We start from the raw sequence: 57,671 nt of genomic DNA on the forward strand, positions 1-57,671 counted from the left end.
TCAATGTCGGCGTCAACCAGAACCTGACGCAGCTGCAGAATGTCGAGGTCAACACCCTCAACAATGTCGGCTCCATCGGTCCGAGCTTCGCCGTGCCGAAGATCAATGTCAGCCCCAATCAATGGGCTATGCTGAATACCACTGTGTGATGGCGGCAGGGCGAAACACTCCGGGCAAAACGCGCCGGCTTGCCCTCCATGCCGCCTGCGACCATGAGCGGGCACGCGGCTTGCAACAGTAAGCGCATGCAGATGAACGTGTGCGACAAGACGCAACACCCTGACCAACGATGCGGAGAACAAACATGGCCACCCTGACGATCAATGACCTGCCGATGAACCGTGCGCTCGACCGCAAGGCAATGACCGCCATCCATGGCGGCGGTGCGCCCTGGGTGTTCGGCTGGATGAGGCCCCACTCGGAATCAGGCGGAGGCTTTGGCGGCGTGGTGAATCTGTACCAGGTCAACAACTATCATGCCGACCAGATGATCAACCAGATCCAGGTGGTCGATATCAACAACACGGCGGCCAACTCCAGCATTAATGTGGCAGTGTCGGGTAACAGCAATAACAGCAAGGCGATCGCCAGGGTTTGAATCGGGCAGATCGGCAATACCGCGGCCGCTCCAGCACGCCGGCACGCCATGCTGCGGCAAGTTCGCTTCGATCCGCAGCCGATCATGGAGGATGCGATGAACACGATGAACACCATCAACACCATCGGCCAGCTTCACTGGACCTCCGCATCGCGCACGCATGTGGGCCTGGTACGCGATCTCAATGAAGATTCCTGCCTGGAGCTGCCCGAACACGGCATATGGGCAGTGGCCGACGGCATGGGCGGGCATTCCTTCGGCGACTATGCCAGCCAGACTGTGGTCAACAGCCTCGCGGAACTGAAGTCCGCCGACAACCTCGCCGCCTCCCTGCGCGACGCCAGGCTCCAGATCCAGATCGCGAACCGGAGCCTGCGCAGCGAGGCGGCCGCGCGCGACACCCATATCATCGGCAGCACGGTGGTGGTGCTGATAGCGTCCGAGCGGCAATGCGGCTACCTGTGGGCAGGAGACAGCCGCATCTATCTGTACCGGAATGGCAAGCTGCAGCAGCTCACGCGCGACCACAGCCAGCTGGAAGAAATGAAGGCGCGCGGCGTGCTCAGCGAGGAAGAAGCGGCCATGCATCCGCTGCGCAACATGATCACGCGCGCGGTCGGCGCCTCCGACGCGCTGGACGTCGACCAGGAAAGCGTCGAGGTCAATGACGGCGACATGTTCCTGCTGTGCAGCGACGGCCTGAGCAATGCGGTGAGCGAATCCGACATCTGCGGCGCGATGGCGCCGGGAGATTGCGCGCAGGCGTCCGACACCCTGATTTCACTCGCGCTCGACGGCGGCGGACGCGACAACATCACCGTGGTGGTGGTACGCGCCGGCGGCGAAGGCGAAACCGTGGAGATGACCAGCCTGAATCCGGCGCTGTCGTGAATCAACTGAAGGCACCGGGGCGAAACCGCTTTGAACTGCTTTAATGCCGGCGCTGGAAGCAGCGGCATGCAGCCGCGCTTCCAGCATGCCGCGTTTGACGCTCATGTTGCAGGATCAGGCTTGAATGACATGGCAATCATGCGCCGACATTGCCTGGCGCAAGCAGTGGCTATGTGCGGCCCCTGACATATGCGTCGGCTTCTCGGCTGATTTGGTCAAGTAGGGCTTCAACCTGCCCTTCAGCAAATAATGGCGTATTGATGGGCTCTTGCCGAGGCTCCAATCGTGTCGGTGAAGAAGCCTCCTGCATATGAACGTCCCTGGGGGTCTGCGCATCGTCGGAGTGTTCCGGGCTTTCCCCGATTGGAAACAACGCCCTTGCAGCAGATTGAAATGCTTCGAAACCGCGTTCAACCATTGAATGTGGCCTTGATGTTGATGTATTTGACCTCGTTGCACGCCTCGCGTCGGCACTTGCGCCGGATTCTTCCTGCACCGGCGGAAGTCCATGCCCGACCTGCGACGCTTCCACGGTTGATTGACCGGGAATAATAATTCCGAGCGCCGGACCTTGGCTGTCTTCTCCTGCGCTGACTGGCGCCGCGCCGGCGGTGGACGACAGGAAATCCAAATCCACTTTCACCAGCCCCATCTCGTAGCCCGCAAACTGCACAACCTCTTTAATTTTTTGCCTCACGGTGTTGACTACCTCGTCGGCATCGGCGGCATTTTTTTCCAGCTGCGCAATAACCCGTTGTCTCATGGCCATTGCTTCATTGTCAACCTGCGGCTCGGCCTGTCCTTGTGCCGTGGTGTCCGCTTGAAGAGTTCGTGCGATTTCGGCACGCAGTTCCTTGACGGTGCGATTCCGATTGGATGCCGTGTGCAGTGCAACCGGCGTGGCAATTATTTCTCCCGAGTTCTTAGCAATGTTGGTCAAGGTTGCGAACAATCTATGGTTAACACGGTACGCAAAGGAATTCACATGCTTCGCCCACGCATCCGTTTTCGTTAAGTCCACCAGCAACGGCTTGTCGCGTCCGGGAATTTTCAGGGGGACGAATGGCTTGAAAGGGCCTGACGTGGCATACCAGCGGCCATATAAACTGTTTCTCGGAATCAGGTCTTCCTCTTCCGGGGGCGCCTGATCGAAAAACGGTTTGCGTGCCATTGTCGCCTTGAAATGCTTCGCGGTGGGAGTGGTGACAGCGGAGCTAAACAGAATGCCGCTTTGGGAAATCGGCTGACCGGGTGCCTGCACATCGCCCGCTCTTGCGGCGTCCTCGATGCCAAGGCCGACCAGGCGCAATGCCGCGGTTCCATAAATACGGTCGCCCAGCTCCACCAAGAATTCGCCGGGTCTCTGGAGTCGCACTTTGGTCAGCTGCTTGACATGTTCGCGCGGGTCCATCAGCATTTTTGCGATGACTCCGTTCATGTCCAACTTGCTCCACTGCGCACCGCGCCGGTTCGCGCGAATGGCATCGAGCCCTTCGGTGAAGTGGATGATATCTTGTTGAAGACTATCTATCTTGCTCTGGCGCCTGTCGATTCTCTCCTGGTATTTCTGGCGGTTTGCCGCGTTGCTCCCCGCTTTTTTCAATGCCTTGCAGTCCTTGTTCAGCTGTCGATAATACCGCGCCAGGCGTTCGGTATACACCAGCGCAAACTCGTTCTGTATCTTGTCTACCGGATGAGACCACATTGCGCGTATTACGTCCGTATCGACGACAGGCCTGTTATTCTCGTCCAGTTGCGGAGTACCGTCTTCATTCCTCTTGATATAGTTGCCGCGCACGGCGTTCGAAAGTAGCACGTGATTGAATTTCGAGACCTCATCCCATCTGGCCAGGCCAATGATGACCGCCTGATGTAATGCGGCCAGCCCGACGGCGACCGGCAACATGAACGGTGCTTCGGGAGCAAGGGCGAGCGTGGCAATGGTGGTCGGCATTGAGACTACGATACGATATGGCAAGGTGCGACGATACTTTTCCATGTATGTTCTTGCGCTCGCAATCTTGAGCTTGTAGTCCGTATGATGTTTTTCCAATCTCTTATCCAGCGTTCTCAGTCTCTCGCGCAATTCTTCAAGATTGTCGGGATCTCCTTGCAATTGCTGCATGGTGTCGCGCACTTCCTGGATAGTGGTCATGATGGTGGGAGATAAATCCATCAGTCTCGGACTGGCGGCAATATTGGCGGCCATGACGGGTACGCCATGATTTCCGCTTGCAACATCCTGGATTGCATTCAGACCTATCTGGCTGAACGCGTTCAGAACCGTATTGGAAACGAGGGTCAGCGGGTACTTTGCGAATTTCTTCACCCCTTCCGGAAACAAATCGGCGCCGATAAGGCCGGCAAAACCGGCTGTTACCAGGAGATGGAGAAGTCCGTCGGATGCATCCCAGGCCCCCATCTTTCTAATATCGGCTTTTGCCAGTTCCCAGGTATCGTCGTCGATGCCGATTCCCCGGCGCAGCAAAGCAGCCGCCCTTTCATAAGCAGCTTGTTTTTGCGCCATAGTGATTGTTCTATTCTCCTTGCTTTGATAGGCAGCTTCTTTTTTCGCCGTAGTTATTGCTCCATTCTTCTTGAGCTGATTCACTTCTTCGACTATTTCAAAAGCCTGCCTGATCAATTCGAAATTAGGTTGATGCGCGCCTTCCCATCGGCGCAATTTTGCCTGGCGATCCGCCAGGTAAAGCGGCACGATGCCTTCTCCCGTCGTGAACGACGGATTGACCCGGATTCTCACGTTCCGGGCAACGAAATCTGCAAGCGGCTGGGCCGGCGCGGCCTGCTGCGCCGCGTCCGGAGCGGCGGCGTCTGGAGCTGCGACTTGAGGCGATTGCCGTTCAAACGAAAGCTCGGGGAATTCCTGCAGCAGCTCCCTGAATAATTGCTCCGTTCTTTCGCGCACCTTCGGTGTCTGCTCCGGATAGATGCCATCGAATTGTTTCAGCCTTTGATTGATTTCATCCTCGCTCAATGGCCCGGGCGGAGTCGGCGAGCGTCCCGGCTCTTCACGGACGTCGGGAAGCGGTACCGCACTTTGCATTTCCGGAGACAGCGGCTTCTCCGCCATGGGAGTCGTGGGTCCCGTTCGCACGCTGCTCATGCCTAATTTGCTGGGTTTGAACCTAAGGTCGAGCGACGTGCGCGCCGAGGCTTTCGGATTTAGTGCCTCCCCTCCCCCTTGCGAGGTGTAGGCATAGGGCTGTTGGCCAAGACCGGCATCCGCGCCCTCCCCGGCGCCGAAATGGCCAGGAACAAAGCTTCGCGCGTTGGAACTGCCTTCGCTCCCGCCAGAGGGCTCTTCGGCGCCGGTTTGCGTGGGCCAATGACCCGGCGAGCCTCCGGGGCCAAACACTGAATGCAATGACGGCAGTTTTCCCAACTCCGGCCGGGATGTCGTGGTTAGCGCGTGCCGCCGGCGCCGGCTTGCTGTTGTTTGCGGGGAGTGTGGAACCCTCGGTTCCGCTAGATCCTCAGGATTTGAGTCACTGCGCCTGTCCGCGCCCGTAGGCCCGTCTGTAAAGTACCCTGCCCGTGTGCTTTCGCCCGGGCTGTAAGGATGCAGCCCTTCGGCAAGCGTCGAGGGAATCAGATTTCCGTAGTCAGTGTAGGCAGTCCTGACCGACCCTGTTTCAGCTGTCACCGGGTAGGCGCTCTCCGGAGAAAGGGCCGTGCCGGCTGCCCCGATATTCGGGGGGAGCACGATCCGCGGTCTATCGACCGGCTGCCCCAGGCCGTGGCCCCTTGCACCGGGAACCGACGCCGGGTCCGTGTCGGACTCATCCGAAGCCAACCCTCCCGATTCGGACCGTTGTCCGGAAGGGTCTCCGCGGGATGCATGGGAAGAATCCGCGGGGTCCGGGTCGAATACCGCCGGCTCACCCTGGCGCTGCGAACGGATGGCCGCCAGTTGTGCCGGGCCGAAAGGCGGATATACGCTCCGGACCGACTCTGGACGGCTGCTTGACCCGTCTTCGTCGGCTCCTGCAATAACGACTTGCGGGATGTCCGCGTCGGTATGGTAATCGCCCGGGAAACCGCTGGGGGTGAATGGCGTGGTGGGGCGCTGCGGTTCTACAGGGGTGACCATGATCATGGGCATCTCGGGCCCGCCCCCCACCGCACCGCTCAGCACGCGCCTATCCGGTTCGACTAGCGAAGGAGAATGACCGCGTACAGGCTGATTGTCGCCCGAGACATGACTTCCAGCACGCGTATCGCGGCGGCCAAGCGGCGGCATCCGCAACAGCGCTGGACGCCCGCTCGATGGCTGGCGGTCCGCCGGCGGCCCGGAGTCGGTCGCCGGTCGCTGGCGGGATCTTGAGAGCCGCGCGGTCATTGAATGCAGAAATCCGCGCACGCCGTGATGCCTCCTGTTGACCGCTTCGGGCCGGGGCAGGGGCGGCGTTTCTGAACCGGTGGCCCGGGGCGGCTGCGGCGCAGGTTGCGGCGCAGTTTCTGGCGCATGCATGGTCGTCCGGGGATTGCGATGAAAAAATGAAGTTAATTTGCCCATGTCGATAGATAACTGCAGTTGGGTTGTCAGGAGGAGTGGGAAGCGCCCCAATAACGATAAGTACCGGCATGAGTGTTAAAGCCTCCCATTCGGTTCCATCCCTGGGGCGATCTCCGGGCTGAGAGCCCTTGACCATTCGAGCGCGAAGGGCAATGCCAATAAAGCGGCCGCAAATTGGGAATCGGGAATCGGGAATCGGGAATCGGATCTCGCGGCGTCAGGAGCAAGGACCGTGGAATGATTCAACGAAGGTCCTGATGGCTGGAGGAAACTAGCGTTTCTAATTGCTTGGCAGCAAAAATAAAATGAGTAAGTCGGCGACCGCCACGCGTGTACCGCCGGAGCGCTTACCGCCCGTATTCAACCTCGTCCGCCGCGGCTTTGCGCGGCGCGCGAAAATCCTTCGAATGGATGCCGTGCTTCTTCAGCAGCATCTGCAGGTGCGAACGGTTCATTTCGCAGCGACGCGCCAGTTCCGATACCGTGCCGCCAACTTCGCGCAAGCCTTTTTCCAGAAAGGCCTTTTCCGCCTCGTCGCTGGCGATGCGCCTCGCGTCGCTGAGGGCCCCCGGAAGCAGGGGCATGCCGGATACATCGATGTGGCGCGCACCGGATGCCGCCGGCGGCGTCAATCCGTGCAAGGACGCGGGCGCTGCGGGCACCACGGACGCGGGTGACGTTGCGGTCGTTGCGGTAGCTGCAGTCACTGCACTGGCAGCGCGCGCCGCATCGACGGACGCGCCCGGACGGATGTCGACCGGCAGATGCACCACGTCCGCCGTTTCCCCGGCCAGGCAGCTGAGCCGATAGATCAGGTTGCGCAGTTCCCGGATGTTGCCCGGGTAACGGTAATTGAGCAGGAATTCGCGCAACTGCGGCGTCATCCTGATCGGCCTGCGCTTCATCATTTCCGCCGCCTCGTCGCAGAAATAGGAAAACAGCAGCGGAATCTCATCCTTGCGCTGGCGCAGCGGCGGCAGGTTTACATGGATCACGCTGAGGCGATAGAACAGGTCTTCCCGGAAGATGCCCTCCTCGCTGAGCTTGCGCAGGTTGCGGTTGGTGGCGGCCACGATGCGGGTGTCAACCGGGATGGGTTCGTCCGAACCGACGCGCTGGATCTCATGCGCTTCCAGCACGCGCAGAAGCTTGACCTGCCCGGTCAGCGGCAGCTCGCCGATTTCGTCGAGGAAGATCGTGCCCTTGTGCGCGCTTTCGAACTTTCCCTTGCGGTCGGTGGCCGCGCCGGTGAAGGAGCCGCGCTTGTGGCCGAACAGTTCCGACTCGATCAGGTTTTCCGGGATGGCGCCGCAGTTGACCGAGATGAACGGCTTGTCGGATCGGGAGCCGTTCGCATGAATCACCTTGGCCATCAATTCCTTGCCGGTTCCGCTCTCGCCGTCGATCAGCACGGGCAGGTCGGTCGGCGCCGCCTTTTCCGCGACTTCCAGCGCATCGAGCAGTTCCGGGTTGTCGCCGAAGGTGCCTTCGAATACAAAGCTGCGGGCCAGCAATGCCTGGCGCCGTTCTCCCGGCAGGCGCTCGCGCGCTGGCCCTTCGTCGCTCTCATTCGATTCGGACGCCGCCTTGATGAAGCGTTCCTTGTGCGACAGCTGCATCACTTCATCGCGCAGGACATTGGATTGCCGCAGCAGCTTTTCAATGTCGGCGCGCTCCAGCCGGTTGGCCCAGCGCAGCGTGGTGCGGAGGATTTCTATCTTTTCGATCAGCCCCGCATAGGACATGGCGGAGTTGCCTGGCAGGCCCGGGTTATATAGCTTCATGCGGCACTCAGCTGTTTTTGCACAAGTTGATAGTACATGCCCCGGCGGTCGACAAGTTCGTCGTGCCGGCCCTGTTCCACGATCGCGCCCTCGTACAGCACCAGGATCTTGTCGGCGCGCATGATGGTGCTGAGGCGGTGGGCGATGATGACGGCGGTGCGGCCCTTGAGGATTTCATTCATGTTGCCCATGATGTTGCTCTCGGACTGGGTATCCAGCGCCGATGTCGCTTCGTCGAACACCAGCAGGCGCGGATCGTGGTAAAGCGCGCGGGCAATGCACAGGCGCTGTATCTGCCCGCCCGACAGGCCGACGCCGCGCTCGCCGACGATCTGCTCGTAGCCGAGGGGCATCTTGGCGATGAAGGGATGGGCATCGGCCATCTTCGCCACTTCCTCGATGCGGCGCCGGTCCGGGCTTTCCTCGCCGCTGGCGATGTTCTCGGCGATGGTGCCGGAAAAGACCAGGTTGCTCTGCATGACATAGCCGACCTGGGCGCGGAAGTAATCCTTGTCGATCTTGCCGACGTCGTAGCCGTCCACCGTGATCTTGCCCTCGGTCGGCGCATAGAAGCCGACCAGCAGCTTGGCAAGCGTGGTCTTGCCCGAGCCGCTGCGGCCAACCACGGCGACCAGCTCGCCCGGCTTGATGTCGAAGCTGATGTTTTCCAGCACATAATCGGTCTCGTTGCCGCCATAGCGGAAGTACACGTTCTCGAAGCGGATGTCGCCCTGCAGGTCGGGCAGTACCACGCGCGAGGGCAGGTCTTCGGGCTTCTGTTCGGGTTCCATGTCGAGCACGTCGCCGAGCCGCTCCATGGCGACCGCCGCGTCATTGAGCTGGCTCCACAAGCCGACCAGGCCCATCAGCGGACCCATCACGCTGCCCATCAGGGCATTGAAGGCCATTAGCTGGCCGATGGTCAGTTCGCGCGACAGCACCAGGTTGGCGCCAAACCAGAGAATGGTGATGGTGGTGGCGGCGTTGAGCACCTGGCTGGCCAGCGACACCACGATGTTGAAGCTTTGCGCCCGGTACTGCACATCCAGCGACTTCGCGTATTTCTTTTCCCATTTCATGCGCACCGCGCGTTCGATGCCCATGCCCTTGACGGTTTCCACGCCGCCCAGGGTTTCCATCAGGTAGGCTTGCGCATCGGTGCCGGAAGCGAAGGCTTCGCGCGCATAGTTCTTGATCTTCGGCGTGACAAGCACCGTCAGCAGCATGATGGGAATGACGAAGGCGATCAGCACCAGGGTCAGCTTCATGTTGTACATGAACATGATGGTGAAATAGATGAACACCATCAGCAGGTTGAGCACCGTGGTCACCGTGGACTCGGTAAGGAAGTTGCGTATCGTCTGGTTTTCCTGGAAGCGTGCGAGCACGTCGCCGGTCTTGCGCTTGGCGAAGAAGGAGAACGGCAGCGACATGGTATGCCGGAAGAAGTGCGACATCATCGCGAAATCCATGTTGCGCACCATGAAGTTGGCGAGATAGGCGCGGATGGTGCTCATGAGCTGGGTGAACACATTGGCGATGATGAGCCCGGCGATCAGCAGGTGCAGCAGGCCGTAGTTCTGATGCACGATCACGCCGTCGAGAATGTTCTGGATGATCAGCGGCGGCACCAGTCCCAGCATCTGGATCACGAAGGTCGCCAGGAAAAGATGCAGCAGGATCTTCTTGTAGGGCTTGAGATAGGCAACGAAGCGTATCCAGGGCGAGCGGGTCGCCGCCATCTGCACCATGTCCTCGCGCGCGGTGAACAGCAGGCAGGTGCCGCTCCAGCCGCGCTCGAATTCCTCCACCGTCATCTTGCGAAAACCCACCGCCGGATCGGCGACGCGCACATGCCGCTTCGACACGCCGTAGACGATGATGTAGTGGTATCCCTCCCAGTGCACGATGAACGGCAGTTCGAAGCCGAGCAGCGATTCATAGGTGCATTGCACGCCGCGCGTGGTGAAGCCCAGCGAATCGCCGACGCGCGCCAGGCTGTCGAGGGTGGCGCCCTGGGTCGTCACGTTGGCGAGTTCACGCAGCTTGCCGAGGGTCATCGGTATGCCGTAATGCTTGCAGATCATCGCTAGGCAGGCGGCGCCGCAATCCATCTCTTCCGCCTGCTCCACCCAGGGGAAGCGCTTGATCATCTTCTCGCCGCGCTCCGGCTCGGAAAGCAGATCGAGCCGCACCGGATGCTTGCGCCGCTCGGCCAGCTTCTTCTGGCGGTGCAGCTCGCGTTCGATGAACTGGATGCGCGCTTCCAGCGCCTCGCGCAGCTTGGGATTGCGCTCCACCAGCTGGTGCACGGTCTTTTCCGGAATCACCAGCAGCGTGGTATCGACATTGGCGGTGACGGTGGCCATCTGCTCCTGCCGCATCACGCACGCCTTCTCGCCGAAGATCTCGCCCTCGCGCAGCGTCGCCAGCGGATACTCCGCGCCTTCCTCGCTGCGCACGATGCGCACCTCGCCGTGGCGCACCACGTACAGCCTGCGGTCCTCCCGCGCATCCTGCTTCAGGATTTCCTTGCCGGCGGCAATGCGCTTGACGCCGACGCTGCGGATGAACTCCTCCAGTTCCTTCTTGTTGACCTTGCCCTTGAGATCGAACAGCCGCGCGACGAAGCCGCCGGCGGAACTGATCGCGACATAGCTGGTGACGAAGGCATAGGCCGCCGGATTCTGCATGACGATGGGACCGATCACCTGGCGCGGTAGGAACAGCAGCTCCGTCTTGGTGGACGAGCGCACCGAGGATTCATGCCGGTATTCGCGCAGCATGGCGATATCGGCGAACACCTCGCCCGCCTTGCGCACGCCCATGCTGATCTCCTTGCCCTGCTCCTCGGTGAAGATGCGCACCGATCCGCTCTTGATCACATATAGCCCGTCGGCCGCGTCGCCGGCGTTGCAGACGGTGTCGCCGAAGCCGAAGAAGCGCGATTCCGCGCTGGCCGCGAGGCGCTCCAGTTCCTCGCGGGTAAACGGCGACAGGATCTCGACAGTGGCAAGGAAGTCGGTCAGCGGATGCAGTTGGGGGGAGGTGTCCATGTGTTCGCCATCCACTTCGCTTGTTTGCGCCAGGTTGTCCTTGGTCTTGCCGGGTGATGCGCTTGCACGCGCAAGCGCTATCGCGCTTCGATGATATGTTCCTGCGCCCGCGCCAGCAGCCACTCTTCCTTGAGAAGACGGCGGATTTCGGCGGAGGATTCTTCATCCAGCCTGGCCGGATGCTTCGCATTGACCCTGAAGATTTCGAAGAAGCTGCGGTCCGGCGACGGGAACGGGCCCAGCAGCTCGCCCACCTGCGCATTGAACACCTTGGCCTCGATATCGCTCTTGAGCGAACCGCGCAGCACCTTGCCGATCAGGCCGCCCTTGTCGCGCGTATCGGCGATCGAATGTTCGCGCGCCATTTCCTCGAAGCTGTCGGGATCGTCCTCCAGCACCGAAATCATTTCCTTGGCCTTGCCCTCGGTATCGAGCACCACGTGGCTGATCTCTATGCTGTCGAACTTCGGGAAGTTGAGCTTGAAATAATCCTCGACCGCGCTGTCGCTGCATACCCGGGCCAGCATTTTTTCCTGGTAGAGCGTGTCGGTGATGTAGGTCTCGAATTCATCGAGATTGATGCGCAGTGCATCCAGGTAATTGTTCATGTCGGCTGCGCGGTGCAGACCCTGCACGCGCCGGAACTGGTCCGCGCGCTCCTGGATGTCTTCGGGACTGACGACGATGCCCTGGCGCTTCGCCGCCTTGACCGTCAGCTTGTCGCGCACGATCTGCTCGACCAGGCTTTCGAATTGTCCGCTCAGCTTGAGGGTCCTGACGAAATCCTCGAAGCCGATGATTTCATCGTCGATGCGTACTATCTCGGTCATGTCGCATGCTCCTTGAGATGCGGGGCGGAAGCGCCCGTCGCTTTATCCGCCTCGAGATTGATAATAATAAGACTGCGCAAGCCGATAACGCTGTGTTTGCTCAATGTCTGCTAGGACAATTGGTGGTTCCTGCTTAACGCATTGCAATGTGGACCGGTGGCATCTCGCCCGATCGCCGAAATCCACGAAACCATCTCGTGCCTGCTACAGTTTTTGGCGGCCCGGGCATGCATGGTTGCCCTGCGGAGAAACGATTGCCGCATTTGCGGGTCACATTGGCATTGATGGTCTGCACGTTCCATCGCACAACGACGGAAGAAAACCATGCATCAGCACACTCTCTCCCTGTTCGACACCGATGTGCCGAACGATCCGCCCGAAGCAAAAGCGCTTGAAGTGCATCGGCGGCTATGCAAGGAATACGATTGCCCGATCCGCTACTTTCATGTGCTGGATCCGCTTGCCGAGCTGGTCTCGGCGCTGCTTTCGCACCGTACGCGCAACCGCGATTCCGGGCTGGCGTTCCGCACGCTGCGCGAACGTTTTCCCGAGTGGGAACAGGTGCGCGACGCGCCGGTGGAGCAGGTGCAGGAAGCCATTGCCGCCTGCACCTGGCCGGAGCAGAAGGCGCCGCGCATCCAGGCCGTGCTGCGAGAAGTCGGCGAGCGCAGCAACGGCGACCTGTCTCTCGAGTTCCTGCGTGACTGGCCGGTGGCAAAAGCCCGCGCCTGGCTGGAGAACCTGTCCGGCGTCGGTCCCAAGACCAGCGCCGCGGTGATCTCCTTCAGCAACCTGCGCGGCAAGGCTCTACCGGTGGACAGCCATCATCATCGCGTCGCGGCGCGGCTTGGCCTCATTCCCGACAGCCTGCCGGTAGGTCCATCGCACCGAATGCTGGAATCGCAGCTGCCGGGCGACTGGGATGCGCAGATGGTTTACGACAACCATCAGATCGTCATGCGCCATGGCAAGGAAATCTGCACCTGGCGCGATCCGAAATGCCGCCAGTGCGTGCTGCTCGATCTATGTCCGCATGGTCAGGCACGATTGGCCGGCAAGCGGCCGGCTGCGCATGAAGGAGAGCAGCCGGCGAGATGATCGGCGGAAGCACACGCCGATGCAACCCCAATGCAACATTGCCGGTCTATGTGCAACAAGCCATTTAAAAGTCATCATGGAATCGATGTCGCGCCCCTCCCCTGCCGCTCTACCGGATTTTCATGCGTTATTCGATGCGACACCATCGCCGTATCTTGTGCTAGCCGCAGACTTTTCCATCGTTTCGGTTAATCAAGCTTACCTGCAGGCGACCGGCACGTCGCGCGAAGACATCCTCGGCCGCAACATGTTCCAGGTCTTTCCCGACAATCCCGAGGACCCGGCCGCAAGCGGCGTGGGCAACCTGCGGGCTTCGCTATTGCGCGTCTTGCGAAACAAGAAGGCCGATACGATGGCCATTCAGAAGTATGACATCCCGGTTAGCGGACCGGACGGGATCAGGTTTGAAGAGCACTACTGGAGCCCGACCAACACTCCGGTCCTCGATTCGGCCGGCGAAGTGGTCAATATCATCCACCGCGTGGAAGACGTGACCGACTTTGTCAGGGCCAGGGACCGTAGCGCCAGTCTGGAATCGAGAATAGACGACCAGGCACTTGAAATCGAAATGGCCAATCGGCGGCTGCGCGAAGCGAACGACGATCTCGAAAAGCGGGTGGCGGCACGAACGGAGGCGCAACGCCGTACGGAGGAAGACCTACGCGAAAGCGGGAAGCGATTTCGCCTGATGGCCGATTCGATTCCGCAGATTGTCTGGATTGTCGATGACAGCGGCCGTGCCGTGTACTTCAACAAGCAGTGGTCCGCGTACACCGGTGTGAATCTCGACACCATCCTGCCGGAGGAAGTATCCGGAAACTTTGTGCATCCCGGGGACCATGCGATCACCATGCAGGCATGGGAGCTTGCGCAGCGGGGAGGGCAGGTCTTCAGCATCGAACACCGGATTCGCTCCGCCTCGGGCGAATACCGCTGGTTCCTGGTGCGTGCGGAACCTTACCGGGACCCGAACTCGGGAAAGATTTCCTTGTGGTTCGGTACTTCCACCGACGTCCATGACCGCAAACTGGCCGAAGCCGCACTCAAACGCAGTGAAGAACGATATCGATCGCTGTTTGAATCAATCGACGAGGGCTTTTGCATCATCAAGATGCTGTTTGATGAAGACGGCCATCCTTTCGACTACCGGTTCTGCGAAACCAATCCGAGCTTCGAACAGCAGACCGGCCTGCTCGACGCGGTTGGAAAAACCATGCGTGAACTGGCGCCGGAGAATGAAGCGCATTGGTATGAAATCTATGGCCGGGTTGCCATGACCGGCGAATCGATCCGGTTCGAGAGCGAGGCCAAGGCGCTGCGCCGCTGGTATGACGTGTTTGCATCGAGGATCGACGAAGAAAGCGGTCCGAAGGTCGCGCTCCTGTTCAAGGATATTACCAACCAAAAGCGCTTGACGGAAACGCTGCGCCGCAGCGAACACGCGGCGATTGAAGCCGCTCGCCAGGCCGACGCCGAGCGTCACCGGCTGGATGCGGTGCTGCAGGCAGCCCCCGTGGGAATCGTGGTGAGCGACGCTGATGGCGCAATCCTGCTTGTCAATGCCGCGCACAAGCATATCTGGGGTGCGCAGCATCCGTATGCGAAAAACACCGATCAGTTCAGGGAGTGGAAAGGTTGGTGGGCCGATCATTCGGAAAGACACGACCGGCCTCTGAAGGCGAGGGAATGGGCCACCGCCCGCATCCTGGCCGGTGAAGAGAATCCGCGCGACACCGTGACTATCGAGTCGTTTGAAACGCCCCCCGTACGCCGCACCGTCCTGATCACCGGCGCCCCGGTCAAGGACGGCCAGGGCAAAATCGCCGGCGCGGTGGTGGCACAGATGGATATCAGCGACCGGATCAGGGCGGAGGACGCATTGCGGCAAGCCGATCGTCGCAAGGATGAATTCCTCGCGATGCTGGCTCACGAATTGCGCAATCCGCTGGCGCCGATCGCGGCGGCTGCCGACTTGCTCGGCCTGTGCCGGCTCGATGAGGCGAGGCTCAGGCAGACCAGCGACATCATTGCGCGCCAGGTCAGGCACATGACCGAGCTGATCGACGATCTGCTGGATGTCTCTCGCGTTACGAGAGGATTGGTCAAGCTCAGCAAGGCAAAGCTCGATGCAAAACGGATCCTGTCCGATGCGGTCGAGCAGGTGCGGCCATTGATCGAGGCGCGCCGCCATCGACTGGCAGTTCATACGCCCCCGGATACCGCTTTCGTACTGGGCGATGTGAAGCGCCTGGTACAGGCCATCGCCAACCTGCTCAACAATGCCGCGAAATATACGCCTGAGGGAGGCGACATCGTCCTGAGCATGGAAGTGGACGGTAGCCATATCAAGATTGTTGTGTCGGACAATGGCGTGGGCATGACGCAGGAGCTGCAGTCGCGGGCTTTCGAACTGTTTGCCCAGGCGACCCGCACGTCCGACCGTTCGCAAGGCGGCCTGGGAATCGGGCTGGCATTGGTGAGGAGCCTGGTCGAGCTGCACGGAGGAAGCATCACCGTTCACAGCGACGGGATCGGCAAGGGAAGCCGGTTCGTGGTGTGCCTGCCCCATCTGGATGAAAGCGCGGCTTCGCTTGACGACAATCCTGGTACGGTGGCGCTGCAATCCCCGGGCAAGTCATTGAAGGTGATGGTGGTCGATGACAATGTCGATGCGGCGCGGATGCTTGCCATGTTCATCGAAGCCTTGGGTCATCAGGTGCTGGTGGAACACCATCCCCGCAGGGCGATCGAACGCTCCCGGATCGAAACGCCGGATATCTGCCTGCTCGATATCGGCTTGCCCGACATGGACGGCAACGAACTGGCGCGACGGCTTCGGTCGCAGCCTGAAACGGCACAGGCAATCCTGATTGCGGTTACCGGATACGGCCAGGAACAGGATCGCGACGCCGCGCTGAACGCGGGCTTCGATCATCATTTTGCAAAGCCGGTGGACAATGCAAAACTGACTGTCCTGTTGGCCGGTGTAAATAAAAAATGACCGCGACCCTCTTTCCGGCGAACCGGTAAACGGGATGACGATTCAAACCAGCGCGATCTTGGATTCTCAGATAGGCCGTACGAACAGGCCTATGGTCAGCGCGACGCCGATGCAGACAACGGCAATGCGCAGCGCTTTCTCGTTGACCCTATGCAGCGCCCACGAACCGCACAGGCCGCCGATGATGGCGCCGCTGCCGAGCACGATGGCTTCCCGCCAGTGCAGTTGCGGCGAGGTGAAGAACAAGGCCACCGCCGATGCATTCATCACGCCGGCCAGCACGTTCTTGGTGGCGCCGGCATTGCGCGTCGGCAGGCCGGCCATGGTCAGCGCCGCGAGCATCAGGAAACCGATGCCGCCGCCGAAATAACCGCCGTAGATGGCGATCACGAATTGAGCAAACGCCGTACCGAGCGGGCCGAGATGGACGCTGGTGCCGCCGGCGCCCGGCTTGCGGAAGAAACTGCCCCAGGTGAATACGACCGTCGCGAACAGCACCAGCCATGGCACCAGGCGGGCGAAGACCGAGGACGGCGTTTTCAGCAGCAGCAGGCCGCCTACCGCCCCGCCCAGGATGCTGACCACGAACAGCGCGCGAAACGGCAGCGCGCCGGCGCCGGTCACCAGCTTGCGCCCCGCCAGCCCGGCAGTGACCTGCCCGGGAAAGAGGGCGACCGTTGAGGTGATGTTGGCCGCCAGCGGCGACATACCGGTCAGCATCAGCGCCGGCAGGGTCACGAAGGAGCCGCCGCCGGCAAGGGCGTTCTGGAGACCGGCCCAGAGGCCGGCGACGAAGATGATGACGAGGAGCATGAGGGTGGGGAAGTTGCGTTATAGCAGCGAATGATAACGAAAACTGCGCAACTTGCCCGAGCGCATGGGTTGCATGCGTAGAGATTTCGATGTGCCGATCAGAATTCTTCCCACTCGTCGCCGTTGGAACGCGCGGGAACGCGGCTTGCCGGCCGCTGCGCAACGGCTGCATGTCTTGGTGCAACCGCGATATGTCTTGCGGCGGCGGCCGGCAACGCCTTGGGCCGGCCGCCGGTCACTGCCGGCGGCTTCGTGCCGATCGCCTGCTGCTGGCCCTGCATTGCGCCCAGCTTGAAGACGCTGACCACCTGCGCCAGCTTCGCTGCCTGGTCCTGCAGGGATTCCGACGCCGCGGCAGCTTCCTCGACCAGCGCGGCGTTCTGCTGGGTGACCTGGTCCATCTGGGTGACGGCCTGGTTGATCTGATCGATGCCCGCTGTCTGTTCCTGACTCGCGGCACTGATTTCGCCCATGATGTCCGTTACCTTGCGCACGCTCTCGACGATGTTCTGCATGCTGCTGCCTGCGCTGCCGACCAGCCTGTTGCCGGTCTCGACGCGTTCCACCGAGGTGTTGATGAGCGCCTTGATTTCCTTGGCGGCGGCGGCCGAGCGCTGCGCCAGCGTGCGCACTTCGCCGGCCACCACCGCGAAGCCGCGGCCCTGCTCGCCGGCGCGCGCCGCTTCGACGGCGGCATTGAGCGCGAGGATGTTGGTCTGGAAGGCGATGCCGTCGATGACCGAAATGATGTCGACGATCTGCTTTGCCGACGCCGAGATGTCGCTCATGGTGCCGACCACCTGTTCGATCACGCTGCCGCCCTCGGCGGCCGCGCCGGAGGCATCGATGGCCAGCGTGTTGGCCCGACGCGCATGCTCCGCATTCTGCCTGACGGTAGCGGCGAGTTCTTCCATCGACGATGCCGTCTCCTGCAGCGAACTGGCCTGCTGTTCGGTGCGCGACGACAGATCGAGATTGCCGGCGGCGATCTGGTGCGACGCGGTCGCGATCATGTCGGTGCCGTTGCGCACATCGAGTACCGTCTTGAGCAGGCTGGCATTCATCTGTTTCAACGCAGCCAGCAGGCGACCGACTTCATCCTGCGAGCGGGCGTCGATGTCTCGCGTGAGATCGCCCGCGGCCACGGTCTGCGCGATATCGACCGCATCCCGCAAGGGGTGGGTGATGCTGCGGGCCAGCAGCCAGGCCAGCAGCGCGCCGAGGGCGAGTGCAAGCGCGCCAAGTCCGGCCAGCCCCAGTTTTGCGTCGGCATACACTTCGTCGATGCGCGCATTGGCAATGTCGAAAACCTTGCCCTGGAAGGCCAGCACAAGCTTCACGGAGTCGAGATAGGCATTCATCGCCGGCACCATCTTCGTGTCGATCGCTGCCTTCAATTCTTCCGCCGCCTCCGGATTCTCCTTCTTCAGCTGGAATGCATTGTCGCGCGCCGCCAGATAGACCTTGCGCGTGTCTCCGACATTGCTTATCAGGCGCTTGCCCTCTTCCGAAAGAACCAGGCGCTCCAGCTCCTTCTGGATTTCGGTAAGGCGCTTGCTGGTTGCCGTCATCTCCCTTTCAAAGTAGAGCTGGTCGTCGGCGTTATCGCTTTTGGCCTTGGCGAAGGTGCGCACCGCGTTGGTGGAAATGCCGCGCAGCCATTCTTCGGCAAGCTGTCTTTTCTGTGAAGCTTCCGCCATCTCGTTCTTCGCGGCCGCCACGCGCGACAGTTCGAAAATGCCGAGGCCGGTCATCATTGCAGTCAGGGCGAGCACCAGTGCGAACGCCGCGCCGAGGCGCGTACCGATTTTCAAGTCTTTGAGTTTCATATTGTCGATATCAGTCAATCAACAGGAATCGCTGCCAAGCCGATGCCGCCGCGGTTCGCCCGGATAAAGGGGGCGCGGCGGGAAACAGGCTGGTAGTGGATCCGGAATGCTCGACGCAACTGCGAGGCGACGAACGGCTTCATGAGGGAACAACGCGATGACCGACGGCGGGGATGAGGCTGACGGGAGTGGAATTGCGATTGTGTCTGCGTGGATTATAACGCCAGATGTTGCTTTGACGAAAGTAAACCAGCGTGCAGATACCGTCACGTGTGATGAATATCCCCAAACCGTGATTGATTCGTTAACGATTCATCGGTCCTGTTGCCAGGACGACATACGCTTCAATGCCTGACACCACTTGGACCGGTCATTGGCGCACGTTGCCGATATTCGCTTGCCAGCAAAGTGTTGACCTCGCTCGCGCCTGCTTTCGCGTGCTTGTGCGAAAATCGCGACAGCGCGGAATTGATGAAGTGTCATGACAGTTCCCCTTGGATAGAGCGCTTTCGGTTTGACCTGCCTGACGATCCCGGCTGCTTTGCCAGCGACACTGCGTTGTGTGGGGACGCCGAGTCCTCCTTGCCATGGCCCGGGGGCGCCGAGCCCGCCATGTCGCGTCGCCGCGCCATGTTTCGCCAGCAAGCCACCTCGGTCTCGCTAGGCCGGTCAAACCGAAAGCGCTCTAGAACGGTGCGGAATGAAATGACGGCATGCCGGCCATGCATTCATTCCTTCGTCGCCAAGGCACTGCATTTCCGCAATGCATGACCAGACGGATTCGCGAACCATCTGTTTTCAATGCGAATCTGACATAATCCAGCCCTTTCGGATTCGACAGCACGCCGCTGCGCCGCCTGAGCGTCATCGCCATGGTCGGCCGCCGCGCGGCCGGATCATGGACAGCGGTCCGTCCATGCGAATCCATCATTAGAACAGGAGCAATAGATGAACGACTCAACGTCCAGCCAAACGAACACTGCGAAACCGTCCTTCCTGCGCAGGATTCCGCTGGCGTTCGGCGCCTTTTTCCGGACCTTTTCGGATATCGATTTCGCATCCCGCATCAATACGCTGGGCAAGGAGCCTGTGTCCGATGCGGCCCCGACGCCTCCCGAGCCCGAGAAAGCGCCGGAAGTCGCCCCGCCCCCGCCGCTGAAGGAAGCATCGTCCGACGCCGCGCTGCTGCTGCTGAGCCTGCTGCAGCGGGATGCCCGCCTCATCGACTTCACCCAGGAAAACCTCGCCAATTATTCGGATGCGGAAATCGGCGCGGCGGCGCGTGTCGTACACGAAGGTTGCAGAAAGGTATTGAACGAGCATTTCAGCATCGCGCCGGTGCGCGAAGACAATGAAGGCAGCACGGTCACGCTGCAGGAAGGTTTCGACGCCGCCGCGATACGGCTCACCGGCAATGTGGTCGGCAGCGCGCCCTTCCGCGGCACCCTGACCCATCGCGGCTGGCGCGCAACCGACGTGCGCCTGCCCAAGCTGGCGGAAAGCCACGACGCTTCGGTGCTGGCGCCGGCGGAGGTGGAATTATGAGCACGGCCCGTTACTCGATCGGCATCGATCTCGGCACCACGCATTCGGCGCTGGCCTATACCGACATGGGCGCCAGCGACGGCGACAAGACCATCCACGGCGTGCTGGAAGTGCCGCAGCTCACCGCGCCCGGCGCGGTGGAAGCGCAGCCGCTCCTGCCTTCCTTCCTCTACCTGCCGCACGGCGATGAACTGGCGCCCGGGGAACGCACCCTGCCCTGGAGCGGCGACCTGCCGTACGTGGTCGGCGAACTGGCCCGCGGCCGCGGCGCCACCACGCCGATCCGCCTGGTGTCCAGCGCCAAGAGCTGGCTCTGCCATCCCGGCGTCGACCGCCGCGCCGCCATCCTGCCCGGCGATGCGCCGCCGGAAGTGGCGCGCGTATCGCCGCTGGAAGCCTCGGTGCGTTATCTCGAACATCTCAAGGCCGCATGGAACCATGCGCATCCGGACGCGCCCTTCGAACTGCAGGACGTCACCGTCACCATTCCCGCCTCCTTCGATCCGGCCGCCCGCGAGCTGACCGCCGAAGCCGCGCGCAGCGCCGGCTACCAGTCGCTGACGCTGCTGGAAGAGCCGCAGTCGGCGCTCTACAGCTGGATCCAGAACAGCCAGGGCCAGTGGCGCAAGCAGGTTCGGCCGGGCGACATCATTCTCGTGGTCGATGTCGGCGGCGGCACCAGCGACTTCTCGCTGATCGCGGTGCTGGAACGCGAAGGCAACCTGGAACTGCACCGGGTCGCGGTCGGTGATCACATCCTGCTCGGCGGCGACAACATGGACCTGACGCTGGCCCACGTGGTCGCGCGCAAGCTGGCCGCCGGCGGTACCCAGCTCGATCCATGGCAGATGCGCGCGCTGACCTATGCCTGCCGCTCGGCCAAGGAAAGCCTGCTGTCGGATGCCGGCGCGCAGAACGTGCCCATCGTCGTGCCCAGCCGCGGCTCCAGGCTGATTGGCGGTTCCATCCGCACCGAACTCACGCGCGAGGAAGTCACCTCGGTCATCCTGGAAGGCTTCTTCCCGCAGGTCGACGCGTCGGCCCGCCCGGCCACCCGCACGCGCGCCGCCTTGACCCAGCTCGGCCTGCCGTTCGCGCAGGATGCGGCCGTCACGCGCCACCTCGCCGCCTTCCTGGCGCGCCAGACCTCGGCGCTGTCGGAGCTGGAAGATTTCGCCGGACGCGTGCGCGCCGACGCTTCGTTCCTGCATCCGACCGCGGTGCTGTTCAACGGCGGCGTGTTCAAGTCCGGCATCCTGGCCGAACGCACCCTGGCCACCATCAACGGCTGGCTCGCCGGTGAAAACGCCGAACCCGCGCGCCTGCTGACCGGGGCCGACCTCGACCTGGCGGTGGCGCGCGGCGCCGCGTACTACGGCTATGTGCGGCGCGGGCGCGGCGTGCGTATCCGCGGCGGCACGGCGCGCGCGTTTTACGTGGGCGTCGAATCTTCCATGCCCGCCATTCCCGGCATGGAACCGCCGATCCAGGCGCTGTGCATCGCTCCCTTCGGCATGGAGGAAGGCACCGAGGCCGAACTGCAGACCGAGGAATTCGGCCTCGTGGTCGGCGAGCCGGTGCATTTCCGCTTCTTCGGTTCCTCCACGCGCCGCCAGGACCAGATCGGCACCCTGCTCGATTTCTGGCAGCCCGATGAACTGCAGGAGCTGGAAGAGATCCAGTCGATGCTGCCTACCGAAGGCCGGCAGCCGGGCGAGGTGGTTCAGGTGAGGCTGCAGGCCAAGGTCACCGAAGCCGGCACGCTGGAATTGTCGGCGGTGCCGCGCAACGGCAGCGAGCGCTGGAAGGTGGAGTTCGACGTGCGCGGACAGGCGCAGTCCTGAGCGCACGGGCACAAGATGCGATGAAGCGCTACAGGGTAGGCATCGATCTCGGCACCACCAATACCGTCGTCGCCTATGCGGAACACGGCAGCCATGACATTCGCCTGTTCGACATCGAGCAGCTGACCGCGCCGGGGGAAGTCAAGGCGGCGCCCCTGCTGCCTTCGCTGCGCTTTCATGCGGCTCCGGGCGAACTGGCCCCGGGCGACCTGCAGCTGCCCTGGACCGGCGCGCGGGAACAGGAGGCGCAGGCCGGGCCGGTCATCGTCGGCGCGCTCGCGCGCAAGCTGGGCGCGCAGGTGCCGGGCCGGCTGGTGGCCAGCGCCAAGAGCTGGCTGTCTCATGCGGCGGTCGACCGCCTCGCCCCCATCCTGCCGTGGGGCGCGGGCGACGATGTGCTCAAGGTGTCGCCGGTGGAAGCCAGCGCCAGCTACCTGGCCCATGTGCGCGCGGCCTGGAACCTGCGGTTTCCGGATGCGCCGCTGGAGCAGCAGGATATCGTGCTGACCGTGCCCGCTTCCTTCGACGAAAGCGCGCGCGCCCTCACCGTCCGCGCCGCGGCCCAGGCCGGCCTGGCGACATTGCGCCTGCTGGAGGAACCGCAGGCTGCCTTCTACGACTGGGTATTCCGCCATCGCGCCAATCTTGCGGCCGAACTGGCGCAGACCCGCCTGGTGCTGGTGTGCGATGTCGGCGGCGGCACCACCGACCTCAGCCTGATCAAGGTGGAGCTGCAGGATGGCCTACCGCAGCTGACGCGCATCGGTGTCGGCAAGCACCTGATGCTGGGCGGCGACAACATGGACCTGGTGCTCGCGCACGTGGCCGAAAGCCGCATGCAGGGCAACAGCCGGGAGGGCGGCCAGGGCGGCCAGCGCCGCCTGTCGGCGACCGAGCTGTCGCAATTGCTGGAACGCTGCCGCAGCGCCAAGGAGCAGCTGCTCGCATCCGACGCACCGGAGAAGGTCGCGGTCACGCTGCTCGGCGCCGGCTCGCGCCTGATCGGCGGGTCCCGCAGCATCGAACTGACGCGCGACGAAGCGCTGCGCATCGTGGTCGACGGCTTTTTCCCGCTGGTGGAGGCCGACGAACCGGTGCAGCAGCGCCGCAGCGGCATCGTCGAGTTCGGTCTGCCGTATGCGAGCGATCCCGCGGTCACCCGCCATCTCGCGGCCTTTCTTGCCCAGTTTGCCGGCCCATCCCGCGAAGCGCTGGGCATGACAGACGATGGCCATGCGGATGTTGACGCCGGTGCCCCGGCCATTCCCGATACCCTGCTGCTCAATGGTGGGGTATTCCGGGCGCCGGCCCTCGCATCGCGGCTGCGGGATGCGCTCGGCCGCTGGCGCGGACAAGCCCTGCATCTGCTGCACAACGACAACCCGGATGTCGCGGTCGCGCGCGGCGCGGTCGCCTTCGCATTGGCGCGGGAAGGTCTCGCGCCCCGCATCGGCGGCGGCTCGCCGCGCTCCTATTTCCTGATGCTGGACGAGCGCAGCAGGGAAGCGTCCGTGCAGGCAAAAAACGATACCCTGCGCGCGGTCTGCGTCCTGCCCAAGGGCAGCGAGCAGGGACGCGAGCTGCTGCTGGAAGACCGCGTCTTCGCGCTGCGCCTCGGCCGGCCGGTACGCTTTCACCTGATGTCCTCGACGGTGGACCGCGGCAACCGCGCGCCGCTGCCCGGCGAGCTGGTCGAACTTGCGCCGGGCGATCTCGTGCCCCTGCCCCCGATCGCCACCGTGCTGCCGGCGGAGTCGGGGGCGGGGGCTGGTGCGAAGGCGGAGGTGCCGGTAAGGCTCGCCACCGCGCTGACCGAAGTGGGCACGCTGGAGATGCACTGCGTGAGCACGGAAGATGCGGAGCGGCGCTGGCTGCTGGAATTTCAGCTGCGGGAAGTAGAAGACCGGCAGGATCGCGCTGCAGGAGATGCGCAGCACGCCGGGTCCGGCCCGGAGGCCGGTGCCGATGCGCTGCCGGCCCGCATCGGCGAGGCGCTGGAAAGAATCGACCGCATCTTCGGCAGCCGCTCGCAGAAACTGCCGCCGAAGGAAGTCAGGCAATTGCGCGCCCAGCTGGAAAAGCTGATCGGCGGCCGCGAGCAGTGGAGCACCCCGGTGCTGCGCAAGCTGTTCGATGCGCTGCTGCAGCGCGCCCGCGCACGCCGCCGCTCCGCCGACCATGAACGCGTCTGGCTCAATCTGGCCGGCTACTGCCTGCGGCCCGGCTTCGGCTATCCGCTCGACGACTGGCGCATCGATCAGCTGTGGGCCATGTTCGACACCGGCATCCAGTATGTGAAGGAGAGCCAGGTCGCCACCGAATGGTGGACGCTGTGGCGTCGCGTCGCGGGTGGTCTCGACACCACAAGGCAGCTTCGCCTGCTCGACGATTTCGCCTTCAATGTGCAGGACGATGAAGCCGCATTGCGCGACCGGCCTCCCCATCTCGTTGCCGGCGGCTACGACGACATGCTCCGCCTGGCCGGCTCGCTGGAACGAATCCCCGCGAGCTACAAGACCGAGATCGGCGACTGGCTGCTCGGCCTGCTGGATAAATCGATGCCCTTGCAGCGCAATGCCACGCCGCCCTCGGACAGCCTTATCCTGTGGACGCTTGCCCGCATCGGAGCGCGCCGCCCCTTCCAAGGCGCTGCGCATGAGGTGGTGGCGCCGGACATTGCCGCGCCGTGGCTGGAACGGCTGCTGGCGCTGGACTGGAAACGCGTCGATGGCGCGGCGCTGGCTGCCGCCCATATCGCGCGCTCCACCGGGGACCGCGTGCGCGACGTGCCGGCCGACCTGCGCGGGCGCGTCGTGCAGCGCCTGAAGTCGTCCGGCGCATCGCCGTCCTGGGCCGACATGGTGGAACAGACGGTGGACCTCGATGAAGTCAGCCAGCGCGGCTTCCTCGGCGATTCGCTGCCGCCGGGATTGAAGCTGATCGCCTGAACGTGATTGCCTGACTGCCTGAGCGGCGCGCGTCCGGCGGACCGGGCAAGCCAAGCAAGCCCGCGCTGCCGGCGCCCATGCCGCGATCCGGAAAAATTTGATTGAGGTCAAGGAATTGAAGGGACCGGCCAAATAGCATCCGCCTACCGTGCCGTTTCCGCAGCCTTGACTTGAACCCTGCCGGGCGGCGCATCCGTTTCCCTTATTCAGAACAGGCAGATCAATCATGCGTTTGCGCTCATCCCATGCGGCAGTCAATATCATCCAGCACGACCACGATGTACTGAGTGCCGTCCTGCAGGGCATGCTTCAGATTATCCGCGCCATCAGCGACGGCGGAAAGAAGCCCGACCTGAAGGTGCTGCGGGCGATGCTTCTCTATATCCACGACTATCCCGAGCGCGTGCACCATCCGAAGGAAGACCGCTTCCTGTTCCCGATGATTCGCAAGCGCACCGGCGAAGCGGACGAAGCCATCATCGAGCTCGAGGCGCAGCATGCGCTCGGCGACCGACTGGTGCTTGACCTGGAACATGCGCTGAACCGCTACGAACTGGAGGGGGCCGCCGCGTTCGAGCCGTTTGCGCTGATGGCCGGACAATACGCCGATTTCTACAAGGCGCACATGCGTCTGGAAGAACAGAAGATTCTCGCCATCGCCCTGGAGGTATTGAGCGAGGACGACTGGCGCGAGCTCGATGCCGCTTTCAGCGAAGAAAAAAATCCGCTTGAGGGAAGCCGGGCTGACACGACCATGCAGCAGCTTTTCTCGATGATCGTGAATCTTGCGCCGCCGCCGGTCGGCGTCGGTCCGGAAATGTGAGTTCAATGCCGGCCGCGCCTCGAACGGTTTCGCCTTGACCGGCTTAGTCGAGGCCGAGGCGGATTGTTTCTGGGACAAGGCGCGGCGGCGCGACATGGCGGGCCATGGCAAGGAGGCGCAACGCCGTACCAGAAGCAATCCGCCCGGGATCGGCAAGCAGGTCATGGCGAAACCGCTCTCGCGGCATAGATAGAGCGTTTTCGCCCTGATTCGCTCTCTTGATTCGGCCCGGAAAATGGTTCATTTTCCGGGCCGAATCCATAAACCGCCGACCTTCCTTTGCTTGCTCTCAATGTTTCACGTATAGCCGGGAGTAAAGTTTGACTCAGGGACACCTATGGAGGGCCTGTCATGAGCGATCTGGAAGAAAATCTATCTGTCGTTGTGCTGTGGATTCGTTGTACCTTCATTGTGCTCTGCATCTATGGCGGGGCCATGCTGCTTGCGGGCTGCCAGATGCTCAAGCAATGGCTGTCGCGGGAATCGCCTGCCGACGGTGTGCGCGAGGCGCCGCCGGCGACCGCGGCGACACCGGGGAAACTTCCCGGCAGCGCCTGACCGCTGCGCAGGCAAGTTACCCTGGCGGAACCGCTCTATGCGTACTGGATATAGTCGACGCCGTTCTGCAGCGAGCCGACAAGCTGGGCAACGTGCTCGGGGCTCTCGCTGAACGCGGCGAGCATCGCATGGCGGCTGATGGTGCCGCGCTCCAACTGGTCGGTCCAGTATGCGAAGCCGGCGGCATCCGGCGCACGATTCAGGGCGTTTGAATACAGCGCTCCGACGAAGTCGGCATTATCCAGATTCGTGCCGTATTTCTGCTGAAACTCCGCCGATGCAATGAAGCTCCGGGCAGCCTCCTCCAGGCTCAGGCCCGCATCGCGCTGGGCGATCCAGTAACCCAGTCCCGCATCGTCGGGCTTTCTGCCGAAGGCTGCTTCGTACAGCCGATAGACTGACTCACCGATATCATCGAAGGCCACGCTCCTGTCGGCGAACGAGAGACGCTCGATATTGGTCAGGCTGTCGGTGCCTTCGTTGCTTTCGCTCCCGGCGTTTGCTGCGACGTTCAAGGCCGGACCGGTGGCTGCGCGTGCAATCGTGTAGTTGTCCCTGGCCGATGCATACAACGCGGTATCGGTTCCGCCCGCACCGTCGATCGCATCGTTCCCGCCGCCGCCGCGCAGCACATTGTTTCCCTGCGAGCCGACCAGCGTGTCGGTGAAACCGGAGCCGGCGAGATTCTCGATGTCGCCCATCAGCCAGTACAGCGTGGTGGGCGTGGATGCGTTCTTTTCGCTTTCGAGGTAGGCCATGCCGGTCTTGGTATCGACCAGCGTGGACAGCTGCATGTCGGGGAGGCTGACGGACCAGCCTCCGCTGGCGCCGCTCAGATCGACCGTGTCGGTGCCGCCCGCGTCCCAGATGGTGGAATAGAAATTATTGACCGGAAGGGTGTAACTGCTGTCGCCCGCATTCGTGCTCATGTTCTTGCCGTATAAATGCTGCAGGGCAAGAACATCCAGCGGCATCGGCGTGGCGGGGTCATAGCTGCCCAGGTCGAAACCGAATTCATCTTCGTAGGACATGACGGAAAACCAGTCGTTGTCCAATTCGCTCAGGCCCAATTGGGAAAAGGTCGGCCGCCCGGTGCCCCCGCTGTCGTGGGGATGCTTGAGCCCGAGAGCATGGCCGATCTCATGAAGGAACAGGAAGTATCCGGCCGATCCCGGCGCGTAGCTGGCAAGGGAGTTGGCCTCGCTGCGGGCATTGAGAAAGACATCTCCCGGGCCGCCTTCATAGGCAGCGTTGTAGGCGGCATCCGGAAAGAACGCGAGTGCCCACATGGAGTTGCTGGGGAATAATCCGGTCGATGCGCTCAGACTGATGGTGATATCGGAGTGCGGTGCCGCCTCCACCGGGTTCGCATACGCACCGGCATAGTCAAACCGCACATTGGCATACGATCCCAGGCTGCCGAAGATCAGGCTCATCTGGTCGGCCACGGCCTGCGGATTGCTCCAGTATTCCCCGTCCAGTCCGCCGGCAACCGCCCAGCGCAGGGTACGGCTGGAGTCGAGTTGCCAGGAATAGCCGTGGGTGGTGGCATCGATGGCCGTGTCGCCGGTCAGGGGAAAGGGTGCTGTCGAAGGAGTCGCCATGTTTTCCTGCATTGGAAATGAAAGAGGGTCTTTGAAAGGCAGTGTGCCTTAACGAGTACGACCGTTCGGGCACGACCGTTCGAAGACAGCAGGAAACTACGACAGTTCCGGCGCGACACACAACATTGTGGAAATCGGCGGAATACATGCTTGCGCGAAACACTGTGACCTTGACATCTCTATCTCGCCGGCAGTATTCAAGACGGCCCAGTATTTACTACCGGAAAGACCGTCGAGCAAGCTGGCATTGTTGGAAGCCGCGTGAGACCGGCTTCCATCAATTACCGGCAGGCAGTGCGGCACTGTCACCGGTAGACTCCGCGTCGCCGCCCTTTCTCAATTGCACCGGGCCGGTCAAGTAGTCATCAAGCGCGGCGGCATCCAGCATGCTTCCCGCCAGTCCCACGTGCCCGTCGGGACGGAGCAGGAAGAACGAAGGCCGCGGAATGCCGGCGCGGGAGAGTGCCCGGTCATTGACTGGATCGGCCGGTATCACGTGGGTCGTCATCAGTCCGCCAGCCTCCGCCGCATGCTTGCGTGCAGAGGCAGGGGCAGGCTGGCCGAACAGCATCAGGTTGAAGCGGGTATCGTCGAGTTTCGCGAACAGGTCTTCGACGGGACCGCCAGCAATCAGCCTCAACTGCAGCCAGGGAAAACGATCGCCCGCGCGCGGGGCTTCATCGGGCAAACGGGCCTGCATTCTCGACAGCGGACTGTTGCGATAACGGATACCGGTTTGCGAAATCGTGCGAAATGCCAGCCTGCGGGTACGCTCCCGCCGCATTGCCATGGCGATCACCCTCTGGACGATCCGCGTGCGAAACGCTTCGGCAAACCAGCTTTCCGAAATGAGGAAGCCAAATGCCTGGTCGGTGGTCCTGAGCAAGCGATCGGCCACCGGGACGCGCTCGATTTCGTAGGAACCGAGCAAATCTTCGCCCGCATTCCCGGATTGCACGAGCGCGAGCTTCCATGCGAGGTTGTAGGCATCCTGCAAGCCGGTGTTCATGCCTTGAGCGCCGACCGGACTATGGATGTGGGCGGCGTCGCCGAGCAGGAAACAGCGGCGATCGCGGAAACGGGCCGCGCGCCGGTGATGCACCTGATAGGTGGAAAACCAGTTGCAGTCCTGGAAAGCCAGGTGCGGCCCCGCTCCTGAAACGCCTGTATCTGTGCCTGTATCTGTGCCTGTAGCTGCGCCTGGATCCGCGCCGCCCACTTCGCGGCACACGAAGGGAGCGACGGCATCGAAAGTCAGTCCTTCGACCGAGCGCAGTTCAGCCGGGAGAATGCCGACGACCCGCCAGTGATCCTTCCCCGGCAACGGAAAAAACAAGTGAAATCCGCCGCGCCAGAGATAAATGTTCAACTCATCCGGCGCCATGGAACCTGTCGCCCGCGTATCGGCCACATAAAATACATGCGGGTACGGCGCGCCGGAAAATGGAATGCCGCACGCTTCACGTACCGTGCTGCGGGCGCCGTCGCAGCCGGCAACCCATCTGGCGGTGATCTCCTCGACGGAGCCGTCCTGGCGCGCTATTTTGGCGGTGACCGCGTCGGGCGCCTGTACCAGATCGACCAGTCTGCTGTTCCACTGCACATGCACGTCCTGTTCGCCGAGCGCATCGCCGAGCAGCGCTTCGTTGACGTCCTGTCCCAGGATCAGCAGGAAAGGATAGGGGCTCAGGTCCGCGCCGATATCCCCCAGCGGCACCCGCGCGACGCGTTTCCCTCCCGACCACAAGGTGGCGCCGGCGGCACGCCGGCCCAGTTCGACGGCACGTTCCGCAATGCCGAGGCGAGAATAGATTTCCAGCGTGCGAGCCTGCACGCCAAGCGCCTTGGTTTGTATCGACGGACCCGCATGCTGGTCGATGACGGTGACATGCACATGCCGCCTCGCAAGCTGATTCGCAAGCATCAAGCCGGTCGGACCGGCGCCGATGACAAGCACTTCGGTGTTCATGTTGTCCTCCGCTTCCATGACGCTGCATTGGCAGGAATCTTCCTGCGAGACGACGTTTCATTGCAGCCGGCCTTTGACGTCTTCATTCTAGATCCGGGAAAGCACCATCCAAAACGGCATGCAGGTTGCCTTTGACAATGCGCAGGCCTGCCGGCTCCATGGACCATCGGCGCGAAGCAGGCAGCAAGCAACTTGCGGGATGCGTACAATCACTCATGTCGCACGGCATCCGCCCGCGGCCGGACAGGAAAACATCGCAGCTGCGTTGAACGAGGTAAGCATCATGAAAGAAGGAAACCTTTCTTCCCAGGGACTGGAGGCGCTCCGCACACGCTTCCAGGCACAGTCGCGCAAGGCGCAGGCCTACTACACGGTCATGCACGGCGCCCGGGCAATTGCGGGCAACGACGATGAGGCAAGCGCATGGATGAATCAGCCGCTGCCTTCATTCGACGGGCGGACTCCGGCCCAGCTGGTGGGCGACGGCCGCGAGGAAGATGTGCTTCGTTACATCGAGTCGCTCAAGACAGGCGCTGCCGGCTGAGCCTGAACGCAGGCGCGAGGTCTGCGCCATCGCATCGCAACGCAACGCAACCGGCTTGCCGATGCGTCGTCACTCGATCGGATTCCTGGTGCGGCTCAGTTGCACCCGACATTCCGCTGGCGATATTTCGAATAACTCCACACGGATTCTGCATCATCGACATGGCAAGCCTTGAAACCCCAAACATCATTTCCAATGACACGCGAATCGATCATCCTCGCGGAAGACTCTTTGTGCGGACCTGGAGCAGCACTGCGGATGATTCAGGCGGGTCCGGGGAGAAGGCGCCGGTGGTGCTCTTTCATGATTCCCTGGGCTGCGTCGACCTGTGGCGCGATTTCCCTGCCCGCTTGAGCGCCGCCACCGGACGCCGCATCATTGCCTACGACAGGCTCGGCTTCGGACAATCGGACCCGCGCGCCGACCGGCCGGCGCTGGATTTCGTCGCCGATGAAGCGCACACCTTCTTTCCGGTGCTGCGCGAACGGCTTGGATTGAAAAAATTCGTCGCACTCGGCCATAGCGTCGGCGGCGGCATGGCCATCCACTGCGCCACGCGGTTTTCCGCCGACTGCGATGCGCTGATCACCGAGTCGGCGCAAGTGTTCGCCGAAGACAGGACTCTGCAGGGCATACGCGCGGCGAAACAGCAGTTCATGGATGATGCACAGCTTGAACGGCTTGGGAAGTATCACGGCGACAAGGCGAAATGGGTGCTCGATGCCTGGACCGAAACCTGGCTCGATCCTGGGTTCGCCTCGTGGTCACTGTCGGAGGTGCTGCCCAAGGTGACATGCCCGGTGCTTGCCATTCATGGGGAATTTGACGAATACGGATCGACGCGTCATCCGGAATTGATCGGCCGGCTCAGCGGCGGGCCGTCGCGAGTGGAGATCATGAAGGATACCAATCACGTTCCGCACCGCGAGCGGCCCGACAACACCATCAGCCTGATTTCCGGTTTTCTGTCTTCGGCCGGTTGATCCCGGCCCGGCAACGGGCCTGCTGCCAGCCGTGGGCGCAGTGACGCGATTTCATCTCAGGCGGGCAGCCGCATGATGAAGCGGGCGCCGCCTAGCGCCGAGCTTTCGACGGTCAGCGTGCCGCCATGCAGCGCCACGGCCTTGCGCGCGATGGCCAGCCCCAGCCCGAAACCGCCGGTCGCCCGGTCGCGGCTGCGGTCCAGGCGGTAGAAAGCCTCGAAGATGCGCTCGCGTTCTTCCGGCGGCACGCCAGGGCCGTCGTCTTCGACCACGATTTCCAGGGTCCCGCTGCTGACGCTGCTGCTGACGCTGCTGCTGACGCTGCTGCCGCCGCTTGCGCTCATTCTTACGCGCTCCCGCGAGTACTTGGCCGCATTGAGCAGGAGATTGTCGACTGCCCGCGCAAACAGGCGGCGGTCTCCCGTCCATGCCTGGAGGCTTTGGTCGAACACGCATTCGAGCTGCTTGCCGCGGAAGGCATGCTGGCTGCGCTGCGCGCAATCGCGCAATGCCTGGCCCGGATCGAAAGGCTCGCTTTGCAATCCGTGCCGGCCATCCATCTGGGCCAGCCTCAGCAATTCGTTGACCAGCGCCTTCAATTCATGCACATCGTCTTCCATCGAACGGATGCGCGCATCAAGCCGCGGGTCGTCCGCCGCATCGCGCAGCAGTTCTAGGCCGAATTCGAGGCGTGAAATCGGGGTGCGCAGCTCGTGCGAGACCGAGTGCAAAAGACTTTTCTGCGCATCGAGCAAGCCTTCGATGCGGTTGGCCATCTCGTTCATGCGGATCGCCAGCGGCTGCAATCCGGAACGCCTGCCGGTCGGAGCCCGCGCCGATAGCCGGCCTTCGCCGAGGCTGTCGGCCACCTTCGACAGCGCCAGCAGTTCGCGCCAGTGCGCGCGCGACCAGATGCCCAGCGGAACCAGCATGCACAGCGCAACGATGAGATAGCGCAGCAGTTCCGTCTTCAGCTCCAGGCCGATATCGATAGGCAGTCGGCTGACTTCAAGCACGTCCTCGTCGCTGCCGACATAGCGGTCGCCGTCAAGATCGACGCGGCGATAGAAGGTCCTGGCGGCGATGTCCAGCACGACCGCGCCTCGCTGCAGGGACGCATGCTCCTGCGGCGGCAGCCGCTCCAGCGCAGTGCTGACGGGGATGAGCTCCATGTTGAAGCCCGACACCTCGCGCACCTTGTTCAGCCGGACCAGCCACTCGTCGGCCGGCGCCAGGTCGATATACTGCTCGAGCAGGAAGATCGGCCCGGCCGCCTGCTTGCGGGCGATGTCTTCGAGCGGGTCGCCGAACAGGAGGCGAATCGCGAAATAGATCGCGATGGCCGCCACCGCGATCGCCAATGCAATCAGCGGCGCCATGCGGATGAAAATGCGGTTCATCTCAGTTCCAGGCGGAGGGACTGAACAGGTAGCCTTCGCCCCATACCGTCTTGATCTTCTCGGCCGCGGCATCGTCGAACTTGCGCCGCAGGCGCGACACGCAATTGTCGATGCTGCGGTCCTGGCCGTCGAATTCGATGCCGCGCATTTTTTTCAGGATGTCGTTGCGCGACATGACCTGTCCGGCCGACTCGGCGAGTATCAGCAGCAGCTTGAATTCAACGCTGTTGAGCGTGACCGGCTGTTCCCGCCAATGCACGGTGCGGTTCAGCTTCGACAGGCGGAACGCGCCGAACGCAAGCTCGCCCGCCACCGCAGGTGCGGCGTCGCTGCCGCGGCGCAGCAGCGCGCGCAGGCGGGCCAGCAGGACCCTCGGCTGCACCGGCTTGTTGATGTAATCGTCCGCACCCTGCTCCAGCCCGGATACCTCGTCGAACACATCTTCGCGCGCGGTCAGGATGAGAATGGGTACCCGGCTGGCCTCGCGGATCTGCCGGCATACCACCATGCCGTCCAGTCCCGGCAGCATCAGGTCGAGCACCACGACATCCGGCCTGGTTTCGAGAAAGCGGGACAGGGCGATATCGCCGCGGTTGACGATATCGATGGCGAATTCATAGCCGGCCAGGTAATCGGCCACCAGCGCGGCAAGCTTTTCATCGTCTTCCACCAGCATGACTCGATACATCGCATTCCTCCCTGCCGGCATTGTATAAGAGCTTTTTGGCAAAGTCGGCACCTGCAACTCCGAGCTGAAACTTCATACAAATTCATGACAATTTCGGTACCGCAGCGGGAAGATTTTTCACAGGCCTTTCTTTACGATGCAGCTTATCCGTTCCGGCCGGCATGCCGGGCCAGCATACGACTTTGTTCAAGGAGCAATCATGATGCATCAACAATGGACCAGGCCCTGGCTGTCCGGCCTGGTCGCCGCTTCGGCCTGCGCGCTGATCGCCGCTTGCGGCGGCGGCTCGTCCCAGGGCGGTGCCAGTCTGCAGTCGCTCTCTTCAGGCACCGGCGCCGTGCAAACGGAGGCGCAGGGCTTGCCTTTCGAGGTATTTTCGCCGGCCATCGCGCAAACCGCCATCGCCGAGAAGCGCCTGGTCACGGTGCGCGACGCGCAAGCCTGGAACCAGCTCTGGACGGAGCATACCGGCCCCGGCTTCGCCACCCGCCCGGTGCCGCCCGTCGATTTTTCCCGCAACATGGTGGTCGGCGTTTTCCTGGGCAGCCGGGGCGCCTGCGACCGGGTCGAGATCGCTTCGGTCAGGCAATTGCAGGAACCAGCGAGGATCGAGGTCGCCTACCGCGACATTCCGCCGCCGCCGGACATGGCTTGCATCGCCAGCATCGTCAATCTCGCCGTGCTGGCCACCATCCCGCGCAGCGAGCTGCCGGTGGAATTTGTCCAGGTCCCGGCGCGGCCGGCAAGTGAACTGGTGATCCGCAGCGGCTGGGAGTTCGGACTTTGTACTAACAATTGCAAGGGCGAAGTCGAGATTTCCAAGGACGGCGCCAGCTTGCAGGTGGAACGTCAGCGCAATGCGTCTCAGCCGAAACAGGGCCTGTGGGGCCAGGTCTCGGCCGAGGAATGGAATACGCTTGCCGCGAACTTCGCCAGCCTGCCCGATCTGGTAGTGGGCTGCCCCGGCTGCGCCGACGAAGGCCGCGAATGGCTGGAAGTGGAAAAGGATGGGAAGAAGAAGCGCGTGACCGTCAGCTGCGGCATGCCCTTCCCCGATGCCGGCACCCTGGCCGGCACGGTGCGCGGCATCCGCGGCCGACTCGCCGCCGCGCTCGGCTTGCCGGAATTCTGCACGCCGGGCAGCATCGCCTTCGAGCGGCTGGCGCCAACCGTCTTTACGTCCCGCATCGGCGACAGGCGCTTCGTCACGGTGCGGGATGAAGGCACCTGGAATGCATTGTGGCGCGAGCATGCCGGCGACGGCAGCGCCCCGCCCGCGGTCAATTTCGGCGAAAAAATGGTGCTCGCGGTTTTCCTCGGCGCCGACTCGGTCACCTGCGGCAGCATGCAGATCGAGACCGTGAGGCAGAACGCGCATCCGCCGCTCATCACGGTCGGCTACCGTGTGACCGACCCCGGCCCGAACGTGATGTGCATTGCCGCCCAGATTAACCAGTATTCGTTTGTGACGGTCCCGGCCTCGGGGCTGCCTGTCGAGTATCTGAAGCTGCAGTGAGCGCCAACACCCCATGCAAGGCTTTCGAGGCATGAAACATGAACCGGCATACCACCATGCTCGGCGCTGCGCTTGCCTGCCTCGCTTGTTTCGTTTTGCTTGCCATTGCCATGCTGACGGCGCCTCGCTGCTTGCAGCCATGTGCGACAAGCGGTGATGCGCCCAAGGCTCCAGCGGCACGGCCCGGGCAGGCCGTGCCGGCGCTCGGCCTGCGCGGCTGAATGTTTACTGATTGTTTGCTCACTGTTTGCGGCTTGAAAAACTCCATACAATACGCGCTTTGCATGCCGGCAAAACGGCAACCATCCTGGATATCCGCAGTGACGCGCGCCCTGACTTCCTCATCATTTCCACCCGGGCCCTCCTTGGCCCTTACCGCGATACTGGCCGGCTTGCTGCCCGGATCGGCGCCCGCTGCATATGCGCAGGCGCCGGCGGCACGCATGATGCCCGACGGCAGCAGGGATCTTTATCTAGGCATCGGCGCGCAGCGTGCGCCGCGCTACATGGGCTCCGGTGAGCGCGATACCGATCCGGCACTGCTTTTGCAGATGCAATGGAGCAACGGTGTTTTCGTATCCGGCCTTGGCGCCGGCCTGCACCTGATCGAAGGCAGCCGCCTCGAGGCCGGCCCGCTGGTCTCCATCGAACCCGGCCGCGATGCAACCGGCAGGCAGCGCGCTTCGGGCATCGGGGGCATTGGAGGCCTCGACCTGCCGTCGCTCGGTGCGGCAAGCCCCGCCTCCGCCAGCACGACCGAAGTCCTGCGTTTCAACCGCGTCAAGACCTCGCCGCAGGCCGGCGGCTTCCTCAATTACTATCTGAATGAAAACCTTCGCCTGGTGAGCAGCCTGCAGTATGGCTCCGGCAATAACCATGACGGCCTGCTGCTGAAGGCCGGCATTCAGCAGTCCATCGCCGCTGCGGCGCATCACCGGGTTTCGGTCGCGGCAAGCGCCACCTGGGCCAATGCCAGCCATACCCGCGATTATTTCGGCGTCTCCAGCGCAACAGGCGGCGTGCCTTCGTACCTGCCTTCGTCCGGCGTGCGCGACGTGCAGCTTGCCGTCAACTGGAACTGGGAATGGAGCACGCGCTGGATGCTGGCTTCGCAACTGTCCGTTACCCGCCTGATGGGCGACGCCGCCGACAGCCCCTTAAGCGAACGCCGTACCGGCATCGGCCTACGCACCGGCCTGGCCTACCGCTTCTGAATCCGGAATCGACATGAACCTGCTCCTGCGGCTTTTACTGCATCTGCTCCGGCACCTGGCGCCGCTGGCTGCGGTAGCCATCGGGGCCGGCATTGGCGCCGCGGCCGATGCGAGGGCAGTGGAAGGCACGGCCGGCGGCACCGCGGGCGCCATGCCGAATGCGGACTGGATGAGCTACCGCGATGCCTACCGCACCATGATCCGCTTCGAAAAATACGGAAAGCCCAAGCAGCTGATCCAGAGCCATTTCCGCGTCGTGCCGAAAGAGGAAGGCGCTTCGCTCGACGGCGTGCGCCTCAGCCTGGCAAGCCCGTCGGGCAGCCTCAACCTGCTGCTCGACGGCGCCGGGCGCGCGGTGTTTCCATTCCTGAAATCGGCATTCGACGACAATGCCCGGCTGCAGCTGAACCGCAGCGGCAATCGCTACACGATGCAGCAAGCCATCTCCATCATCCCGCGCGCCGACGGCATCTATGAAGCCGCCGAGCTGCATGCGGCATGCGAGCAGGCGCTTGCATTTCTGCGCGACATCGGCAGGCCGGGCATGCGGGATAAAAAGTGCGTCGGCGTGCGCTTCGCCTACCCGCGCCAGGTGGAAGATCCGGCGCTATCGGTACGCGGCGGCGACCCGGGACATGCCGTGCTGCCGGTGGAATACGCCCCCGCCTTCGCGGGCGACGCGGGCCCCGTATTCAAGACCGTCACCTATCGCTTCAAGCCGCGCACCGACAAGCTGCAGGAACAGGTCCATGCCCAGCAAAGGCCGCTGGCCATCACTGCGGAATTTGAGTAAGTGGTCCTCAAGTTATATTCCTGTTTCATTTATCGATCCAAAAAATTCAATGCCGCTCACCTCCATTGCCAAGCACCTCATTTTGCCCCTTGCGCTTCTGGCTGCGTCCAAAAGCGCGGCTGGTCTCGACTGCGGCAAGGCCATCACCACGCCTGACATCAATCAGTGCGCATCGATCGAGCAGAAGAAAGTCGAGGCGAATTTGAACAAGGTGTATCAACGGGTTCTGAAGTCGCTGGGCCAGCAGGATGCGCCGCAGCCGTCGAGCGCGGCCATGAGGACCTCGTTCATTGCCGCGCAAAGGGCATGGATCAAATTTCGCGAAGCCGACTGCGACGCCGTCTACCAGAAATATGCAGACGGGACGATCAGGACTGTCATGTATATCGGTTGCATGCAACATCATGCGGAAAGGCGAATCAAGGATCTTGAAGCCTACGAGTCGGAATAGCCGCATCGCCTGCCCTGAAATCTTCCTGCCGTATTTCGCAGGAAGCGCCCCGGCAAGCAAACTTCAACATTTCCACGCATTGCCGTGCATCGCCCGGACTTGCCTTCTACCATAATGTCGGGATGGCGCAATGCGCACGCCGGGGATACCATTCCGCACGGCAGGCCCGGCGCGGTCTGCCGCCTTTCTTCTTATCCGGGTAATCCATGAAACAATACAAAGTCGTTATTTATCAGGAAGGCATGCTGGGTTCGCTGGTGCTCGGCGCCTCCAAGGTCGATCCGGTCCGCTTCACCGAGTTCTTGAACAAGAATGCCAGCCAGGGCTGGCGCGTGATCACCATGGAAAAGGACATACGGCGGATGCTGCTCCTCTGGAAAAGGGAAGCTTATGTCGTCGTACTGGAAAAAGACGCATGAAGACCGGTTTCCTGGCAGCGCTCGGCATCGCGGTCGCATGGGCATTGCTCGCCATCGCCCAGATATGGATTCAACCGGTGTCGGCGCAGGTATTCTTGAAGCTTTCCATCACGGCGGGAATACTCATTGCGATCATTTTCGTCGTTACCCTCGCCGTCAGGGAGTATTTCACGGAAAAGAAAATGAGAGACAATGGCTTCATCGATGGATGATGAATGCTGAGTGATGGATGGGCGGCAGCTCAATAGACGGCGGAGGAAGCAAAGATGCATGCAGACAATGAGCCCTTGCACATCACGGACATGGCGGCGCTGGAACGGCTCTACGGCGTTCCGGTCGCGGCTTCGATCAGCAAGGAGATCGATCACATCCATCCTCACTATCGTGCATTCATCGAGGCTTCCCCGTTTCTTGCGCTCGCTACCAGCGGTCCGGCCGGTCTCGACGTGTCGCCCCGTGGCGATCCCAGGGGCTTCGTCGAGATCCGCGACGAAAAGACGCTGCTGTTGCCCGACCGCCGCGGCAACAACCGGATCGACAGCCTGCGGAACATCGTATCGAACCCCAATGTGGCCCTGCTGTTCCTGATTCCCGGAATCGGAGAAACCCTGCGCGTCAACGGCCGGGCGCGCATCCTGATCGACCCGGCGCTACTCCTCCGCTTCGCCATCGATGACAAGCCGCCGCGCTCGGTGCTTGAAATTCATGTCGAAACCGTTTTCTTCCAGTGTTCGAGAGCGATTCTTCGCTCCAGGCTATGGGATGCGGCGCAGCACGTGGAGCGTTCGTCGTTGCCCAGCCTTGGAACCATCCTGCAAGACTTGAGCGGCCGGCAGATCGACGCAAAACACTATGACAGCGAATTGCCCGAACGCCTGAAGACCACCATCTATTAACGGGTGAATGCGCACGCTGGCATCGATTTCCCGGACGTGCATGCGGTGTGCGGACCGTCCGCTGACCGGTCCAGATTGACAGCTTGATCCCGTGCAGAAACGCCAGACTGGCGAAGATGCTGCGGCGCGGCTCGCTGGACCGCTGCGGATTTATGTCGGCAGCGTCTTCGGTTGGATCGCGACTCTACTCGACTCGGGCGTGAAATCAGTTTCCGGCCATCGCTCCAGGGCTTCAGGCAAGGGGCGCGATATGTACACGAGTGCTGGATTGGATGCGGTGGTGCTGCCGCAGTGCGGACATTCGATAATGCCGGAAGGCAAACCCTGCGAAAAGCTCTTGCTGAAATGCTCGACCTCATAGGGTCTTCTGCAGAAGGCATTGCTGCACTTTTCTAGCCGGACTGACATGGGCACGTCTCCTGGAATTTCTTAATTTATTTCTTATGGTCGATACGGCTCATTCAGAATAGCGCTTATTTGCCGGAGTTCAAGGCATGCCGCAAATTAAAGATAGTATGGGCTCGCAACCAAACGTTAATGCAGCAAAGGCATTATTGCATCGAATCAACGCCGATTGCTGAAGTATGCGCTGCATGATTAATCCGCCGTGCACGCCCGGAATCTTATGAAAAAACAAAGCGTTCAGCATGGAGTGGCTTAATTTGGAACAAAGGCTAAAAGCGCGCTAGTCCGGATGCTTTTTCATGTCATTGCATTGCTTTTCTTTTCCTGGCTTTTCGGAAGCGGGCAGACCGGGCGCGGTGTGCGAAATGCCTTTTTCCCTCAGACCGCATCATTTCCGACAGCGCTACTCAAGATGAAACTTGTAACGTGGAACATTCAATGGGGGCGCGGCCTCGACGGCCGCGTCGATCTCGACCGCATCGTCGACCATGCGCGGCGCTTTGCCGATTTCGATGTGCTCTGCCTGCAGGAAGTCTCCGCCGGCTTCGCCGATCTCGCGGGCAACGATGACACGGACCAGTTCGCCGCCTTTGCATCGAGGCTTCCGCAATTTTCGCCCGTCGTCGGCATTGCCACCGACCTGCCGGATGGCACGGGCAAGCGCCGGCGCTTCGGCAATATGATCCTGTCGCGCTATCCCGTCCGCCAGACCTTCGCCCACCTGCTGCCATGGCCGCCGCATGCCGGCGTCAAGAGCATGCAGCGCGTCGCGGTGGAGGCGACACTCGATACGCCGCTCGGCCCGCTGCGGGTAACGACCACGCATCTCGAATACTATTCGCCGCAGCAGCGGCGCGCGCAGGTGGAGAGGCTGCGCCTGCTGCATCAGGAAGCATGGCTGCATTCCCGAAACGAGCCGATGGGCCAGGCTTCCGACGGGCCCTTCCATGTGCCTCGGCGAGGCGGCCCCGCGATCCTGACCGGCGACTTCAATTTTCTGCCCGACTCATCCGACAAGGCCCTGCTGACTGCAAGCATAGACGGTGAAACTCCGGCATACCGTGATGCCTGGGAAGTGCTCCACCCCGCCGCCGAGCGCCCGGCCACCGTTGGCCTTTACGACAAGGCGCAGTGGCCGCAGGATCCGTTCACCTTCGATTTCATCTTTGTCAGCAGCGACCTGGCGCCGCGGGTCAGGGAGGTGCGGGCCGATCCCCACAGCGATGCATCGGATCATCAGCCGATGATGATCGAGCTTGCCTAGGAACGAAGACCGAATCAGCTGCGAATCGCGGACGCGCATCAGGGGCGCGCATCAGCCGCCCTTGGGCAATGCCCCGGAATCGAGCACCCTGAGGTGAGTCAGCCTCCATGCGCCTTCCGGCGCGAGCAGGCGCACGCAGGTGCCCGCCACTTCGGCTTCATACTGATGTTCAACCTCGTCGTACAGCTCCAGGTAGGCATGGAAGGATAGCGAATCCGAGCCCGAGGTCTCCTCGGCGGACACCATGATGGCACCGATATGCGAGGGTCCTTCAAGATTCGCCTGTTCGCGCGCCGTGCTGCCCTTCTCACTGCGGTCAACCGCGGCGGCAATGTCCCTGTCGAGATACCGGATGGCTTTCTTGGCTGCATTGGCGGGCATGCGTTCTCCTGCATTGATGGAAATATCCATGTGACCATGCAGTGTCGCGCAAGTTTAATCTCTGCATCGCTAGCCGTGCTTTAACGCCGCATCTTCCGAATGGCTATGGCCAAGTCAATGTCGATGCCCAAAGGCAGGATAATTAAAACAAAAAAGCGCGAGGAAAATCCTCGCGCCGGCATGCTTGTCCGCGCGGCCACCCACGGCCGCGCTTATGATCAAGCAGGGATTACCAGACGGCCTTGCCGCTACCGTCCTTGACTTGGCTCGTCCAGGCGTCCTGCACCATCTTCACCACCGGTGCGGGCATGGCGACATAGTCCAGTTCGGTGGCCATTGCGCCGCCGTTCTTGTAGGCCCAGTCGAAGAATTTCAGCACTTCCTTGCCTTTAGCCGAATCCACCTGGTTCTTGTGCATCAGGATGAAGGACGCGCCAGTGATCGGCCAGCTGCTCTTGCCGGCCTGGTCGGTCAGCACCACGGCGAAGCCCGGCGTCTTCGACCACTCGGCACCGGCAGCGGCAGCCTTGAAGGTTTCATCATCGGGTTGCACGAACTGTCCATCGCGGTTCTTCAGCTGGGTATGCGACATCTTGTTCTTCTTCGCATAGGCGTACTCGACGTAACCGATCGAGTTCTTGATGCGCTGCACGTTGGCCGCAACGCCCTCGTTACCCTTGCCGCCTACGCCCGTCGGCCACTTGACCGCGGTGCCCGCGCCGACTTTCGATTTGAAGTCAGGGCTGGTCTTGGACAGGTAATCGGTGAACAGGAAGGACGTGCCGGAGCCGTCGGCGCGGTGAATTACGGTGATCTCGTCGGCCGGCAGCTTGACGCCGGGGTTGAGCGCGGCGATTTCAGGCGCGTTCCACTTCGTGATCTTGCCGAGGTAAATGTCTGCAACCACCGGACCGGTCAGCTTGATCTGGCCGGGGGTGATGCCTTCGATATTCACGATGGGTACCACGCCGCCCATGATGGCGGGAAACTGCATCAGGCCGTCGGCTTCCAGATCTTCCGCCTTGAGCGGCATGTCGGAGGCACCGAAGTCCACGGTTTTGGCCTTGATCTGCTTGATGCCACCGCCGGAGCCGATGGACTGATAGTTCAGGCCGGTGCCGGTGGCCTTCTTGTATTCCTGTGCCCAGGCAGCATAGATCGGATAGGGGAATGTCGCACCCGCACCGGTGATGTCAGCCGCCACGGCGCTGGAAAAAACAGTGGCTGTGATCGCCAGTGTTCCGAAAGATTTGATGAACTTGCCAAGACGCATGACTACTCCTTCGTTGTGATTTATCAAAACGTTGGCAACGATACCCATGAATTGTGACTTGGATATGACTTGATTCCCATCCCGGAAAAATTCCTGATGCCGGATCGGTGCAATGCGGACTTCTGCGGTCTGGCAAGCTTGTCATCGTCATGACATGCCGTGCGTCTACCATGGCGTCAATGAAATCCGTGGATGCATCAACGAACGAATGCCTGATTCTCTGTCCCCGACCATGAATGCACCGTTGCTGCCAGGCGAACTGGCGGCACGCGCGCTGCGTCCCGCCGTTGTCTATGCGAAGACCGCGCGCGGACACGAGGAGGTGTCCATGCGCACTTACGGCTTGACGCCGAAGCAGCGCAGGGTGCTGATCATGATGAACGGCAAAAAGGATCTTGCGGCGATCGCCGGATTCGTTCCCCAGCAGGAACTGACTGAGGCGGTGCCTTTCCTGCTGGCGGAGAAGTTCATTTCGGAAAAGACCGAAATGTCCGGCAACGCCATGAAGGAAGATGACGATGCCTTCGCCGGCGTCGCTGAAAAATCCGGGGAACGAACAGAGGATCGCGCAGCGCTTGCCCCGATCAAGCAGATGATGACTGCTGCGGCCACACAGCACCTGGGGCTTCTTGCCAGCGATATTGTCAGGCGTATCGAGAATGCCGGCGACCGCGCCGCGCTGCAGTCCGCGGCCGGATACTGGCATATCGCCATTCTCGAATCGAAAACCGGCGGCGACAAGGCCGGTTTCTATCTGGCGGAAGTGCGGCGGGCGATGGCCGCGCTGTAAGCTGTAAGCGCCGCCTCCGTATTACCCTGCCGCGCCAAGGCGCTTGATAAGCGCCGCGGTGAATTCCACGGTGGACGCCGTACCGCCGAGATCGCGGGTGCGCACATTGTCTTCCAGCAGCGTGGCCTGTATTGCGGCACGCAGGCGCTCGGCCAGTTCCGGCCTGCCGGCATGCTCGAGCATCAGGCCCGATGCCAGCAGCAGCGATACCGGGTTGGCCACGCCCTTGCCGGCAATGTCCGGTGCGGAGCCATGCACCGCTTCGAAGATGGCGCCGTGCTCGCCGATATTGGCACCCGGCGCGAGGCCGAGTCCGCCCACGAGGCCCGCGAGTTCATCCGACAGAATGTCGCCGAACAGGTTGGTGCACAACAGCATGTCGAATTGCCAGGGATTGAGCACCAGCTGCATGGCGCAGGCATCGACGATGCGGTCGTCCACCTCGACCCGGCCGGCATATTCCTTGGCCACATCGCGGGCGGCTTCCAGGAAGATGCCGGTGAGTGCCTTGAGCACATTGGCCTTGTGGACGATGGTGATCTTCTTGCGGCCATTCCGCACCGCATATTCGAAGGCGAATCGCGCGATGCGGCGGCAGCCGTCGCGGGTATTCACGCCGGTGGAAACCGCCACCGCGCGCGGGTCGTCGCCGACCGGAATGAAGTGCTCATGCGCGACATATAGACCTTCGATATTCTCGCGCACGAGAACGATGTCGATCTTCTCGTAGCGGCCGGGAATGATGGTCTTGGCCGGACGCAGGTTGGCATACAGCTTGAACTCTTCGCGCAGGCGGACATTGACCGAACGGAATCCGCCGCCCACGGGCGTGGTCAGCGGCCCCTTGAGCGCGAGCCGGGTGCGGCGGATGCTATCGAGCGTCGCCGCGGGCAGCGGATCGCCGCCGGCTTCGATGCCGGCCATGCCGGCGCTGCAGGTTTCCCATTCGAACGGCGATCCGAGCGCTTCGAGCACCTCGACTGTTGCCTTGGTCACTTCAGGTCCGATGCCGTCTCCCGGTATCAGGGTCGCCGGTATGGCGTTGCGCGCAGTTCCCATTGCTACCTCCATGTTGTTCGCTAGTAAGCATCCGTCGATGTATTCCGCATGATAGCCGCTAATGGCTGTCATCGAGCTTTCAGCGAGGAACGGCTCGGTACCGCTGCTGCGGCACCAAGCCGTCACCGGTTCAGCTTTGCATCGCTGCGCTGTCGCCTGCGACCGGTTCGGCCGGCGGGTCGGCAGGCGACACCAGCAGGCGGTCTATCCGCTGACGGCCCATGTCGACCACCTCGAAGCGGTAACCGGCTGCCTCGATATGGTCCGATGTCTGGAGAACGCGGCCGAACCGCGTTAGCACGAAGCCCGCGAGGGTATGGTGGATGCCCGAGGCTTCATCCGGAAACCGGATGTCACCCCCCAGGATTTCGCGGAACCTGTCCAGCGAAATGCCGGCATCCATCAGCCAGGATTCGTCGTCGCGCTGGAACGCATCGTCTTGCCGGACTTCCCCATCCAGGATGGACACCTCGCCGACGAGCGCACCCATCATGTCGCTCAGGGTAATCATTCCCGCGATTTCGCCATACTCGTCAACGATCAGCGCGAGTTCGGCACGATTCTGCTTCAGCGTTTCCAGCAGGTCCATCGCGCTCACGGATTCCGGGACATACAAGGGCGATTTCAACGCGCGCTCGATATCGATGTTGGTAATCGAATTGCTGCGTATTACCTGCGCGAACAGAGCCCCGGCATGCACGATGCCGATGACATCGGAACGGTCGCCGCGGCACACCGGAGACCCCATGCCATTGCAGCCGATACGAATTACGAATGTCATGTTCCTGACAGATGGAATGCGGGCACGAATAAAGACAAAAAAGATATGGCAGCGAGATGCAGATGCAGTTGAAGATGCAAAAAAGCTCGCCGAAGCGAGCTCCCATTCATGTTTTTCGGTATCCGCCGAACGCCCCTGCTATCTGCATGGTGCCCCGGCTTTCACGGCGACCCCATGCTATCTGCATGGTGCCCTTGCACCGAGACTGATAGCAATTGCATGCGAATACCCCTGCAGTATTATTGGCCGGTCAATCGGCGTATTCGCCCGAGTGTGGGTAGAACCGTTGTTTGTGAACCGGCATGAACCGACGATACGGTCGCTTTGTACGATACCCGACGTTCTGGGAAGGAATTGCCAGGCCTGATTCGTCGGGCCTGATACCCTTGAAGTCATCGCTGCGGTATCGTGCTGCGCCGCGATTCTTCGTCGTTTTATCGCGGCACGGTTCGTGGATAGCGGCGAGGCGAAGTATTTTAAGTGCCCTTGCTCCAGATTTAAACGCCAGAGGCATTCGAGACTTTAATACTCTGGTCACCTTGCCGAACTTCGTGCATTACACCTTCTCCAAGTCCTTTTGCAGGCCGCCCCCGATAAAAGCCGCCACCAGCACGTCCAGGCACCGATACGGACATCCTGCAGCGTGCCTCGGCCAAACGGACTGCACCTGACGACCGTCAACACGAAGGAGTAGATCATGCAAAGAGTATCCGAAGTCATGTCGCGCGATGCGCGTGTCGTGTCTCCCAGGGAAACGCTGCAGCGCGCGGCGCAGCTGATGGACGAGCTGGATGTCGGCGCGCTGCCGGTCTGCGACGGGGAACGCTTGGTGGGCATGGTGACGGACCGGGACATTACCGTGCGCGGCATGGCAGCCGGAAGGCTGCCGCAGGAAACACCTGTCGAAGATGTGATGAGCAACGAAGTGCGCTGGTGCTTCGAAGACCAGCCGCTGGATGAAGTGATGCAGCAGATGGGATACAGCCAGATCCGCCGCCTGCCGGTGATCGCGCATGATGATTCGCGCCGCCTGGTCGGTATCGTGTCGCTCGGAGATATTGCCACCCGCACAGCGGGACAGGAACGTCCCGGACTGGAACGTCTTGCGGAAAAGGTTTCCTCGCAATCCGGTCCGATCGGGCCGACCGCCAGGATAGGCGCGGACAGCGGCGGTGCCGCGGTTGCGTCCGGCGGTGCGGGCGGCACGGGCACTACCGGACTGGCAGGTATCGGTACGGCAGGCGGCACCGGGTCTACCGGAACCGGCGCCGATGGATCCATCGAAACCGCTCGTCCGACGTACGGAAGCCATGGAAGCAGCGAGAGCGGCGCCACGGGCTCGCCAAATGACGTGGGGCCCGCCGGGGATTACAGCCGCTAACGGGCAGCCTCGCAGCTGTAAGTTCTAGCGACGGTGCCGGCATAAATTACCGGATCGCCCGGTAAAGTGCCGGCATGACCGGGGCATGGAACTTGCAACGCTTCCGGTTCGAAGGCTGGGAAGGCTGCGAAGGCAACTTCAGCGTCACACGACCAGCCGGGGTGCGGCGCCGGACATTACTTCCGATGCATTCAAAGGCCTGCAAATGCAGCATCCATCATCCACCACACTTCTGGGAACATCATGGCAACAAGCACACTAGACCCCGACTACACTCCCGAACCGGACCGCAGGCTGCCTATCGGTCACGACACCGACGCACTCGGCCCCAGCGATTTATCGGATACCGGAAGCGACGTGCAAGGCGGATTCAGAGCAATCGAGAGCGAACTGCTCGGACTCGGCCTGGACCGTGGCACCAACGAGGATTCCGACAGCCGCTATCTGCCGGCAAGTCCGGGAGATTCCGATTCGACCGGCACCGGCGAAAGCACGACCACCGGAAGAAACATGGATATCGAAATGGCTGGAGACATCAATGTCGATCGCATAGATTCCATCGAGTCGCCCGACGCCCTTGATACCGATCCTCTCGATGACGATGATGCCGACGATGAGTAAGCCGGCACTGCCGAGCTTGCGCAAAGATGGAGTTCGGGCCAGCGGGGGCCTGCAGGGCGATATCGAATTTCCCGACGGCCTGATATGAAATTATCCGCGGTCCACCATCGGCATCGCAAGCGACTCCCGGACCGCACAACGAGCCCCTGAGCGCAACGTCTGGCATCACAGGCTTGCCTGCACGGCAAAGAGGCCGCCCGCTGGTCCACTGACCCGCTGACGGCCCGCTGTTTTCAGCGCAGCGTATTTGCGGGAACCAAGGCACCAAGTCGGCCACGGGGGTCGACTTGGTTGCAGCGCCTTTCCCTTTGACTGCCTTGGGAACCGCAGTCTTCGCATCGACTTTTGCAGCAGCTTTGTTCGCCATTTTCACGCTTGCCTTGCTGGTTCCCTATGCGACCGTACCGGTCGAACCCGGTGATGTGGATTGCGCAGTCGCACGAACAGCTCCACCGATTAAGATTGCGCCGCAACCACGGCATGAACGTTGAAAGTCTCCCGATGCGCATGACGGGCACCGGCAGCTTCTTTGCTTCTTTGCCTCGCTGCAGACCATGCCGTTCAGGTGGATGCGCTGTGCGCTGAGATACGCAAACAACCGCATCCTGCATGGGTCGCTTGATGGAGCTTGGCATGACGATCACATCGCATCCTGTTTCAGGATGACTGACCGCCTGCTTTTAATCAGGGAAGGTAAGTATGGCGCCGTAAATTATTAATCTTTCGCTTGCCGCTCACGAAAGACGACGGCATATGGAATGGCAAGGCCGGGGAATGTCGCTGCAGGCTGAGTCGTACGTTGGAGTTGTACGCGTGGCCGGACGCAAGCAGGAGTATGCGTATTGGCACAACGGACACGAAGGGCACGAGGGGGCCGACAGGATTGCAAGCGCGCAAAAAATGAAGGCCGCTCTAGGCGGCCTTTTCAATCATGATGCCTGGCTCCGGCGTCGATGCATGCGCACATTCTTATCGCATGCCGTCGACCGAGCGGCTTGTTATGGCGTCTCCACGGGGATTCGAACCCCGGTACTCACCGTGAAAGGGTGATGTCCTAGGCCTCTAGACGATGGAGACAGAAACCTGTGTTGTGTTGCGGGCGCCATTCTACTCGATCTTTTCCAAAACGCATAGAGGATTGTGAACCGAATCCTCCATTTGCAGGCAGCGGCCCGTTTTTCNGTTGTGTTGCGGGCGCCATTCTACTCGATCTTTTCCAAAACGCATAGAGGATTGTGAACCGAATCCTCCATTTGCAGGCAGCGGCCCGTTTTTCCGAAAGCATGCGCGTTTAATGTTGATCGCGCTCAAGTCTGCGGCGCTCCGTGTTTCTCGACGTCCAACTGCGCAGCATCGTCCAATACGCCCCGTTAACCCCCTTCTATAGTCAAAGCGCTTGCAATCGAGACAAGCATGCGGCTGCAGCAGCCTGCAGTCAATTTCCCATCCTGATGATACTTGGCGATGATGAACAATCTGACAATTACAGAACCGACACATTTTTCAGCGCCCTCCCTGGCGGGCGGCGCGATACTTCTCGAAATCGGGGCTGAATATGGACTGGTCGACCTGCTGCGCCAGTCACGAACGATTTCGGTCGGCGAAGCCGCCTTGCACAGCGGCCTCCCTCCCGCAGCCGTCACACAATATCTTGAAGCGCTGGCCAGCGCCGGTCTGCTGGAACAGGCAGAGGCGATGGCCGGAGGCGCGGCGCCCGCATACAAGGGCACTGCCGCGCTGGCGCGGGCGATTCACGACGTGGGCTACCTGTCCTGGGGACTGCGCGCCTGCCAGCCCCTGATCGCCAACGCAAGGCGATTCCTGGTCGATCCCGGCCAGGCCCGGGAAGACCACCAGAGGGACGGCGGGCTGGTGGCACGCACCTCCCAATGGATGGGCGAGCAGTCGTTCTATCCGCATGCGGAAGAAACCATCCTGGCATTGCGCCCCCGCCATTTCGTCGACCTTGGCTGCGGGTCGGCGCGCCTGCTGGTCAAGATTCTCCAGAAGCTTCCCGATAGCCGGGGCACCGGGATCGACATGAGTTCCAAGGCGTGCGCAGATGCGCGCCATGCCGCTGCCGGCGCCGATCTCGGACAGCGGCTGAACATCATTGAAAGTCCGATACAGTCGCTGGCCGACGACCCGTCGCCGCTGGCAGGCGCCGACGTCATCCATGCGGGCTTCGTCCTGCACGACCTCATGCCGGACGACGAAGCGGTGCTTGACCGCCTGCTTGCCGCGTGCCGCGAGGCTTCGCCAAAAGCGACGCTGGTCGTGGTGGATGCCGTGCCCTTTGCGAAAGACGAGCAGGAGCGCCTGTTTTCCGCCGCCTTTTCCTACCTGCATCACGGTTTCATGGGCCGCGAACTGCAAAGCGAAATGGCCTGGTCGGAGCGTCTGGCGCGCGCCGGCTTCAGTGCGGTCGAAGTCAGCAAGCTCGGAATTCCCGGCGGCCGCCTGTTCCTGGCGCGCGGCAAACAGCATTGACGCAAGCGAAAGCCCGTCACAGCAAACGAGAGCAAGCCGGGGCAAACAGCGGCAAACAGCGCTCGCGCATAAAAAATCATTCGCCAACCCAAACCATCGCCAACATCGAGGACATCACATGACACCAGCCATTCAGCACCTCATCTCGCGCATTCAGAACCACCGCTGCCATTCGCATCCGATTTTCATGCACTGGGCGCAAGTCGACCCCGAGCCGGAGGTTATCGGCGCGCTGTTCCACCAGATCCAGAAATTCTGCGCCGCCACTCGCCCCGGCGGCAATTTTCCCGCCGCGCTGGATCTGCTCGGCATGAGCGAGCAGAGCGGACTGATGCAGGAGATCGTCGAAAGCGAAGAAGACCATGGTCCTGAACTTGCGATGATGGCCGGCCATATCATCAATCGGGCCGCAGAAACGCAGATTCATCCGGAATTGCAGGACCAGGCCGCCATTGAAAAATGGCTGAAGTCATGTTCCGACCGTCTGCTCGGCAATCTGCCGGGCTATGACCCGGCATCCGGCCTGACGGTGCAGGCAAGGGCGGCCATTGCGGTATTCGAGCGGCGCCAGCGTACCGACCGCGACAGCACCTTCAGGAACATGGGGTCCGCGCTGGCGCTGGAAATGATCTCCAACCGCCATCTCATTCCCGGAGAAAAGCTCTGCCTTGTAGACAGCGGGCTGTACCGTGCCACGCTGGATGAACCCGAAATGCATTATCTGCTGGAACACTGGGGAGAGATCGGCGCCGAGCAGATGCATGAGAAAAACGCGATCGAGGCGGTCCAGCATCTTCTGACGGAAGAATCGGCCAGGCAGATCACCCAGGGAGCTGACGAGTTTCTCGATTCGCTGACGGGATTGTGGGATGTGCTCGATGCATCGCTGCTGCGCTCCGGCTATACCGACGACAGACTGGCCGCTTGAGCCAGCTCCGTAAAAGCGGTGACAGGTTTCAGGCCTGTCGCCGCAACCGCTCCGGCGCCGACGCACCGGTGGTGGAACTTCACTGCAAACAGGAACGTAAACAAGGAGCAGGACCGTGCCCGCTTATCTCATCGGAAAAATGGAAATTCGCGACCATGATGCCTATGCGCGCTACAAGGCAGTGACGCCGGAAATCATCAAGCGACATGGAGGCCGCTTCCTGACGCGCGGCGGGGAAAAGATCACGCTGGAAGGCAAGGAGGAAACGCGCCGCATTGTCATCGTCGAGTTCGACAGCCCGCATACGGCGGAAGCATTCTATCGTTCGCCGGAATATCAGCAGGCGATGAAACTGCGGGAAGGCGCGGCATTGATGGACCTGATGATCGTCGGAGGCTTCGAGTGAAGAAGCAGGCAGCCCCGGCGGCACGTGTCTTTACATCGACGGCATCGGCATCGACACCTCCGATGCCGATCGCCGGACGCGAGGCCGCGTCCATACCCCTGATTGCGTTCGCCGCCCTGGTCCTAGGAGCAGCCGCGCTTGCCTGCGGCGGTGTCTTCATACGGCATAGCGAACTGCCGCCCACTGCCAGCGCGGTGTATCGCGTCGGACTGGCGGCACCGCTGCTGTTCTTTCTAAACATGTTCGCTGCACGAAAAGCGCAGCAGGGTTTCCCAGCACCGCAGGTCGGAATCATGCGCGGCCACCGGCGGCTGCTTGCGGTCGGTTTCATATTTTCCGGCAATCTTGCGCTGTACCACTGGGCAATGAGCCTGACGACGCTGGCCAATTCGAATCTCCTGGCCAATCTTGCGCCCATTTTCGTCGTGATCGGCGGCCGCATCTTTTTCAAGCAGCGTTTCAGCAAGGGCTTCCTGGCCGGCATGTCGATGGCGCTTGTCGGCGCCTTCGTGCTGATCAGCGCGAGATTCGATCTGCGTTCCGCATTTTTTCACGGCAACCTGCTTGGCGTGGCGAGCGGCATGTTCTACGGCGCTTACCTGCTTGCGGTCAGCCGCATGCGCGCCGAATTCGATACGACCGCCGTCATGGCCTGGAGCAGCCTCGGCAGTTTCCTGGTGCTGTTGCCGGCCGCCTTGCTGATGGGAGAGCAGCTGATGCCGCAGACACTGCATGGCTGGCTGGTCCTGCTTGCGCTTGCGCTGGTATCGCACGTCGCCGGCCAGGGCATGATCGCGTACGCACTGGCAAAGCTGCCTGCGGGATTATCGTCGGTGACCCTGCTGATACAACCCGTGATTGCCGCTGCTCTCGGATGGTTTCTGCTCCATGAACGGCTCGATGCGGCGGAGATTGTCGGCGGCCTTATCGTGCTGGCCGGTATTGGCGTGGCACGGCGTTTTTCCTGACCGGAAAAACAGCGATCGTTCCTGCAGGACTGCATCTTGCAGCCGCTATCAACATACTCACCCGCTTTCAAATCAGATCCAGGAACAAACAGCATGAGTTTTTACCCCTGTCACTCAGACCCGGCCTGCCTTGTTTTCTATGCCCGCATCGTCGCCCGCCGCCCCGGCGCGGTCTGCCTCGACAAGTCTTACTTCTATCCCGGCGGCGGCGGACAGCTTTCCGACCGCGGCGTGCTGCGATGGGTAGACGGCGAAGCGAACGTTACGCATATCGAGCCGGAAGACGGCCGCTTCTGGCACTGCATCGATGCTGACATTCCGAGCGACGATGTGATCGGCGTCATCGACGAGCATTTCCGCAGCCTGATGTGCCAGCTGCATACCGATCTGCATCTGCTCAACGCGCTCGTCTACCAGCACTTCGACAGTGCGCTGGTCACCGGCGTGCAGATGGCGGCGGACGGCACGGCAAGAATCGACTTCGACCTGCCCGGCGCCGACAACCAGAGGCTGAGGGACATCGAACCGGAATTGAACGGCATGATCCTGGCGGACCTTCCGGTGCATGCCTTGTACGTGCCGGCCGCCGAGGTGGAACGCGAGGCAGGCCTGGTGCGCAGCCGCTCGGTCGCGCCGCCCCGCCAGGACAACGACATGGTGCGCATCATTGAAATCGAGGGACTGGACCGCCAGGCGTGCGGCGGAACGCATCTGGCGCGGACATCGCAATCAAGGCCGGTGCGCATACTCAAGATCGAGAACAAGGGGCAGCGCAACCGCCGCATCAGGATAGGGCTGGTCGATGATGCCGCATGACGCGCGCGCAGGCACGTCATGCGGCATCATGCATTCAGGCTGGCGGCCGGCATGGCGTCATGCGGTTGGGCCGGAGCGCGCTTGACCGCATTGACGAACTGGTTCGGCGTGATGCCGTAGACGCGTTTGAAGTGCCTGACCAGGTGGCTCTGGTCGAAGAAGCCGGCATCGGCTGCGGCACTGGCGCCGCTGCTGCCACTGGCCAGCATGCGGCGCGCATGCTCAAGCCGTATCTGGGTCAGATAGGTGTAGGGCGACAGGCCGAACTGCTTGCGGAACACCCGCATGAAGTGAAATTCGCTCAGCCTTGCCACGGCGGACAGTTCCGCCATGGTAATGGCTTGCGCATAATGCGCGCGCATGTGCTCGATTGCCGCCTTCAGCGGTCCGGTCTCGCGTCCCAGCCTGGCCGGCTTGAAGCGCGGCTCGCCGTAGCGGCCGTACAAGGCGCCGACGGCGTCGAGCAGGCAGGCTTGCCGTTCGACCGGATCGCAGCTGGTCTCGAACACCGCATGCGCCTGCAGCATGGCGCCGGCCAGCGCCGGATCCTCAATGCAGTTCCTGGAGAAATAGCAGGGACCGGTCCTGTCATGCGAAAGCGCCAGCGACAGCCGCTCAAGCGCATTGCTGTCGATGTAGAAGGCACGGTAATGCCAGCCCACGTCCTCGACGGCACCGCCCTCGTGGGGCTCATGCGGGTTGTAGACGAGTATCTGGCCGGGCGTCGAAATGTCGGAGCCGTGCTTCGTGATCGACTTGCCGGCACCGTTGAAAGTCATTGCGATAACGAATTCTTCATGCACATGCGGTGCGTACTGCAAATTGCGGAAGTGTGCCTTCAGGAAACTAATGCCTCTTACATCCTGGTCGGTCCAATAATTGGAGTGATTATTGGGGTCATGTTTCGCCATCCATACTCTCCACTGATGTACATTCTCGCCGAAACGACGTGCAGGAGCGCACGTGTCCGGACTGCGATGCCGACGGTAGGCGAACACTCTAGCGATTCATTGCCTGATATGCAATACCGCGCGCGCATGGAAAGCTTAAACAACAGGATTCGATGCAAAACTCAATTTCCATAAGGCAAAGCAATGCCGATAGATGATTCGCCGCGCCTGCCTGCTTCCTATGCCGAGTCGCGCGCACACTTCCTTGCCATGGCGACCAGGCTTGGCGCCGAGGTGACGAGCTATCCGCATCGTCCAGTGAAAGGGGGATACCGGGACGCGGCGCTCAGCACCGACTGCGCGTATTTCGGACCGGCGAATGCCGGCCGGCTGATCGTCATCGCCAGCGGCACCCATGGCATCGAAGGTTATGCGGGCGCGGCCTGCCAGTTGCATTGGATGGAAGGCTTCCGGGTCAGGCCGCGCAACCCCGACATGGCCTGGCTGCTGGTGCATGCGGTCAATCCCTGGGGCTATCTGCATGACCGGCGCGTCACGCAGGAAGGCGTTGACCTCAACCGCAACTTCGTCGATTTTCCCGTGCATCCGGTTGCGCAACCGTCGGCTTATTCCCGCTATCACGATATGCTGGTGGAAAATTTCCGTCCCTTGCCGCAAGGCATATTGAATGAAGCACGACTGCTTGCGCACGGGCTGACGTCGAGCCGCAGGCGCGCCCTTCAGGCAGCGATCACCGCCGGACAGCATGATCGCACGGACGGCCTGTTCTACGGCGGCCTCGAGCCGACGTCGAGCCGCAACGCATGGGAAGCCATCGTGCGCAGCAACGCACTGTGTCGTCGCCAGGTGTTCTTGCTTGACCTGCATACCGGACTGGGCAGTTACGGCGAAGGCGAACTGATCAGTTACCTGCCGCCGGACGCTCCGGACTTCAAGCGCATGTCGTCATGGTTCAATGGAGAGCTGAAATCGATGGCCGGGGGCGAATCCGTGAGCGCCGCCGTCGATGGCACGCTCACCGCGGCATTCGACCGCATGGTCTCCTCGCAAAGCTATGCGGTCGGGCTGGAATTCGGCACCGCTCCCGCGTTAAAGGTGCTCAATGCCCTGCGCTTCGACCAGTGGTATCACAATCATGAAGCGCAGCTGCCAGCGTCCTTGCGGGACAAGGCGAGGGAAAGAATGCGCGCAGCCTTTGCCAGCCCGGAGCGCCAATGGCTTAATCATGTTTTGACCCGCTTCGACGAGGTTAGCGCGCACATCGAAGCAGGACTTCTTTCCGCATGAGCGGACTGCGCCCAGGCGAGGGCACAGTCCGGAACGGGCAATGACGTCGACATCCAATTGCTCGTTCGCTCGCTTAGCCAAGCTGCAGCGGCACGAAGATTTTTACATCGTTGCGCTGCACCAGCAGGGCGACATTGCGGCCTGCCTTCGACGCAAGCGCGCGCAACTGCTCGGCGCTCGTCACCGGCGTGCCGTTGACCGACAGCACGATATCGCCGGGCTGTATGCCGGAGCGGGCCGCCGGACCGGCGACGTCCTCCACCAGCAGGCCGCCGGCCACGCCCGCCTCGCGCTGTTCCTGCCTTTCCAACGGACGAACCGCCAGTCCGAGCCGGCCCTGCTCCTGCTTTGGACTATCGGACTGCGCCAGCGACCCGTCCTTCAGTTCGGCGATGCTCGCAGTCAGCACCCTGGTCGCGCCGTTGCGGATGATTTCCATCTTCACCGCCGTACCGGGCGAAGTCGCGGCCACCAGCGCCGGCAGGTCGGCCGACTGCATGATTTCCCTGTCATTGAAACGCACGATGATATCGCCTGGTTCCAGCCCGGCGCGTTCGGCTGCACTGCCTTTCTCGACCGCGCTGACCAGGGCGCCCTGCAGCTTCTGCAAGCCGAAGGAATCGGCCAGCGCCTGGTTGACTTCCTGGATGCTGACGCCGAGGCGGCCGCGCGTTACCTTGCCATGCTTGACCAGTTGTTCCTGCACCCGGGTCGCCACGTCGATCGGGATGGCGAACGACAGGCCCTGGTAGCCGCCGGTACGGCTGTAGATCTGGGAATTGATGCCGATCACCTCGCCTTTCAGATTGAACAGCGGGCCGCCGGAATTGCCGGGGTTGACCGCGACGTCGGTCTGGATGAACGGCACATAGGTATCTTCGGGCAAGGCGCGCGACTTGGCACTGATGATGCCCGCGGTCGCGGTATTTTCCAGGCCGAACGGCGCGCCGATGGCCAGCACCGGTTCGCCCACCTTGGCGCCTGCCGGATCGCCGAGCCGCACCACCGGCAGGTTCTTCGCCTCGATGCGGATCACGGCCACATCGGTCTGCCGGTCGGTGCCCAGCACCTTGGCCTTGAACTCCCTGCGGTCGGCCAGCTTGACGGTGACTTCAGAAGCGCCGTCGACCACGTGGGCATTGGTCAGGATCAGGCCGTCGGGCGACACGATGAAGCCGGAGCCCTGCCCGCGCACCATCGGCGTTTCGCGCGGCATGCGTTGGCCGAAGAAGGGCAGCATGCCGGAGAAGGGATCGCGCGGGTCCATCTGCGGCCGGCCATTGGCGGCGGGTGTTTGCTCGGCCTTGCCAATGACGCTGATATTGACCACGGCGGGTCCGTAGGTCTGGACGATGCCGGAAAAGTCCGTTGCGGTAGCGACCCCGGGCACCGAGGTCACGACCGCCTGCGAGGCGCCTGCTGCCCCTGTAACTCCGGCAGCGGCGGTCGGCAGGGATGCTGCATCCACTCGGCCCCAGCCGGATTTATCGAAATAGGCGAAACCGGTAGCGCCGGCGGCGACCAGGGATGCGGCGACGATGCCGCGTTCGACTGTCTTGCGAATCATGTTGACTCCTTAGGAAGGTTCACTGCATGAGCGCATCCTAAGGACCAAAACTTAAACAAGACTTAAAGGAAAATGAATGACGCAGGCCAGTAAATATCTATTTGCTAATGCGCCGCAGCCGCGAACTCCACCGTGGCCAGCAGTCCGCCCTGCAAGTTCTGCAGGCTTACCTCGGCCCCATGCCGTTCGGCCACCTGCTGCACGATGGCCAGGCCCAGTCCGCTGCCGGGTACTCCAGTGCCCGGCACGCGATAGAAGCGGTCGAACACCCTGTCCAGTTCGGCCGGCGGTATCCCGGGCCCGCTGTCTTCCACCGTCAGTGCAAGCCTGTCGCCGCTGCGCCTGACGCCGACCGTCACCCGCCCATCTTGCGGCGTATAGCGGATCGCATTCTCGACCAGGTTGTTGAGCAGGATGCGCAGCGCCTCGGGATCGCCGGTCACGCCAGCTCCGCCACCTGTGCCGGATTCCGCGACGCCGAGATCGATGCCTTTGTCCTGCGCCGCCGGAGTCAGGTCCGAGACCACGCGGCGAGCCAGCGCATCGAGGTCGATCTCTTCCTGCACGTCGGCGGCGGCTCCGGGTTCCTGCCGCGCCAGCGTAAGCAGCTGCTGCACCAGGCGGGTGGCGCGCTCGAAGCCCTGGCGCAGCTCGGCGAAGGCGGCGCTGCGCTCGGTCTCGTTGCCGGCACGCTCGGCCAGCTGGATCTGCAGCTTGAGCGCGGTGAGCGGGCTGCGCAGTTCATGCGCCGCATCGGCGACGAAGGCGCGCTGCACATGGAGCGCATGATCGAGCCGCGCCAGCAGGTCGTTGAGTGCGTCGGTCAGGGGACGTATTTCCTGCGGCAAGGCACCGGCGCCGATCGGTGCCAGGCTGTCGGCGTCGCGCGCCTGCACCTCCCGCGCCACGCGGCCGATCGGCAGCAGGCCGGCGGTCACCGTCAGCCAGACCAGCGCGCCGAGAAAAGGGAACAGCAGCAGCAGCGGCTTGATGGTGCGCAGCGCGGTGTCGGCCGCCAGTTCGCGCCGCGCGCTGAGCGGCTGCGCCACCTGCACCACGGTATTGCCGTGCTGGGTGCTGTAGACCCGCCACGGACCGTCGCCGGTATCGATGGTTGCAAATCCCAGCTCGGCCCGCTGCGGCAGCGCCAGCCTTTCATGCGAGTGGTAGATGCGCAGGCCGCGCCCGTCCCAGATCTGGATGACGATATCGCGCGCCACGTCGGGCGGCGCATTGCGGCCCGGCGCCACCGGCGCGAACGGCTGGGTCGGCAGCGAAGCGGCGAGCTGCTTCATCTGGTAATCGAAAATCTGGTTGGCCTCTGCCTTCGCCTGGACGTACAGCAGCGCGCCGACGGCCGCAATGCCGATCGACAGGCCGACGCAGAGCCACAGCAGCAAGGCTTTGCGTATCGATTTCATGGCAGTTTCGGAATCATGTAGCCGACGCCGCGCACATTCTTGATGAATCCGACGCCGAGCTTCTTGCGCAGCGAATGCACATAGACTTCGATGGTGTTGCTGCCGACCTCGTCATCCCAGCCATAGATCTTGTCTTCCAGCTGACTGACGGAAAATACTGCGCCCGGGCGGTCGAGCAGCGCCTGGAGCAGGGCAAATTCGCGGGCCGACAGGCTCAGCGGCTGGTCGTTGAGCGTGGCCAGGTGCGACACCGGATTGAGCACCAGCGCGCCGTGCCGGATCACCGCATC

The 57,671-nt window shown here is 62.1% G+C and carries 49 protein-coding genes and 1 tRNA gene (1 of these 50 running past the window's edge); 30 read left to right on the plus strand and 20 right to left on the minus strand.

Features of this window, described 5'->3' with window-relative positions; translation table 11 throughout:
• The first annotated feature begins 304 nt into the window (after positions 1-304).
• Both RY831_RS25600 and RY831_RS25605 read left to right on the plus strand, forming a co-directional pair.
• The gene (locus tag RY831_RS25600) at positions 305-598 is read left to right on the plus strand and encodes a hypothetical protein (RefSeq protein ID WP_326509211.1); all 294 of its coding nucleotides are present in this window, start codon (positions 305-307) and stop codon (positions 596-598) included.
• A 105-nt stretch (positions 599-703) separates the two neighbouring features.
• Positions 704-1,489: a PP2C family protein-serine/threonine phosphatase gene (locus tag RY831_RS25605; protein WP_326509261.1), complete on the plus strand. Its 786-nt coding sequence runs from the start codon at positions 704-706 to the stop codon at positions 1,487-1,489.
• A 169-nt stretch (positions 1,490-1,658) separates the two neighbouring features.
• Here RY831_RS25605 and RY831_RS25610 read toward each other — a convergent pair whose 3' ends face one another.
• From RY831_RS25610 to RY831_RS25625, 4 genes are all read right to left on the minus strand, one after another.
• Positions 1,659-4,613, minus strand: coding sequence for a hypothetical protein (locus RY831_RS25610; protein ID WP_326509212.1), 2,955 nt, complete (start codon positions 4,611-4,613; stop codon positions 1,659-1,661).
• Positions 4,614-6,373: 1,760 nt separating this feature from the next.
• Positions 6,374-7,810 carry a sigma-54 interaction domain-containing protein gene (locus tag RY831_RS25615; RefSeq protein WP_326509213.1) on the minus strand — a complete coding sequence of 479 codons (1,437 nt, stop codon included), beginning with the start codon at positions 7,808-7,810 and terminating at the stop codon, positions 6,374-6,376.
• Positions 7,807-10,866, minus strand: a complete 3,060-nt coding sequence (locus tag RY831_RS25620) for a peptidase domain-containing ABC transporter (RefSeq protein WP_326509214.1) — start codon at positions 10,864-10,866, stop codon at positions 7,807-7,809. The genes RY831_RS25615 and RY831_RS25620 overlap by 4 nt, the downstream gene beginning before the upstream one ends.
• Positions 10,867-10,943: 77 nt before the next feature.
• Positions 10,944-11,696 (minus strand): peptidylprolyl isomerase, encoded by a 753-nt coding sequence (locus RY831_RS25625; protein ID WP_326509215.1) that lies wholly within the window; start codon positions 11,694-11,696, stop codon positions 10,944-10,946.
• Between the two features lie 324 nt (positions 11,697-12,020).
• Here RY831_RS25625 and RY831_RS25630 point away from each other — a divergent pair, with 324 nt between their 5' ends.
• Both RY831_RS25630 and RY831_RS25635 read left to right on the plus strand, forming a co-directional pair.
• Positions 12,021-12,794: an endonuclease III domain-containing protein gene (locus RY831_RS25630; RefSeq protein ID WP_326509216.1), complete on the plus strand. Its 774-nt coding sequence runs from the start codon at positions 12,021-12,023 to the stop codon at positions 12,792-12,794.
• Between the two features lie 85 nt (positions 12,795-12,879).
• On the plus strand, positions 12,880-15,795 hold the full coding sequence (locus tag RY831_RS25635) for a PAS domain-containing hybrid sensor histidine kinase/response regulator (RefSeq protein WP_326509217.1): 2,916 nt from the start codon (positions 12,880-12,882) through the stop codon (positions 15,793-15,795).
• 66 nt (positions 15,796-15,861) lie between these two features.
• Here the strand turns inward: RY831_RS25635 and RY831_RS25640 are convergent, their stop codons facing one another.
• From RY831_RS25640 to RY831_RS25650, 3 genes are all read right to left on the minus strand, one after another.
• The gene (locus RY831_RS25640) at positions 15,862-16,608 is read right to left on the minus strand and encodes a sulfite exporter TauE/SafE family protein (RefSeq protein ID WP_326509218.1); all 747 of its coding nucleotides are present in this window, start codon (positions 16,606-16,608) and stop codon (positions 15,862-15,864) included.
• Positions 16,609-16,706: 98 nt separating this feature from the next.
• Positions 16,707-18,437 carry a methyl-accepting chemotaxis protein gene (locus RY831_RS25645; RefSeq protein ID WP_326509219.1) on the minus strand — a complete coding sequence of 577 codons (1,731 nt, stop codon included), beginning with the start codon at positions 18,435-18,437 and terminating at the stop codon, positions 16,707-16,709.
• A 685-nt stretch (positions 18,438-19,122) separates the two neighbouring features.
• Positions 19,123-19,311 carry a hypothetical protein gene (locus RY831_RS25650; RefSeq protein WP_326509220.1) on the minus strand — a complete coding sequence of 63 codons (189 nt, stop codon included), beginning with the start codon at positions 19,309-19,311 and terminating at the stop codon, positions 19,123-19,125.
• A 74-nt stretch (positions 19,312-19,385) separates the two neighbouring features.
• On the opposite strand from RY831_RS25650, the gene RY831_RS25655 reads away from it, so the two are divergent.
• From RY831_RS25655 to RY831_RS25675, 5 genes are all read left to right on the plus strand, one after another.
• Positions 19,386-19,982 carry a DUF2760 domain-containing protein gene (locus tag RY831_RS25655; protein ID WP_326509221.1) on the plus strand — a complete coding sequence of 199 codons (597 nt, stop codon included), beginning with the start codon at positions 19,386-19,388 and terminating at the stop codon, positions 19,980-19,982.
• Positions 19,979-21,826 carry an Hsp70 family protein gene (locus RY831_RS25660; protein WP_326509222.1) on the plus strand — a complete coding sequence of 616 codons (1,848 nt, stop codon included), beginning with the start codon at positions 19,979-19,981 and terminating at the stop codon, positions 21,824-21,826. The genes RY831_RS25655 and RY831_RS25660 overlap by 4 nt, the downstream gene beginning before the upstream one ends.
• Positions 21,827-21,846: 20 nt before the next feature.
• Positions 21,847-24,774 (plus strand): Hsp70 family protein, encoded by a 2,928-nt coding sequence (locus RY831_RS25665; RefSeq protein WP_326509223.1) that lies wholly within the window; start codon positions 21,847-21,849, stop codon positions 24,772-24,774.
• A gap of 226 nt (positions 24,775-25,000) precedes the next feature.
• Positions 25,001-25,597 (plus strand): hemerythrin domain-containing protein, encoded by a 597-nt coding sequence (locus tag RY831_RS25670; protein WP_326509224.1) that lies wholly within the window; start codon positions 25,001-25,003, stop codon positions 25,595-25,597.
• 351 nt (positions 25,598-25,948) lie between these two features.
• Entirely contained in the window at positions 25,949-26,155 is a 207-nt protein-coding gene (locus tag RY831_RS25675) for a hypothetical protein (protein ID WP_326509225.1), read from the plus strand.
• 35 nt (positions 26,156-26,190) lie between these two features.
• Here RY831_RS25675 and RY831_RS25680 read toward each other — a convergent pair whose 3' ends face one another.
• Together RY831_RS25680 and RY831_RS25685 are read right to left on the minus strand one after the other, a co-directional pair.
• Positions 26,191-27,759 carry a DUF4214 domain-containing protein gene (locus RY831_RS25680; protein ID WP_326509226.1) on the minus strand — a complete coding sequence of 523 codons (1,569 nt, stop codon included), beginning with the start codon at positions 27,757-27,759 and terminating at the stop codon, positions 26,191-26,193.
• Between the two features lie 277 nt (positions 27,760-28,036).
• Positions 28,037-29,728 (minus strand): FAD-dependent monooxygenase, encoded by a 1,692-nt coding sequence (locus RY831_RS25685; protein WP_326509227.1) that lies wholly within the window; start codon positions 29,726-29,728, stop codon positions 28,037-28,039.
• Between the two features lie 199 nt (positions 29,729-29,927).
• Here RY831_RS25685 and RY831_RS25690 point away from each other — a divergent pair, with 199 nt between their 5' ends.
• On the plus strand, positions 29,928-30,272 hold the full coding sequence (locus RY831_RS25690; protein WP_326509228.1) for an antitoxin Xre/MbcA/ParS toxin-binding domain-containing protein: 345 nt from the start codon (positions 29,928-29,930) through the stop codon (positions 30,270-30,272).
• A gap of 161 nt (positions 30,273-30,433) precedes the next feature.
• Positions 30,434-31,255: an alpha/beta fold hydrolase gene (locus RY831_RS25695; protein ID WP_326509229.1), complete on the plus strand. Its 822-nt coding sequence runs from the start codon at positions 30,434-30,436 to the stop codon at positions 31,253-31,255.
• Between the two features lie 56 nt (positions 31,256-31,311).
• Here the strand turns inward: RY831_RS25695 and RY831_RS25700 are convergent, their stop codons facing one another.
• Both RY831_RS25700 and RY831_RS25705 read right to left on the minus strand, forming a co-directional pair.
• Positions 31,312-32,655: an ATP-binding protein gene (locus RY831_RS25700; RefSeq protein ID WP_326509230.1), complete on the minus strand. Its 1,344-nt coding sequence runs from the start codon at positions 32,653-32,655 to the stop codon at positions 31,312-31,314.
• 1 nt (position 32,656) lies between these two features.
• A complete protein-coding gene (locus RY831_RS25705; RefSeq protein WP_326509231.1) occupies positions 32,657-33,343 on the minus strand; it encodes a response regulator in 687 nt (228 codons plus the stop codon).
• 199 nt (positions 33,344-33,542) lie between these two features.
• Here RY831_RS25705 and RY831_RS25710 point away from each other — a divergent pair, with 199 nt between their 5' ends.
• From RY831_RS25710 to RY831_RS25755, 10 genes are all read left to right on the plus strand, one after another.
• A complete protein-coding gene (locus RY831_RS25710; RefSeq protein ID WP_326509232.1) occupies positions 33,543-34,859 on the plus strand; it encodes a hypothetical protein in 1,317 nt (438 codons plus the stop codon).
• A gap of 38 nt (positions 34,860-34,897) precedes the next feature.
• Entirely contained in the window at positions 34,898-35,080 is a 183-nt protein-coding gene (locus RY831_RS25715) for a hypothetical protein (RefSeq protein WP_326509233.1), read from the plus strand.
• A 99-nt stretch (positions 35,081-35,179) separates the two neighbouring features.
• The gene (locus RY831_RS25720; protein ID WP_326509234.1) at positions 35,180-36,073 is read left to right on the plus strand and encodes a MipA/OmpV family protein; all 894 of its coding nucleotides are present in this window, start codon (positions 35,180-35,182) and stop codon (positions 36,071-36,073) included.
• A 13-nt stretch (positions 36,074-36,086) separates the two neighbouring features.
• Positions 36,087-36,866 carry a hypothetical protein gene (locus RY831_RS25725; RefSeq protein WP_326509235.1) on the plus strand — a complete coding sequence of 260 codons (780 nt, stop codon included), beginning with the start codon at positions 36,087-36,089 and terminating at the stop codon, positions 36,864-36,866.
• Complete coding sequence (locus RY831_RS25730; RefSeq protein ID WP_326509236.1) at positions 36,823-37,317, plus strand: lysozyme inhibitor LprI family protein; 495 nt, start codon at positions 36,823-36,825, stop codon at positions 37,315-37,317. Before RY831_RS25725 ends, RY831_RS25730 begins: the two co-directional genes overlap by 44 nt.
• Before the next feature lie 206 nt (positions 37,318-37,523).
• Complete coding sequence (locus tag RY831_RS25735) at positions 37,524-37,736, plus strand: DUF4177 domain-containing protein (RefSeq protein ID WP_326509237.1); 213 nt, start codon at positions 37,524-37,526, stop codon at positions 37,734-37,736.
• Complete coding sequence (locus tag RY831_RS25740) at positions 37,733-37,948, plus strand: hypothetical protein (protein ID WP_326509238.1); 216 nt, start codon at positions 37,733-37,735, stop codon at positions 37,946-37,948. Before RY831_RS25735 ends, RY831_RS25740 begins: the two co-directional genes overlap by 4 nt.
• 54 nt (positions 37,949-38,002) lie before the next feature.
• Positions 38,003-38,632 (plus strand): pyridoxamine 5'-phosphate oxidase family protein, encoded by a 630-nt coding sequence (locus RY831_RS25745; RefSeq protein WP_326509239.1) that lies wholly within the window; start codon positions 38,003-38,005, stop codon positions 38,630-38,632.
• Positions 38,633-38,723: 91 nt separating this feature from the next.
• Complete coding sequence (locus RY831_RS25750) at positions 38,724-38,993, plus strand: hypothetical protein (RefSeq protein ID WP_326509240.1); 270 nt, start codon at positions 38,724-38,726, stop codon at positions 38,991-38,993.
• A 456-nt stretch (positions 38,994-39,449) separates the two neighbouring features.
• On the plus strand, positions 39,450-40,301 hold the full coding sequence (locus tag RY831_RS25755; RefSeq protein ID WP_326509241.1) for an endonuclease/exonuclease/phosphatase family protein: 852 nt from the start codon (positions 39,450-39,452) through the stop codon (positions 40,299-40,301).
• 51 nt (positions 40,302-40,352) lie between these two features.
• Here RY831_RS25755 and RY831_RS25760 read toward each other — a convergent pair whose 3' ends face one another.
• Both RY831_RS25760 and pstS read right to left on the minus strand, forming a co-directional pair.
• Positions 40,353-40,712 carry a hypothetical protein gene (locus RY831_RS25760; RefSeq protein ID WP_326509242.1) on the minus strand — a complete coding sequence of 120 codons (360 nt, stop codon included), beginning with the start codon at positions 40,710-40,712 and terminating at the stop codon, positions 40,353-40,355.
• A 199-nt stretch (positions 40,713-40,911) separates the two neighbouring features.
• Positions 40,912-41,955, minus strand: coding sequence for a phosphate ABC transporter substrate-binding protein PstS (gene pstS, locus RY831_RS25765; protein ID WP_326509243.1), 1,044 nt, complete (start codon positions 41,953-41,955; stop codon positions 40,912-40,914).
• Between the two features lie 208 nt (positions 41,956-42,163).
• On the opposite strand from pstS, the gene RY831_RS25770 reads away from it, so the two are divergent.
• The gene (locus tag RY831_RS25770; protein ID WP_326509244.1) at positions 42,164-42,745 is read left to right on the plus strand and encodes a hypothetical protein; all 582 of its coding nucleotides are present in this window, start codon (positions 42,164-42,166) and stop codon (positions 42,743-42,745) included.
• Between the two features lie 21 nt (positions 42,746-42,766).
• On the opposite strand, the gene RY831_RS25775 is transcribed toward RY831_RS25770, so the two are convergent.
• Together RY831_RS25775 and RY831_RS25780 are read right to left on the minus strand one after the other, a co-directional pair.
• The gene (locus RY831_RS25775; protein ID WP_326509245.1) at positions 42,767-43,804 is read right to left on the minus strand and encodes an isocitrate/isopropylmalate dehydrogenase family protein; all 1,038 of its coding nucleotides are present in this window, start codon (positions 43,802-43,804) and stop codon (positions 42,767-42,769) included.
• Between the two features lie 130 nt (positions 43,805-43,934).
• The gene (locus RY831_RS25780; protein WP_326509246.1) at positions 43,935-44,585 is read right to left on the minus strand and encodes a transporter associated domain-containing protein; all 651 of its coding nucleotides are present in this window, start codon (positions 44,583-44,585) and stop codon (positions 43,935-43,937) included.
• 697 nt (positions 44,586-45,282) lie between these two features.
• Here RY831_RS25780 and RY831_RS25785 point away from each other — a divergent pair.
• The gene (locus RY831_RS25785; RefSeq protein WP_326509247.1) at positions 45,283-45,966 is read left to right on the plus strand and encodes a CBS domain-containing protein; all 684 of its coding nucleotides are present in this window, start codon (positions 45,283-45,285) and stop codon (positions 45,964-45,966) included.
• 243 nt (positions 45,967-46,209) lie between these two features.
• A complete protein-coding gene (locus RY831_RS25790) occupies positions 46,210-46,587 on the plus strand; it encodes a hypothetical protein (protein ID WP_326509248.1) in 378 nt (125 codons plus the stop codon).
• 1,001 nt (positions 46,588-47,588) lie between these two features.
• Here the strand turns inward: RY831_RS25790 and RY831_RS25795 are convergent.
• Positions 47,589-47,664, minus strand: a tRNA-Glu gene (locus RY831_RS25795).
• Between the two features lie 387 nt (positions 47,665-48,051).
• Between RY831_RS25795 and RY831_RS25800 the strand changes: the two genes are divergently transcribed.
• The 5 genes from RY831_RS25800 to RY831_RS25820 all read left to right on the plus strand — a co-directional run bounded on the left by RY831_RS25800 (position 48,052) and on the right by RY831_RS25820 (position 52,195).
• Positions 48,052-49,077, plus strand: a complete 1,026-nt coding sequence (locus RY831_RS25800) for a methyltransferase (protein WP_326509249.1) — start codon at positions 48,052-48,054, stop codon at positions 49,075-49,077.
• Between the two features lie 118 nt (positions 49,078-49,195).
• Positions 49,196-50,005, plus strand: a complete 810-nt coding sequence (locus RY831_RS25805; protein WP_326509250.1) for a hypothetical protein — start codon at positions 49,196-49,198, stop codon at positions 50,003-50,005.
• Positions 50,006-50,120: 115 nt separating this feature from the next.
• A complete protein-coding gene (locus RY831_RS25810) occupies positions 50,121-50,411 on the plus strand; it encodes a DUF1330 domain-containing protein (RefSeq protein WP_326509251.1) in 291 nt (96 codons plus the stop codon).
• The gene (locus tag RY831_RS25815; RefSeq protein WP_326509252.1) at positions 50,408-51,379 is read left to right on the plus strand and encodes a DMT family transporter; all 972 of its coding nucleotides are present in this window, start codon (positions 50,408-50,410) and stop codon (positions 51,377-51,379) included. Before RY831_RS25810 ends, RY831_RS25815 begins: the two co-directional genes overlap by 4 nt.
• Before the next feature lie 93 nt (positions 51,380-51,472).
• On the plus strand, positions 51,473-52,195 hold the full coding sequence (locus RY831_RS25820; RefSeq protein ID WP_326509253.1) for an alanyl-tRNA editing protein: 723 nt from the start codon (positions 51,473-51,475) through the stop codon (positions 52,193-52,195).
• 26 nt (positions 52,196-52,221) lie between these two features.
• Here the strand turns inward: RY831_RS25820 and RY831_RS25825 are convergent, their stop codons facing one another.
• Positions 52,222-53,106 (minus strand): AraC family transcriptional regulator, encoded by an 885-nt coding sequence (locus tag RY831_RS25825; RefSeq protein ID WP_326509254.1) that lies wholly within the window; start codon positions 53,104-53,106, stop codon positions 52,222-52,224.
• A 183-nt stretch (positions 53,107-53,289) separates the two neighbouring features.
• Between RY831_RS25825 and RY831_RS25830 the strand changes: the two genes are divergently transcribed.
• Positions 53,290-54,393 carry a DUF2817 domain-containing protein gene (locus RY831_RS25830; protein WP_326509255.1) on the plus strand — a complete coding sequence of 368 codons (1,104 nt, stop codon included), beginning with the start codon at positions 53,290-53,292 and terminating at the stop codon, positions 54,391-54,393.
• A 73-nt stretch (positions 54,394-54,466) separates the two neighbouring features.
• On the opposite strand, the gene RY831_RS25835 is transcribed toward RY831_RS25830, so the two are convergent.
• The 3 genes from RY831_RS25835 to RY831_RS25845 form a co-directional block, all read right to left on the minus strand.
• Positions 54,467-55,960 carry a DegQ family serine endoprotease gene (locus RY831_RS25835; protein ID WP_326509256.1) on the minus strand — a complete coding sequence of 498 codons (1,494 nt, stop codon included), beginning with the start codon at positions 55,958-55,960 and terminating at the stop codon, positions 54,467-54,469.
• Positions 55,961-56,064: 104 nt separating this feature from the next.
• Positions 56,065-57,381, minus strand: a complete 1,317-nt coding sequence (locus tag RY831_RS25840) for an ATP-binding protein (protein WP_326509257.1) — start codon at positions 57,379-57,381, stop codon at positions 56,065-56,067.
• A protein-coding gene (locus tag RY831_RS25845) for a response regulator (protein WP_326509258.1) crosses the window boundary here: on the minus strand, positions 57,378-57,671 show its 3' portion. It continues 369 nt past the right edge of the window; the window shows 294 of its 663 coding nt (coding positions 370-663); its start codon lies off the right edge, out of view — the gene reads right to left on this strand; the stop codon is at positions 57,378-57,380. The genes RY831_RS25840 and RY831_RS25845 overlap by 4 nt, the downstream gene beginning before the upstream one ends.

This window comes from Noviherbaspirillum album (assembly GCF_035916955.1).
In the GTDB taxonomy this organism is placed as follows: domain Bacteria; phylum Pseudomonadota; class Gammaproteobacteria; order Burkholderiales; family Burkholderiaceae_D; genus Noviherbaspirillum; species Noviherbaspirillum album.

Coding starts and splice junctions, on each gene's coding strand:
- RY831_RS25600 (WP_326509211.1), top strand. CDS start 305: ATGGCCACCCTGACGATCAATGACCTGCCGATGAACCGTGCGCTCGAC.
- RY831_RS25605 (WP_326509261.1), top strand. CDS start 704: ATGAACACCATCAACACCATCGGCCAGCTTCACTGGACCTCCGCATCG.
- RY831_RS25610 (WP_326509212.1), bottom strand. CDS start 4,613: ATGAGCAGCGTGCGAACGGGACCCACGACTCCCATGGCGGAGAAGCCG.
- RY831_RS25615 (WP_326509213.1), bottom strand. CDS start 7,810: ATGAAGCTATATAACCCGGGCCTGCCAGGCAACTCCGCCATGTCCTAT.
- RY831_RS25620 (WP_326509214.1), bottom strand. CDS start 10,866: ATGGACACCTCCCCCCAACTGCATCCGCTGACCGACTTCCTTGCCACT.
- RY831_RS25625 (WP_326509215.1), bottom strand. CDS start 11,696: ATGACCGAGATAGTACGCATCGACGATGAAATCATCGGCTTCGAGGAT.
- RY831_RS25630 (WP_326509216.1), top strand. CDS start 12,021: ATGCATCAGCACACTCTCTCCCTGTTCGACACCGATGTGCCGAACGAT.
- RY831_RS25635 (WP_326509217.1), top strand. CDS start 12,880: ATGTCGCGCCCCTCCCCTGCCGCTCTACCGGATTTTCATGCGTTATTC.
- RY831_RS25640 (WP_326509218.1), bottom strand. CDS start 16,608: ATGCTCCTCGTCATCATCTTCGTCGCCGGCCTCTGGGCCGGTCTCCAG.
- RY831_RS25645 (WP_326509219.1), bottom strand. CDS start 18,437: ATGAAACTCAAAGACTTGAAAATCGGTACGCGCCTCGGCGCGGCGTTC.
- RY831_RS25650 (WP_326509220.1), bottom strand. CDS start 19,311: ATGGCGATGACGCTCAGGCGGCGCAGCGGCGTGCTGTCGAATCCGAAA.
- RY831_RS25655 (WP_326509221.1), top strand. CDS start 19,386: ATGAACGACTCAACGTCCAGCCAAACGAACACTGCGAAACCGTCCTTC.
- RY831_RS25660 (WP_326509222.1), top strand. CDS start 19,979: ATGAGCACGGCCCGTTACTCGATCGGCATCGATCTCGGCACCACGCAT.
- RY831_RS25665 (WP_326509223.1), top strand. CDS start 21,847: ATGAAGCGCTACAGGGTAGGCATCGATCTCGGCACCACCAATACCGTC.
- RY831_RS25670 (WP_326509224.1), top strand. CDS start 25,001: ATGCGTTTGCGCTCATCCCATGCGGCAGTCAATATCATCCAGCACGAC.
- RY831_RS25675 (WP_326509225.1), top strand. CDS start 25,949: ATGAGCGATCTGGAAGAAAATCTATCTGTCGTTGTGCTGTGGATTCGT.
- RY831_RS25680 (WP_326509226.1), bottom strand. CDS start 27,759: ATGGCGACTCCTTCGACAGCACCCTTTCCCCTGACCGGCGACACGGCC.
- RY831_RS25685 (WP_326509227.1), bottom strand. CDS start 29,728: ATGAACACCGAAGTGCTTGTCATCGGCGCCGGTCCGACCGGCTTGATG.
- RY831_RS25690 (WP_326509228.1), top strand. CDS start 29,928: ATGCGTACAATCACTCATGTCGCACGGCATCCGCCCGCGGCCGGACAG.
- RY831_RS25695 (WP_326509229.1), top strand. CDS start 30,434: ATGGCAAGCCTTGAAACCCCAAACATCATTTCCAATGACACGCGAATC.
- RY831_RS25700 (WP_326509230.1), bottom strand. CDS start 32,655: ATGAACCGCATTTTCATCCGCATGGCGCCGCTGATTGCATTGGCGATC.
- RY831_RS25705 (WP_326509231.1), bottom strand. CDS start 33,343: ATGTATCGAGTCATGCTGGTGGAAGACGATGAAAAGCTTGCCGCGCTG.
- RY831_RS25710 (WP_326509232.1), top strand. CDS start 33,543: ATGATGCATCAACAATGGACCAGGCCCTGGCTGTCCGGCCTGGTCGCC.
- RY831_RS25715 (WP_326509233.1), top strand. CDS start 34,898: ATGAACCGGCATACCACCATGCTCGGCGCTGCGCTTGCCTGCCTCGCT.
- RY831_RS25725 (WP_326509235.1), top strand. CDS start 36,087: ATGAACCTGCTCCTGCGGCTTTTACTGCATCTGCTCCGGCACCTGGCG.
- RY831_RS25730 (WP_326509236.1), top strand. CDS start 36,823: ATGCCCAGCAAAGGCCGCTGGCCATCACTGCGGAATTTGAGTAAGTGG.
- RY831_RS25735 (WP_326509237.1), top strand. CDS start 37,524: ATGAAACAATACAAAGTCGTTATTTATCAGGAAGGCATGCTGGGTTCG.
- RY831_RS25740 (WP_326509238.1), top strand. CDS start 37,733: ATGAAGACCGGTTTCCTGGCAGCGCTCGGCATCGCGGTCGCATGGGCA.
- RY831_RS25745 (WP_326509239.1), top strand. CDS start 38,003: ATGCATGCAGACAATGAGCCCTTGCACATCACGGACATGGCGGCGCTG.
- RY831_RS25755 (WP_326509241.1), top strand. CDS start 39,450: ATGAAACTTGTAACGTGGAACATTCAATGGGGGCGCGGCCTCGACGGC.
- RY831_RS25760 (WP_326509242.1), bottom strand. CDS start 40,712: ATGGATATTTCCATCAATGCAGGAGAACGCATGCCCGCCAATGCAGCC.
- pstS (WP_326509243.1), bottom strand. CDS start 41,955: ATGCGTCTTGGCAAGTTCATCAAATCTTTCGGAACACTGGCGATCACA.
- RY831_RS25770 (WP_326509244.1), top strand. CDS start 42,164: ATGCCTGATTCTCTGTCCCCGACCATGAATGCACCGTTGCTGCCAGGC.
- RY831_RS25775 (WP_326509245.1), bottom strand. CDS start 43,804: ATGGGAACTGCGCGCAACGCCATACCGGCGACCCTGATACCGGGAGAC.
- RY831_RS25780 (WP_326509246.1), bottom strand. CDS start 44,585: ATGACATTCGTAATTCGTATCGGCTGCAATGGCATGGGGTCTCCGGTG.
- RY831_RS25785 (WP_326509247.1), top strand. CDS start 45,283: ATGCAAAGAGTATCCGAAGTCATGTCGCGCGATGCGCGTGTCGTGTCT.
- RY831_RS25790 (WP_326509248.1), top strand. CDS start 46,210: ATGGCAACAAGCACACTAGACCCCGACTACACTCCCGAACCGGACCGC.
- RY831_RS25800 (WP_326509249.1), top strand. CDS start 48,052: ATGATGAACAATCTGACAATTACAGAACCGACACATTTTTCAGCGCCC.
- RY831_RS25805 (WP_326509250.1), top strand. CDS start 49,196: ATGACACCAGCCATTCAGCACCTCATCTCGCGCATTCAGAACCACCGC.
- RY831_RS25820 (WP_326509253.1), top strand. CDS start 51,473: ATGAGTTTTTACCCCTGTCACTCAGACCCGGCCTGCCTTGTTTTCTAT.
- RY831_RS25825 (WP_326509254.1), bottom strand. CDS start 53,106: ATGGCGAAACATGACCCCAATAATCACTCCAATTATTGGACCGACCAG.
- RY831_RS25830 (WP_326509255.1), top strand. CDS start 53,290: ATGCCGATAGATGATTCGCCGCGCCTGCCTGCTTCCTATGCCGAGTCG.
- RY831_RS25835 (WP_326509256.1), bottom strand. CDS start 55,960: ATGATTCGCAAGACAGTCGAACGCGGCATCGTCGCCGCATCCCTGGTC.
- RY831_RS25840 (WP_326509257.1), bottom strand. CDS start 57,381: ATGAAATCGATACGCAAAGCCTTGCTGCTGTGGCTCTGCGTCGGCCTG.